Below are 57265 nucleotides of genomic sequence, written 5' to 3' on the forward strand. Positions count from 1 at the left end.
GCGCCAAGCCCTATCAGAATGCCGGTTGTCGGGGCCGCCCGTCCGGCGGTTGCCACCCTTCGAACGGGAAGCCGAGTTGCCTCCGGCATACCCACGAGTGCATGTGCCCCAAGAAGCCGTGCACACAAAGTAACCCTACGATCACCCGTCTCACCATGGCGGAACCGCAATCGCCACCATTCGCCACCCCTTCGAATGAACTCACGGTCGCCGACCCACGATTCACTTGACACAGGACAGCCAAGAGTGGGTGCAGCGATGCACGCAGGGGCGCACATCGCCCGGCGCACCACCCTCGGCACTTCGAGGCGCCGCTTGGGCGACACGGCGCGGGGAAGTCGGAAACAGAGCGTCACATTCTGCGTCCGCTACGTAACCACCGATACGGCGGACCCGTTGGAGGGGGCATGGGCTTCACGATCGGTATCAGTCGGGGTATTCGCGACATCCGGTCCGTTTCGCGTCGCCGGAGCCGCTCGTCGGACGGCACCGTCGTGGCGGAGTACACCGGGCTGTGGGGCTGGGACGTGGTGCCGGGTGTCCGGGCCGCCGCAGGCATCTGCTCCTGCGGACGCGTGGACTGCCGGGCACCGGGCGCCCATCCGCTCGGCCACGCGCCGGTGATCCGTGCCGGGGCGCCCCTGGACGAGGTCACCGCGGTCTGGTCCGGGTATCCGGGCGCCTCGCTGATGCTGCCGGTGGGGCGGGCGTTCGACGTGATCGAGGTCGCCGAGCCGGCCGGGCGTCACGCCCTGGCCCGGCTGGAGCGCATGGGCCTGCCGGTCGGCCCGGTCGCCGCCACCCCGGACGGCCGCGCGCACTTCTTCGTGGCCCCGGGTGCCGCCGTCGCCCTGCCCGATCTGCTCTACCGCATGGGCTGGGACGACCCGGCCGCCCTGGACGTGCGCGGCCTCGGCCCCGGTGCGTACATCACGGCGCCGCCGTCCGACCGGGGCGGGCTCGGCCCCGTGCGCTGGCTGCGCTCCCCCGCCCTGGACTCGGCGTCCCGACCCCCGGAGGCCCGCCTGCTGCTGGGCACCCTGGCCTACGTGGCCCACCGCTCGGCTGCATGACCGCCCTGCCTGCCTCGATCCGCGGGCAGTCGTCCGGGTTGCGCGAACACCCCCCGCCCCGCACCAACACGCCTCTGGACACGGCGAAGCGCCCGTCCCCCGGACGTACCGGGTGGGCCGGGCGCTTCCTCGCGTCTGCGGACCGTTGAAGGGGGACGTCACTCCCCGATGAGCGCGTCCACGAACGCCTCCGGCTCGAACGGCGCCAGATCGTCCGCGCCCTCGCCGAGCCCGATCAGCTTGACCGGCACGCCCAGCTCACGCTGCACGGCGATCACGATGCCGCCCTTGGCCGTGCCGTCCAGCTTGGTGAGCACGATGCCGGTGATGTCCACGACCTCGGCGAAGACCCGGGCCTGCACCAGGCCGTTCTGACCGGTGGTGGCGTCGAGCACGAGCAGCACCTCGTCCAGCGGGGCCTGCTTCTCCACGACGCGCTTGACCTTGCCGAGCTCGTCCATGAGCCCGGTCTTGGTGTGCAGCCGGCCGGCGGTGTCGATGAGCACGGCGTCGGCCGCCATGTCCTTGCCCTCCTTGACCGCGTCGAACGCGACGGAGGCCGGGTCGCCGCCCTCGGGGCCGCGGACGGTGTGGGCGCCCACCCGCTCGGCCCAGGTCTGGAGCTGGTCGGCGGCGGCGGCACGGAAGGTGTCGGCGGCACCGAGGACGACGGTGTTGCCGTCGGCGACCAGGACGCGGGCGAGCTTGCCGGTGGTGGTGGTCTTCCCGGTGCCGTTGACACCCACGACCATCACGATGCCGGGGCCGCCGGCCTCGTTCTCGGTGTGCACGGTGCGGTCCATGTCGGGACCGACCAGGGTGACCAGCTCCTCGCGGAGCAGTCCGCGCAGTTCCTCGGGGGTGCGGGTGCCGAGCACCTTCACGCGCTCGCGCAGCCGCTCGACGAGTTCCTGGGTGGGCTGCACACCCACGTCCGCGGTGAGCAGGGTGTCCTCGATCTCCTCCCAGGTGTCCTCGTCGAGGTGCTCGCGGGACAGCAGGGTGAGCAGTCCCTTGCCCAGGGCGTTCTGCGAACGGGAGAGACGGGCGCGCAGCCGGACCAGCCGGCCGGCGGTGGGCTCCGGGATCTCGATCTCGGGAGCCTCGGCGGCGGGCGGTTCCTCGATGACGACGGGACCGGCGCCCGCCGGAAGATCAACCTCCTCGATGGTGCGCCGCGGTTCCTCCCGCGGCGTCTCGGCCTCTTCGCCGACGTGCGGCTCGGCCGGAGGGGCGGTGATGTCGGGCGCGGCGGGCGGCGGCGGGGGCAGCGGCTTCTTGCGCCGGCTGCCGACGATGAGCCCGCCGAGCGCGCCGAGCACGACCACGGCGATGACTACAGCAAGGATGACGATGTCCATAACGCGTCCAGTATCGGCCATGGGTACCCCGGTCGCCCCGACCGTGACCCGCGCCGGTCGGTGCGTGCCGCGCGCCGCCCCGGGGGCCGACATGCCGCCGCCCCGGCTCGGACGGACCGGGCCGGGGCGGCGGGTGGGGGGTTGCGGGGAGAGGGACAGCGGGGACTTGAGCCCTTCTCCCCGGGCTTCGCGGGCCGCGGGTCAGCCCATCTCCTCCAGCGACTTGCCCTTCGTCTCCTTCACGAACTTGAGGACGAACGGGATCGAGAGCGCGGCGAAGACCGTGTAGATCACGTAGGTGAGCGACAGGTTCCAGTCGGCCAGCGAGGGGAAGCTCGCGGTGATGGCCCAGTTGGCGATCCACTGCGCGGCGGCGGCGACACCGAGGGCGGCGGCGCGGATCCGGTTGGGGAACATCTCGCCGAGCATGACCCAGACGACGACACCCCACGACAGGGCGAAGAAGAGGACGAAGACGTGCGCGGCGATCAGGGCGACCCAGCCCTGGGTGGCGGGCAGCTGGCCGTCCACGAGGTCCGAGGAGAAGGCCCAGGCCTCCAGCGCGAGGCCGATCACCATGCCGACGGAGCCGATGATCGCGAGCGGTCGGCGGCCGATGCGGTCGACGAAGATCATCGCGATGACGGTGCCGACGATGTTGATGATCGACGTGGTGAAGGAGTAGAAGAACGAGTCCGACGGGTCGACGCCGACCGACTGCCACAGGGTCGCCGAGTAGTAGAACGCGACGTTGATGCCGACGAACTGCTGGAACACCGACAGGCCGATGCCGATCCAGACGATCGGCTTGAAGAAGAAGCTGCCGCCGAGCAGGTCCTTGAAGCTGGACTTCTCCTCGCGGTGCATCGCCGACTCGATCTCGGTGACGCGGGCGTCCAGATCGGTCTCCCTGCCCTCGACCTCTTCGAGGATCTGCCGGGCGCGCTCGTGCTTGCCGACGGAGATCAGGTAGCGGGGGGACTCGGGGATGGCGAAGGAGAGCAGGCCGTAGAGGACGGCCGGGACGACCATGACGCCGAGCATGAGCTGCCAGGCCTCCAGGCCCCAGAGCTCACCGCGCTGGTCGCCGTCGGCGGCGTTGAGGATGCCCCAGTTGACCAGCTGCGACACGGCGATGCCGACGACGATCGCGGCCTGCTGGAAGGAGCCGAGGCGGCCGCGGTAGGCGGGCGGGGCGACCTCGGCGATGTAGGCCGGGCCGATGACGGAGGCCATGCCGATGGCGAAGCCGCCGACGACCCGCCAGAAGGCGAGGTCGTACAGCGAGAAGGGCAGCGCGGAGCCGACGGCGCTGACGGTGAACAGGACCGCGGCGATCTGCATGCACCGGATGCGGCCTATGCGGTCGGCTATGCGGCCGGCGGTCGCGGCGCCGATGGCGCAGCCGATCAGGGCGACGGCGATGACCTGTGCGAGCGCGGCGGAGCCGATGTCGTAGCGGTCGCGGATGGCCTCGACGGCACCGTTGATCACGGAACTGTCGTAGCCGAAGAGGAAGCCGCCCATGGCGGCGGCCGCCGCGATGAAGATGACGTGCCCGAGATGTTCGGGGTGAGCCGTGCCGGCTCCTGATGTCTGTGCCTGCGTGGTGCTGGTCACGTGTACTCCTCGGGCCACCGGCAGCATCGCCGGATGGGGGGTCAGCCCTTCGAGGTCCAGCTGAAGGTACCTGAAGGTAAAAACAACATTGCAGAGACTATGTCTTCAACTTTTGAAGTCAATAGGCCTGGGTCTGTGAGTTCGGAGACGTGCTGAGGTACACAGCGTTCAGAACTTGAAGGTTTTGTGTCGCTCTAGCGCAGGCGCTGACTGATGACCTTGGAAACGCCGTCGCCCTGCATGGAGACGCCGTAGAGCGCGTCGGCGACCTCCATGGTGCGCTTCTGGTGCGTGATCACGATCAGCTGCGAGGCCTCCTGCAGCTCCTGCATGATCCGGATCAGCCGCTGGAGGTTGGTGTCGTCGAGGGCGGCCTCGACCTCGTCCATGACATAGAACGGGCTGGGCCGCGCCTTGAAGATCGACACGAGCAGCGCCACGGCGGTCAGGGACCGCTCACCGCCCGAGAGCAGCGACAGCCGCTTGACCTTCTTGCCGGGCGGACGCGCCTCGACGTCCACGCCCGTGGTGAGCATGTTGTCGGGATCGGTCAGCACCAGCCGGCCCTCGCCGCCGGGGAACAGGCGCGAGAAGACGCCCTCGAACTCGCGGGCGGTGTCCCGGTAGGCCTCGGTGAAGACCTGCTCGACGCGTTCGTCGACCTCCTTGACGACCTGGAGCAGGTCCGCACGGGTCTTCTTCAGGTCCTCGAGCTGCTCGCTGAGGAACTGGTGGCGTTCCTCCAGCGCCGCGAACTCCTCCAGGGCGAGCGGGTTCACCTTGCCGAGCTGCTGGTAGGCGCGCTCGGCGGCCTTCAGGCGCTTCTCCTGCTCGGCCCGCACGAAGGGGCGGGGCCTGTTGCGCGGGTGCTCCGGGTCCTCCGGGAGCTGTTCTCCCTCGGCGGGGGGCGAGGGCGGCACCAGCTGATGCGGGCCGTACTCCGCCACCAGCCCCGCCGGCTCGACACCCAGTTCCTCCAGCGCCTTGGTCTCCAGCTGCTCCACCCGCAGCCGCTTCTCGGCGCCGAGTACCTCGCCTCGGTGAACCGAATCCGTCAACTTGTCGAGTTCCGCCTTGAGATCGCGCCCCTCGGTGCGGGCACGGGCGAGGTCCTGCTCACGGCGGGCCTTGGCGGCGTCGGCGGCGGTGCGCTCCTCGTCGGCGCGGGCGAGGGACACCTCGACGTGTGCGAGCAGTTGGCGGGCGCCTTCGGCGACCGCTCCGGCGACGGCGGCCTCGTGGCGCAGCCGGGCCCGGCGTTGTTCGGCACGCGCGCGTGCCTCGCGCTCCGCGCGGGCGGCACGGTCCAGGGAATCGGCCCGTCCGGCCAGGCCCTTGACCCGTTCCTCGTGCGTGCGGGCCTGAAGGCGGGCCTCCATCTCGGTCTGACGGGCGTTGGCGCCGTCCGCGGCGAGCCGGTCGCGTACGGAGGTGTCGGGCTCCTCCTCGAACGGCATCTCCTCGGCGACCTCGAGCCGTTCGGCGAGTTCCTCGACGTCGGCGAGCGCTTTGTCGAGGGCCTCCTGCGCCCGGGCCGCCGCGGCCCCGGCCCGCTCCGCCTCCCCGGCGGCACCGCGCGCCTGTCCGGCGAGCCGGCCGAGCTGCTGGGCGACGGAGGACTTCTCCCGGTCGGCGGCCCGGCGCCGCTCCCCGAGCTCCTCGACGAAGGCTGCGCACTCCCGGCGGCGGCCGGACGCGGCTTCCTGCGCCTCGGCGAGCTCCTCGCACCGCACGGCCAGCTCCTCCAGTTCGGCGGCGGCCTCGTCCACGGACGCCTGCACCTCCAGCAGGCTGGGGGCGCCTGCGGAGCCGCCGTGCGCGAAGTGGACGCCGAGGAGGTCGCCTTCGGCGGTGACGGCGGTGAGGTCGGGGTGGGCGTAGACGAGTTCCTCGGCGTCCTCCAGGGTGCCGACGACGACGATGCTGTGCAGCAGCCGTCGTACGGCCGGCATGAGATCGGCGGGACCACTGACGAGGCGCTCCGCGGGGAGGGGGGTCGGGCGCTCGGCGGGGAGGGGGGTCGCGGAGGGGGTGGCGGGTGCGGGTGCGGGTGCGTGGGGGCTGGGCGCGCCGTTCCCCGCGCCCCTGGAGGGAGTTGCCCCCGCGGCATCGGATGCGGCGCGGCCCCCCTCGGCGACGGGGGTGGCGGTGGCGGGTGCGTGAGGGCTGGGCGCGCCGTTCCCCGCGCCCCTGGAGGGGGTTGCGGTGGGCCCGTGGGGCAGGCCGGCGGCGGGGCGCTCCGCCGGGGTGGCGGGTGCGGGGGTGTCGGCCGGGGGGCCCGTCAGGAGGAGGGCTGCTCGGCCTGCGTCCTGTTTGCGCAGGAGGCGGATGGCGTCGGCCGCCGCGGCCGGGGAGGTGACGGCGAGGGCGTCCGCCGCCGCGCCGAAGGCGGCCGCGAGCGGAACCTCGTAGCCGGGCGTCACCGTCAGCAGTTCCGCGGCCGGGCCCAGCAGCCCCGTGAGGGTGTCCTTCGCACCCAGCAGGGCGCCGGTGCCGTCCTTGCGGCGCAGGCCGAGGGCGAGGGCCTCGTGACGGGCCTGGGTCGCGGCGTGCTTGCGTTCCGCCGCGGTGACCGCCTCGCGGGCGGCGGCGAGGGCGGCTTCCGCCTCCGCGAGCTGCCGTTTGGCCTCCTCGTGCCGCTCCGAGAGTTCCGCGTCGAGGCCGTCGACCTCGGCCTGGAGCGTCTCGTACTCCTCCTGGGCGGCGGCAGCCCGCTCCCGGGCCTCGTCCCGCGCGACGGACAGCCGTTCGATCTCGGCCTGGGCCGCGGCGGCGCGGGACCGGGCGGCGCCCACCTGCCCCTTGAGCCGGGCGAGTCCCTCGCGCCGGTCGGCGATGGCCCGTGCGGCGTCCTTCAGGCGCCGTTCCTCCTGGGCGAGTTCGCGTTCCAGCTCCGCGCGGTGGGCGACCGTGTCCTCCAGGGCGCGCTCGGCGGCCTCCAGAGCGGCCTCCAGCTCGGCCTCCTGCTCCCGGATGCGGGCGGCCTCGCGCTCCATGTCCTCGGGATCCCGGCCCCGCCGCTCCTCAGGGGGCGCGGAGGTGGCGCTCTTCACACGGGCGTCGGCCAGCGAGATGGTGCCGCGCACCCGCTCGGCGAGCTGGGAGAGCTCGTACCAGGTCTGCTGGGCGTTCCGGAGGCGCGGGGTGAGCCGGCGGACCTCGTCCTCCAGCTGGGCCTCGCGCTGGAGCGCCTTCTTCAGCTCCAGTTCGGCGGCTTCCTTGCGTTCCTTCAGTGCGGCTTCGTCTTCGATCTCGGCCTTGAGCGCCTCGCGCAGCCGTACGAGGTCGTCGGCGAGGAGGCGCAGCCGCGCGTCACGCAGGTCGGCCTGGATGACGGCGGCCCTGCGGGCGACGGCCGCCTGTCGGCCGAGTGGCTTGAGCTGGCGGCGCAGCTCGTCGGTGAGGTCCTGCACGCGCGCGAGGTTGGCCTGCATCGCGTCCAGCTTCCGCAGCGCCTTCTCCTTGCGCTTGCGGTGCTTGAGAACACCGGCCGCCTCCTCGATGAAGGCGCGGCGGCCCGTGGGGTCGGCGTGCAGTACGGAGTCGAGCCGGCCCTGGCCGACGATGACGTGCATCTCGCGGCCGATGCCGGAGTCGGAGAGCAGTTCCTGGATGTCCAGGAGACGGCAGGTGTCGCCGTTGATCTGGTATTCGCTGCCGCCGTTGCGGAACATGATCCGCGTGATGGTGACCTCGGCGTACTCGATGGGGAGGGCGCCGTCGGAGTTGTCGATGGTGAGCGACACCTCGGCACGGCCCAGCGGCGGCCGGCCGGTGGTGCCGGCGAAGATGACGTCCTCCATCTTGCCGCCGCGCAGCGACTTGGCGCCCTGCTCGCCCATGACCCAGCTGAGCGCGTCCACGACGTTGGACTTGCCCGAGCCGTTCGGACCGACGACGCAGGTGATCCCCGGCTCGAACCGGAGCGTGGTCGCGGAGGCGAACGACTTGAAGCCGCGGAGGGTCAGGGCCTTGAGGTGCACGCCGCCGGACTCTACCCGCCGGGCCTGTCTCACTCCATGAACGTGCGGTTTCGCGGGTGAACGCGAGGGGCACACCAGACGTTGAAGACGGTGAAAGGATGCGCGGGACAAGGAGCGCCGTGCGCGGGGTCGCGGGGGCGAGGACGCGGAGGGGAAAGAAAGAAGGGACGCCGTGGCGTCCCTTGCAATTCTGACTGCTTGGCGGTTGTGACGGGCGGGCCCAACCACTGCTGTGCTGTTTGTGGAGCGGTGCAGTGATCAGGTGAGCGCAGGCTCCGCCTGGTGTGCGTCAACGCTCTCCATGATCCTGTCGTGAGAAGCGGCAGCCGCCAGCGCGTCCTTCTCGGCCTGGATCCTGACGAGCTCGGATTCCAGGTCCTGGACGCGCTGCTGGAGCCGTCGCATCTCGGCGAGGAGTCGCGGGTCGGAGCCGCCGACGTAACCGAGAAGCGCCTTTGCCATGATGGATGGTCCTCCACAATGAGTGACCGACCGATGCGGTGTGGGTCGTGAGGGATTCGCACCCGCGATGCTTGGCAGGCCTGGAGTTGTGCTGCCGTTCAGCCATGCCAAACAGCTAAGGTGCGCGGGGCTTTCAGCGTCTCACCAAAAAGTTTGAGGGTCAACACGATCACGCCCCGTATTGGCGGACAACGGGGTGCGCACGGCCGGGAAGCGGCGGCGGCGCGACTCTCACGGGTCCTCGGGACGTGGCGATCATCTTGGCGGCCGACGCGCCCCCTGGCAAGCCGTTCGCCGCAATCACCAGGACGTTTTCGTCGGCGGGGGTTCGCGGCGCGGACCGGAGGGGCCTCGCGGACGCGTTGCGGCGGGCAGGATCAGCGGATGGCGAAGCCGTCGTAGCCGCCTCTCGGTGTGTCCCAGATCTCGGTGACTCCGTCCACGCGCCCGGGCGTGTCGCCGGCCTGGAGCCAGTCGAGCAGCCCCTCGCAGCGGTCGCGGGAGCCCTCGGCCACCACCTGAACCCTGCCGTCCCCCAGATTGAGAGCAAAACCACTCAGGCCGCCGATCTCCAGGGCCTTGGCCCGGGTGAACCAGCGGAAACCCACACCTTGGACATGTCCCCGCACCCAGGCGACCAGTCGCACATCCTCGCTCATGGCTGAAACCTAACCGGACAAAGTCACACCGGGCACTCCGGCCCCAGATGCCATGCGGTACCGTCCCCACCCATGAATCTCATATGAAACTCACTCGTTGGTGTGAGTTTTGTGATCATCGAGTTTCGGGCTGGTCGCGACGACGAGTCGACCGCAAGGACGAGGAAGGCCAGAACATGGGACGCCACCGACGCTCCGCCGCCGGCCGCGCCGCCACGGGCCGCGCCACCGGGGTCACTCAACACGACGGCCCCCACGGCGGGGGTCCGGACCTTCTGGGGGACCGGGGCGACGGCCCGCCCACGATGGGCACGGCTCCGTATCTGAACCCGGAGGCCTACGCCGAGACGTACGCGAGGAGTGAGGCGTACCTCTACGCGACGGACGACGCAGGCGCGTACTCCGCCGCCCACGACTTCACCCGGGGCGGCTTCCCCGGCACCAGCTTCTCCACAGGGCAGGACCGGCCCGGCCCCGCCGTCGCCGGTGGCGGCTTCCCGGACGACGGCCTCACCGTCCGCGACGGTTTCGCGTCCTTTGAGGGTCTGCCCTCCCCCGGCGGCCACTCCGCCGGTGAGATCGGCCGGCCCGCGAGCGGGCACCGGCGACGCAAGAAGAAGGCCGCGACACCGGTACGGACCGGACTGCTCGGCGTCTCGGCCGCCGTGGCCATCGGCACGGTCGCGGTGGCCACGGGCGCGGTGCCCGGCCTGGAGAACTACAAGCTCGGCGGAGACAGCAGCCCCGGCGAGGAGGTGCAGGCCGGCGACACGGTGACCAGCCTGCCCACCGAGCAGGGCGGCACGTCCGGCAGCGTGGAGTCCCCCGGCCGGGACGCGGGCACCCCCGTCGGCCGCGGCTCCGACCGCTCCGAGGCGGCCGAGCCCTCCACGTCCCCCTCCGCCTCGGCCGCTCCGACCAAGACCCCGGAGGAGAAGGAGCGGGGCAAGCCGCAGGAGAAGAAGCCCGCGGCGACCCCGGAGAAGACGGCGGAGAAGGTGCCGTCCCGCAAGGCGACGCCCGAGCCGGAGAAGAAGACGAACAACCCCGCGCCCAGTTCCGCGGAGGCCGCCGCCGGGGCGGAGGTGCTCCGGCTGGTCAACGAGGAGCGCGCCAAGGCGGGCTGCAGCCCGGTCACCGCGAGCAGCGCGCTGACCGCTCTGGCCACGGCGTTCAGCGACGACATGGCGAAGCGGGACTTCTTCGACCACACGGACCCCGACGGCGACACCCCGTGGGACAGGGCCCAGGCAGCCGGCGTCGGCAGCCTGGGCGGCGAGAACATAGCCCGGGGGCAGGCCGACGCCGAGGCCGTGATGCAGGCCTGGATGGACAGCCCCGGCCACAAGGCGAACATCCTGAACTGCGACTTCAAGACCCTGGGCGTGGGCGTGCACCTGGGCCCGGGCGGCCCTTGGTGGACCCAGAACTTCGGCTACTGAGCGGCGTACGCCGGGGCGGGGCTGGTGGGTGCTCCGCTCCGGTGGGCACTAACTCTCGGTTAGCGCGATCTGTTGGTTGGTGCTGTTCTGGCTTAGGCTTGAAGGATGACGACCACGCAGCGGCGGGCGGAGGGGCAGGAGCTTCCCTTCAACGTGTTCGCCAAGGCCTGCCCTTCGCGCGGCACGCTGGAGCATGTGACCGGCCGCTGGGGAGCGCTCACGCTGGGAGCGCTGTACGAGGGTTCGCTCCGGTTCAACGAGCTGCGTCGCCGGGTCGACGGCGTGAGCGAGAAGATGCTGTCCCAGACGCTGCACGCGCTGGAGCGTGACGGTCTGGTGCTGCGGGAGGCCCAGCCGACCAACCCGCCCCGCGTGGACTACGAACTCACCCCGCTGGGCCGCGAGGTGGCGGAGCGGCTGCTGTCCCTCATCCGCCATGTCGAGGGCAGCATGGACGCCGTGCTCCAGGCGCGTGACCGCTACGACGAGACGCGCGGCGCCCGCTGACACCTTGGGCAGAAGTAGCTGGACCGGTTCATCCACGCCCGTCGGCGCATCGGCGTACCGCAGCGGCGGCAGGGCAGGCCCTCGCGGCCGTACGCGTCCAGGGACCGGTCGAAGTAGCCGGACTCGCCGTTGACGTTGACGTAGAGGCTGTCGAAGCTGGTGCCGCCGACCGACAGCGCGGCGTTCATGACGTCCCGGACGTGGCCCAGCAGGAGCAGGGTGCGCGGGCGGGTGAAGCCGGCCGTCGGGCGTTCGTAGTGGATGCGGGCGCGCCACAGCGCCTCGTCGGCGTAGATGTTGCCGACGCCGCTGATCAGGGACTGGTCGAGCAGGGCCCGCTTGATGGTGGTCCGCTTACGGCGCAGGGCCTGGTGGAACGCCTCCTCGTCGAAGAGCGGGTCGAGGGGGTCCCGGGCGATGTGCGCGATGACGTCGGGCAGGCCGTCGGGGGTGGTGTCGTGCAACGACAGTCCGCCGAAGGTGCGCTGGTCGACGAACCGGAGTTCGGTCTCCAGGGGGTCGGTGAAGCGGACGCGGATGCGCAGGTGCTTCTCGTCCGGCGCCGTGTGCGGCTGGACCAGCAGCTGGCCGCTCATGCCGAGGTGGGCCAGCACGGACTGTCCGGTGTCCTCCAGCGGCAGCCAGAGGTACTTGCCGCGGCGGCTGGGCACTCCGACACGGTGGCCCTTGAGCCGGTGCGTGAAGTCGTCCGCGCCGGCGAGATGGCGGCGCACCGCGCGCGGATGCAGCACCTCGGCCTCGGCGACGGTCCGGTGGGCGACCCACCGCTCGAGTCCGCGCCGTACGACCTCGACCTCGGGCAGCTCGGGCATGGTCTCCTCCAGGAACCCGTGTGGCGGGGCGCCACCGCCGGACGGTCCCGCGAGCGCCGAGCGCCCGACCCCGGTCCCGGGGCGGGCGCTCGGATCGCGCTGTGCGTCAGGCGGAGGCCGACGGGGCGTCGGCGCTCTTGCCGGAGGCTTCGGCCTCGGCGGCCTGGACGACCTCTTCGGCCTCCGCCGCCGCCTTGGCGCGCTCGTCCGCGGCGGCCCGGATGGACCGCCAGGCGGACTCGGCGGCCTGCTGCTCCGCCTCCTTCTTGCTGCGGCCGGTGCCGGTGCCGTACGAGACGCCTCCGACGCGGGCGGCAGCAGTGAAGGTCTTCTCGTGATCCGGCCCGGTCTCCGTGACCAGGTACTCGGGGACACCGAGGCCTTCCGTCGCGGTGAGCTCCTGGAGACTGGTCTTCCAGTCCAGGCCGGCACCGAGGTTCGACGACTTCTCGATCAGGGGGTCGAACAGGCGGTGCACCAGCTCCGCCGCCGAGTCCAGGCCCTGGTCGAGATAGACGGCGCCGATCACCGCTTCGAGGGTGTCGGCGAGGATGGATGCCTTGTCCCGGCCCCCTGTGCCCTCTTCACCGCGGCCGAGCCGGATGAAGGAGCCCAGTTCGAGCCCGCGGCCCACTTCCGCCAGCGCACGCGAGTTGACCACCGCGGCCCGCAGCTTGGCCAGCTGTCCTTCGGGCAGGTCGGGGTGGGTGCGGTACAGCGTGTCCGTGACGACGAGGCCGAGCACGGAGTCCCCGAGGAACTCCAGCCGCTCGTTCGTCGGCAGACCGCCGTTCTCGTACGCGTAGGAACGGTGGGTCAGCGCACGCACCAGAAGGGCGGACTCGACGTGGTAGCCGAGCCGCCCTTCCAGAAGCGTGTGGGACGAGGCCTGGTTGTCCGCAGAGTTCTTCTTCGGCGTGGACACAGTGCCTCTCACCAGCCGCTCAGACCTCGAGGACCTGGCGCTTGTTGTAAGTGCCGCAAGACGGGCACGCGATGTGCTGCTGCTTGGGCTCGTGGCAGCGCTCGCACGCAACCAGGGTGGGGACCGCAGCCTTCCACTGCGACCGGCGGTGGCGCGTGTTGCTGCGCGACATCTTCCGCTTCGGAACAGCCACGGCTACTTCTCCTGCTTCTCGTCGACGCCCGGTTCGGCGCCGCTCATCTCGTCCTTCTCGCCGTCCGTCATGGTGTCGGCGAGTCCCTGCAAAGCCGCCCAACGGATGTCGACGGCATCGTGGTGGTGGTCCGGGTCGTCAGCGAGCCGTGCTCCGCACTCGGAGCACAGACCCGGGCAGTCTTCCTGGCACACCGGCTGCATCGGCAGTGCGAGCACCACCGCATCACGCAGCACCGGCTCGAGGTCGAACAGGCCGTCCTCGAGGAAGAGCCGGTCCTCGTCGTCCTCGGCGTCGTCGCCCGGTTCCGCGATCACACGGCCCCGGTCGTCGGCGTCAGGGTACGAGAACAGCTCCTGGAAATCCGCTTCGAGCTGTTGCTCCAGCGGCTCCAGACACCTTACGCACTCCCCCTCGGCCTTGGCACGGGCGGTGCCTGTGACGAGCACACCTTCCATGACCGACTCGAGCCGGAGTTCGAGCTCCACCGGGGCGCCTTCCGGCACTCCGATGACCCCCTTGATACCGAAGTCCTTCGGAGCGTCGACCGTACGGGACAGACGCTGCAGCGCACCGGGCCGCCGCCCCAGCTCGTGCGTGTCGAACACGAGGGGGTTCCGGTGGTCGAGGCGGGCGTTCAGGGTCATTCCTGCTTTCGGTCTTCGAGCTCAGGGGTACCGCTGCCGTGCGGGGTTCCCGGGCAGCTCGGATCGCGGGCGTATACGGAGACAGCGCAAGCGCACACGCGACCGAAGAGCCAGGATACTGGACCTTTCGCTCTCGGCCCAATCCGCCTCTACAGACCCCGCTCGCGCTCGTACGCCCGCAACTGCTCGGGCGTGATCATGCTGGTGTCGAAGAGACTGGTCTCGTCCAGGACGTATCCCTGCTGGGCCTGCTGGGCCTGCTGGGCCTGCTGGCCCTGCTGGCCCTGCTGGGCCTGCTGGGCCTGGTTCGGGTCGTACGCCTGCTGCTGGGCGTCGTAGCCCTGGTACGCGGCATAGGGGTCGGCCTGCTGCTGGTAGCCGTACTGGTCCTGCCCGCCGCCGTACTGCTGCTGGTAGCCGGCGTAGGCGTCGGGCTGCTGCTGGTAGCCGTACGCGGGCTCCGGCTGGGCGTACGGCTGCTGCGAGGGCTGCGGCGGCTGTTCGGGCTGCGGCGGCTGCTGGGGCGGGGCGCCCTGGTCGGTGACCGACGCGAGGTCGGCGAGGTAGTCGGCGTCGCTGGAGTGCTGGACGGTCGAGAGGTCGTCGGCGAGGGCGCCGAGGTCGTCGGTGGCGATCCGGCCGTGCAGCTTCTGCCGGCCCTTGCCGACCGCCTCCAGGGTCTTGGCGAGGACCGCCTCGAAGGCGCCCAGCTTGACGTCGACGTACTCGTCGGCGGTGCGGCGCAGGGTCTCCGGGTCGTGGCTGCGCTCGGGGGCGTCCTCGTCCTCGTAGCCCTGCTCGTCGAGGCCGGGACCGGTGCCCAGCAGCTTCTCCCGGCCGCGGCCGACCGAGCCGAGGGTCTTGGTGAGGACGACCTCGAAGTTGGCGAGCTTGGAGTCGACGTAGTCGTCGGCCTCCGCGCGGATCTCCTCGGCCTCCTTGCGGGCCTCGGCGAGGATCCGGTCGGCCTCGGACTGGGAGCGGCGGGCGATCTCGGTGTCGGAGATCAGGGAGCCGCGCTGGGCGTGGGCGCTCTCGATGATCCGCTCGGCCTCCTGGCGGGCCTGCTCGACCATCTGCTCCCGGCCGCCGATCAACTCCTGGGCCTGGGCCAGGGAGTCGGGCAGCGCCGCGCGCACCTCGTCCAGCAAGGAGAGCAGTTCGGCGCGGTTGACCACGCACGAGGCCGACATGGGCATCGACCGGGCGCCGGAGACCGCGGCGACGATCTCGTCGAGCTTCTTCTGCACGTCCACCTGTGCTCGCCACTCTCTACAGCTGTGTTGGAGACGGACGGGACGACTGTACGGCCATGGGGCGCCCGGTGGACACCGGACGCCCGTGCGACGGCGGCCGCGGGCGGGGTCAGTCCTTGCGCAGGCGTTCGGAGAGGGCGGTCAGGACCTCCGGCGGCACCAGGTGGGAGACGTCGCCGCCCCAGGCCGCGACCTCCTTGACGAGCGAGGAGGACAGGAAGCTGTAGGTGGGGTTGGTGGGGACGAAGAGGGTCTCCACGCCGGAGAGGCCGTTGTTCATCTGGGCCATCTGCAGTTCGTAGTCGAAGTCGCTGACCGCGCGCAGGCCCTTGACGATGGCGGGGATGTCGCGCTGCTTGCAGAAGTCGACGAGGAGGCCGTGGAAGGCCTCGACCCGGACGTTGCCGTACTCGGCGGTGACCCGGCGGATCAGGTCGATCCGCTCCTCGATCTCGAACAGTCCCTTCTTGGACTGGTTGATCATCACCGCGACGTAGACCTCGTCGTACAGCCGGGAGGCCCGGGCGATGATGTCGAGGTGTCCATTGGTGATCGGGTCGAACGACCCGGGGCATACGGCGCGGCGCACTGGCGATCCCTCGCTCTCCGGTCCGGTCATCGTGCGTCTTCGCACGTAGAGGCGGCGCGACCGTACCAAAACGTTCCCTCGCCGTAACGACGGGCCCGGATCGCCTCGAAACCGGGCGGCCAGGCGAATTCCCCGCCTCTGGTGCTGCGCTCCACGGTGACGAGGGCGTCCTCCGTGAGCCAGCCCTCCGAGCGGAGTGTGAGCAGAATCTCGCGAAGATCGTCGTCCCGGACGGCGTAGGGCGGGTCCAGGAAGACGATGTCGTACGGCTGCTGCGGAGGCGCGGTACGGATGATCTGTTCCGCTTTGCCGGATCTGACCTCGGCGCCGGGGAGTTGGAGCGCCTTCACGTTCTCCCGGACCGTGCGGGCGGCCCGGGCGTCGGCCTCGACGAGCAGCACGTGTCCGGCGCCACGCGAGAGGGCCTCCAGGCCGACGGCGCCGGAACCGGCGTACAGATCGAGGACGCGTTCGCCGTCCAGCGGGCCGCCGAGCAGCGACTGCCAGGTGGAGAAGAGGCCTTCGCGCGCGCGGTCGGAGGTCGGGCGGGTCCCCTGCCCGGGCGGAACGGCCAGGCGGCGTCCGCCGGCCGCGCCGGCGATCACGCGAGTCATGTCCTCGGTCCTTGTCGGTGGGTGCTGGTCGGTGGCCGTTCCCAGTCTGTCAGCCCTTCTCCAGGTACTGCTCCCGCTCCTCGTCCAGCAGGGCGTCCAAGGCGGTGCGCAGGGCGGGCAGGTCCGTCAGGTCCGGGTCGGCGGCGACGATCCTGGTGGCCTCCTCCCGGGCCTCGGCGATGATCTCCTCGTCGTCGATGACGGCGAGCATGCGCAGGCTGGAGCGGGTGCCGGACTGGGCCTGGCCCAGTACGTCGCCCTCGCGGCGCTGCTCCAGGTCGATGCGGGAGAGCTCGAAGCCGTCGAGGGTGGAGGCGACGGCGTTGAGCCGCTGCCGGGCCGCGCTCGCCTCGGGCATCTCGGTGACCAGCAGACACAGTCCGGGGGCCGAGCCGCGGCCGACGCGGCCGCGCAGCTGGTGGAGCTGGGAGACGCCGAAGCGGTCGGCGTCCATGACCACCATCGCGGTGGCGTTCGGGACGTTGACGCCGACCTCGATCACGGTCGTGGCGACCAGGACGTCGGCCTCGCCGGCGGCGAAGCGGCGCATGACGGCGTCCTTGTCGTCGGGCTGCATGCGCCCGTGCAGGACCTCGACCCCGAGCCCCTGCAGCGGCCCCCGGGCGAGCTGGTCGGCGATGTCCAGGACGGCGAGCGGGGGCCGCTTCTCGGCCTCGTCCTCGGGGGACTTCTTCTTCGCCGCGCCCTTGGGTGCGTCCTCCTCGTCGCCGATGCGCGGGCAGACCACGTAGGCCTGGTGGCCGTTCGTGACCTCCTCGCGGACTCTTTCCCAGGCGCGGGCGAGGAAGTGCGGCTTGTCGGCGGCCGGTACGACATGGCTGGCGATGGGCGAGCGGCCGGCCGGGAGCTGGTCCAGGACGGAGGTCTCCAGGTCGCCGAAGACCGTCATCGCGACCGTGCGCGGGATGGGGGTGGCGGTCATGACGAGCAGGTGCGGAGGTTGTTTGCCCTTGCCGCGCAGGGCGTCGCGCTGCTCCACGCCGAAGCGGTGCTGCTCGTCGACCACGACCAGGCCCAGGTCGTGGAACTGCACCTTGTCCTCGATCAGCGCGTGCGTGCCGATGACGATGCCCGCCTCGCCGGTGGCCAGGTCGAGGAGGGCCTGACGGCGCGCCGCCGCGCCCATGGAGCCGGTGAGCAGCACCACCTTGGTGGCGTCGTCCGCTCCCCCGAGCATGCCGCCCTCGGCCAGCTCCCCCATCATCTCGGTGACCGACCGGTGGTGCTGCTGGGCGAGCACCTCGGTCGGGGCGAGCATCGCCGCCTGCCCGCCCGCGTCGACGACGGCGAGCATGGCGCGCAGGGCGACGAGGGTCTTTCCGCTGCCGACCTCGCCCTGGAGCAGGCGGTGCATGGGGTGTTCGGTGGCGAGGTCGGTGAAGATCTCCTCGGAGACCTTCCGCTGGCCCTCTGTGAGAGTGAAGGGAAGGCGGGCGTCGAAGGCGGTGAGGAGGCCGTCGGGCCTGGGACGGCGGGCGACGGCGGGCAGTTGGGCGTCGGTGTGCCGGCGGCGGGCGAGGGCGGTCTGGAGGACGAAGGCCTCGTCCCACTTGAGGCGTGCGCGGGCGTCCTCGATGTCGGCCCTGGTGTGCGGGCGGTGGATCTTCAGCAGGGCCTCGGGGAGCGGGACGAGGCCGCGGCCCGCGCGCAGGGCGTCCGGGAGCGGGTCGAGCGCCTCCTGGGCGCTGGGCAGGACCGTCTGGAGCGCCTTGCCGATCTTCCAGGACTCCATCTTGGCGGTGGCGGGGTAGATCGGGATGAGGGCTCCGGCCCAGGTCTCGACCGTCTCCTCGGCGTCTCCGCGCAGCAACTCGTAGGCGGGGTGGGCGAGTTGCAGACGGCGGTTGAAGACGGAGACCTTGCCGGCGAACATCGCCCGGGTGCCCGGCAGGAGTTCCTTGTGCGGTTTGTGGACACCGGCGCCGAAGAAGACCAGTTGCAGCCGGCCGCTGCCGTCCGTGATGGTCACCTCCAGGCGCTGGCCCTTGCCGCGCGGGGCCTTGGCGGAGGCGAACGTGTGCAGGCGGGCGTCGGCGACCTGGGCGACCACCGTGACGTGCTCGTCCATGGGCAGGTCGGCGAGGTGGGTGAGGCGGCCGCGTTCCTCGTACCGGCGCGGGTAGTGGTGGAGGAGGTCGCCGACCGTCTGCAGGCCGAGATGCTCGGCCATCACCTTCGCGGTGGCGGGGCCGAGCACCTTCTTCAGTGGTTCTTCCAGTGCGGGCACGAGATCCATTGGACACCACGGCACTGACATCGTGCGGACCGCGGACACGGACGCGTCCGGCCGGCGGGGATCATTCGACGCCGATGAGCAGCACGGCGCCCTGACCGCCGCCGTGGTAGACCACCGTGTCGACGGCGAGGTAGCCCTCGCGGACACGGTTCTCCAGGTGGGCGGCGACGGAGGCCGGGGCGCCGTCGCCGAGGACCAGGGTGACCAGTTCACCGCCGGCCGCGAGCATGCGGTCGAGGACGGCCTCGGCGGTGGCCGTGACGTCCTGGCCGATCACGGCGACGTCGCCGTCGACCAGGCCGAGGACGTCCCCGGCCTGGCAGATGCCCGCCATCGTCCAGGACTGGCGCTCGGCGACGCAGACCTCGGCGTAGCGGGTCGCCCCGGCCGCCGACGTCATCGACACCACGTCCTCGTCGAAGCGGCGCCCCGGCTCGTGCACGGCGAGCGCGGCGATGCCCTGGATCGCCGAGCGGGTCGGGATGAGGGCCACCCTGATGCCCTCGGCCCGGACCTGCTCGGCCGCCGCCGCGGCGGTGTGGCGCAGGTCCGAGTCGTTCGGCAGCAGCACCACCTCGCGCGCGTGCGCCCGCCGTACGGCCTCGACGAGCTCGCCGCTGGCGGGCGGCTCCCCGGGGCGGGCGAGCACGGTGGTCGCGCCCGCCCCGGTGTACAGCCCCGCCAGGCCTTCGCCCGGCACCACGGCCACGACGGCCCGCTCGGCACGTTCCCCCTGGGCTCGCTCGGCCGCCGTCGTACGGGCGTCCCCGGCGCCGAAGTGGGTGATCCGGATCCGGTACGGCCGGCCGGCCTCGACCCCCGCCTCCACGGCGGCGCCGGCGTCGTCGACATGCACATGGACGTTCCACAGCCCGTCGCCGCCGACCACGACGAGCGAGTCACCCAGTCCGTCGAGCCGTTCCCTCAGCCGTGCCACGGCCGCGTCCTCGGCCTCCAGCAGGTAGATCACTTCGAAGCAAGGCCCTTCGGACCCGGGTGCCGGCGTGGCGTCCGCGCACCCGGGCGCGGCTCGTGACGTGCTGTCGCGGGCCTCCGCGCGCCTGTGCGGGTCACGCGGCGACTCCCCGGTGAACGTCGCCACCAGGGCCGACAGCACCGCCACCAGCCCTCTGCCGCCGGCGTCCACCACCCCCGCGCGACGGAGGACGGGCAGCCGGTCCGGTGTCTCGGCGAGCGCCGCGCGGGCGCCGTCGTGGGCCGCCCGGGCCACCGCCGCGCAGTCGCCGTCCGCGGCTCCGGCGGCGTCCGCGGCGGCGGAGGCGACGGTGAGGACCGTGCCCTCGACGGGGTGCGCCACCGCCTGGCGCGCGGAGTCGGCCGCCCGGCGCAGGGCCAGCCGCAGCCCTTGGCCGTCAGCGTGGTCCGGGGCCTCGTCGCCGGCCAGCACCTGGGCCATGCCGCGCAGCAGCTGCGCGAGGATCGTCCCGGAGTTTCCCCGGGCGCCGATCAGCGCTCCGTGGGCCATCGCCCGGAGCGCGTCGGCCAGGGTTGGCCCGGGTCCGTGGTTGCCGCCTGCCTCATGGCCCTCGAAGACCGCCTCCACCGCCGCGGCCGCCGACTCGACGGTCAGATAGAGGTTCGTGCCGGTGTCGCCGTCCGCCACGGGATAGACGTTGATCGCGTCGATCTCCTCCCGGGCCCGTCCCAGCGCGTCGAGCGCGAGACCGCACCAGGCGCGCACCGCCAGAGCATCGAAGAATGTCTGCGGCACCTGCGCCACCTGCGCCTCCCTGAGCTGCCGACCGTGGCACGCAGCGTAGACCGTGGGGCCCTGCCCACCGGAAGAGGGCCGCGGGCGGGCCCCTGAGCTGCCGTGGTAGTTTCGTTCTACGGGTGCAGCCGTTGTATGCTGCTCCGGTTGCCCGATCCGATCGGGCCTCTCCCCTGGCAACGCCACTCAGATTCCACCAGGGCTCCTGGAGCCCGGGATCTTGATCCCGGCATGCCGGGATCAACCGTAAGTGCATCTGAAGTCTTTGGAGTGACCCGTGGCTGCCAACTGCGACGTCTGCGGCAAGGGGCCGGGCTTCGGCAACAACATCTCGCACTCGCACCGCCGTACGTCCCGTCGCTGGAACCCGAACATCCAGCGTGTGCGTACCGTGGTCGGCGGGACGCCGAAGCGCGTGAACGCCTGCACCTCGTGCATCAAGGCCGGCAAGGTCTCGCGCTGACGCTTTCGCTGAGCGCGCGGCCACAGCCGGTTTCGCCGCAACGGCCGGTCCACCCTGGGGTGGGCCGGCTTTTTGCTGTGCGCCGGGAAGTGACCGGCGTTGGTGCGGGGCGGGGGGTGGTGCGCAGCCCGGCGCCGGCGGGGTGCCTCCCCCACTCTCGGCTTCGCTCGAGCGGGAGGTACCCCCATCGCCCACCCGTGCCGCCCCAGCGGCACGACTGCCCGCGGGAACGGCCGGATACGCGGGAGACGCGGGACGCGGGAGACGCGGGGCCTACCGCAGGTTCCAGGCGTGGTCGACCGGGCCTATGCCTGCGCCCAGGGGGAAGCCGGCGGAAATCGCGCCGGTGACGTACGTCTTGGCCGCCTTCACCGCTTCCGGGACCGGGTGGCCCTTCGCCAGGTGCGCGGCGATCGCCGACGCCAGTGTGCAGCCCGTGCCGTGGGTGTGGCGGTTGTCGTGCCTCGGAGCCCGCAGCCAGTGCTCCTCGGACCCGTCGGTGAGCAGGTCCACCGCGTCACCGGACAGATGGCCGCCCTTGATCACCACCCAGCGCGGCCCGAACTCCAGCATCGCCTCGGCCGCCCGGCGCAGATCACGTTCCGAGCCGACCCGGACGCCGGTGAGTTGCCCCACCTCGTCCAGGTTCGGTGTGGCCACGGTGGCCACGGGCAGCAGCCTGGTCCGTACGGAGTCCAGCGCGGAGGCCGCCAGCAGCGGGTCCCCGTGCTTGGAGACGCCCACCGGGTCGACGACCGCCGGCGCGTCCGTACCGGCGATCAACTCGGCCACCGTATCGACGAGTTCGGCGGAGGACAGCATGCCGGTCTTGACCGCCCGCACCCCGATGTCGTCGACCACGCTGCGGTACTGGGACCGCACCGCCTCCACCGGCAGCTCCCAGGCGCCCTGCACGCCCAGTGAGTTCTGCGCGGTCACCGCGGTGAGCACGCTCATGCCGTGCACACCGAGCGCGAGCATCGTCTTCAGGTCGGCCTGGATGCCGGCGCCGCCGCCCGAGTCGGAGCCGGCCACGGTGAGGACCCCGGGCGGGGCGGTGCGGGCGCTCATGACTCGATGTCCGCGAAGTGGTCCCAGCCGCCCTGGCTGGTCCAGGGCGCCCCGTCGACCGTCACCTGGGGCAGCGCCGACGGGTTGAGCACCTCGCCGATCACCTTCCAGCGGGCCGGCAGCTTCACGTCCGGCGGGAAGGTCGCCACGATCGCGTGGTCCTCTCCCCCGGTCAGCACCCACTGCATGGGGTCGACGCCGACGGCCTGGCCGATGTCGTTCATCTGCGAGGGGATGTCGACGGCGGCGGAGCGGATGTCGATGCGCACCTTGCTGGCCTCGGCGATGTGCCCGAGGTCGGCGATCAGTCCGTCGCTCACGTCGCACATCGCGGTGGCGCCGAGCCCGGCGGCGGCAGGCCCCGCGTGGTACGGCGGTTCGGGGCGCCGGTGCGCCTCGACGAAGGCGCGCGGCGAGCGGAACCCGCGGGAGAGCACCGCGTGTCCGGCCGCGGACCAGCCCAGCCAGCCGGTCACCGCGACGAGGTCGCCCGGCTGCGCTCCGCCGCGGGTGACGGGCTCCTGGTTGCGCAGATCACCGAGCGCGGTGATCGACACCATGATCTGGTCGCCGCGTACGACATCGCCGCCTACGACCGCGGCGCCGGCCACCTGGCACTCGTCCCGCAGGCCGTCCATCAGCTCGCTCGGCCAGGTCACCGGCAGTTCCGCCGGGACGACGAGGCCGAGCAGCAGCGCGGTCGGCACGGCGCCCATGGCGGCGATGTCCGCCAGGTTCTGCGCGGCGGCCTTGCGGCCGACGTCGTAGGCCGTGGACCAGTCGCGCCGGAAGTGCCGGCCCTCCAGCAGGATGTCGGTGCTGGCCACGACCCTGCGGTCGGGCGCGGAGACCACCGCGGCGTCGTCGCCGGGGCCGACCCGGACCGCCGGAGTGGTGGTGAGACGGGAGGTGAGCTCCCTGATGAGCCCGAACTCACCGAGCTCACCAACAGTGCCCTTCATTGCCCTTTCGCCCCTTCTCTCCCTGTGCATGCCCGGTCGCGGGTCGTCCGAGTCCTCGCTACGGTCGATATGACCGTCAACTTCTCTCGTGCCTGTACCTCGGCGCGCAAGGCCCGGTTCCCGCAGGTCTCCCCGCGACGTGCGCCAACGCGATACCGTGGCGTTCCTTTTCCCCACATGATCCTCGTGGCCGCCCTGGAGGTTCCGTGGTACAGGCGTACATCCTGATCCAGACGGAGGTCGGCAAAGCGTCGACCGTCGCCGAGCTGATCGGCAAGATCCCTGGAGTCATCCAGGCCGAGGACGTGACCGGACCGTACGACGTGATCGTGCGCGCCCAGGCCGACACCGTCGACGGCCTGGGCCGCATGGTGGTGGCCAAGGTCCAGCAGGTGGACGGCATCACCCGCACCCTGACCTGCCCGGTCGTCCATCTGTAGCCCCCCGTCCCGTCTCCCCTGCGCCGGTGAAGTCCTTCCGCCACCGGCACCCCGTGCTCCGCGCTCGCGGTGCTGATCGCCGCGGGCCGCTCCTCAGCAGACGACAGCGCGTCCGCGGCGGTTCCCGGCCCGGACGCGAAGGTCACCGAGCTGTGTCAGAACCCGGACAGGGTCCTGTCGGCGAAGTGAACGGTGAAAGTCGCGACGGTCCCGAAGCCTCGTCGGAACCGGCCGCGGGCCGGGGCGGCGTGGCGATCATACTGCGGTGCCGGTCCGGCGCCTTCCGGAAGACCGCCGGGGGCTTCATGGCCGGCGGCCGCCGCGCGAGAAGGCGATCCCCGAGGGGATCGCCTTCCGGTGCTGCCGGGGTGGTGGCGCGGCTCAGCGCAGCCCGGTCGACCGGCGCAGCGCCGCCTGCACCAGCCGGTCCACCAGCTCGGGGTAGCCGACACCGGTGGCCTGCCACATCTGCGGGTACATCGAGATGGGGGTGAAGCCGGGCATGGTATTGATCTCGTTGATGACGAACTCGCCGTCCTCGGTGAGGAAGAAGTCCGCGCGCACGAGCCCTTCGCAGGACGCCGCGTCGAACGCCTCGACCGCGAGCCGGCGCACCTCGGCCGTCTCCTCGTCGGTCAGCGGCGCCGGCACGATGCCGGGGGTGGAGTCGATGTACTTGGCCTCGAAGTCGTAGTACGCGTGCGTGTCGGGCGGCGGGATCTCGGCGGGCAGCGACGCGCGCGGGCCGTCCTCGAACTCCAGCACGCCGCACTCGATCTCGCGGCCGCGCAGCGCCGCCTCCACGAGGAACTTCGGGTCGTGGCGCCGGGCCTCGGCGATCGCCTCGTCCAGGCCGGAGAGGTCGTCGACCTTGGTGATGCCGATCGACGAGCCCGCCCGCGCGGGCTTCACGAACAGCGGCCAGCCGTGCTCCCCGGCGAAGTCGACGATCCTCTTGCGGGAGGCGGACTCGTCACGCTCCCACTCGCGCGGCCGGATCACCAGATACGGGCCGACCTTGAGCCCGAAGGAGGTGAACACCCGCTTCATGTACTCCTTGTCCTGGCCGACGGCCGAGGCGAGCACACCGGAGCCGACATAGGGGACGCCGGAGAGTTCCAGGAGGCCCTGCAGGGTGCCGTCCTCGCCGTAGGGGCCGTGCAGCACCGGGAAGACCACGTCGACCTCGCCCAGGGCCTTGGGAACCGAACCGGGCTCGCTGTAGACGACTTCGCGGTCGGCGGGGTCGACGGGGAGCACCACACCGCCCTCCGTCGACTCGGCGAGCTCGTCGACGCTGGGCGTACGGCGGTCGGTGATCGCCATGCGTTCCGGCTCGTCGGCGGTGAGCGCCCAGCGGCCGTCCTGCGTGATGCCGATCGGCAGGACGTCGTACGTGCTCCGGTCGATGGCCTTGAGGACGGCGCCGGCCGTGACCACGGAGATCCCGTGCTCGGAGCTGCGCCCGCCGAACACAACGGCCACACGCGGCTTGCGGGACGGCTGCTCGGGGCTCTGGGGGAGGTTCTCGGTGCTCATATCGCGATGAGAGTACCCGTTGCCGGAGCCGGGAGTCAGCGCCCGCAACGCCGCGCGTGAGCCGAACGGAGGGGGCTGTCGCTCAGCGTCGTTCGGGCTTCGCGCTGCGCGACATCAGCTCCTTGAGGGCGACCACCGGGGGCTTGCCCTCGTGCACGATTCCGACGACCGTCTCGGTGAGCGGCATGTCGACGCCGTGCCTGCGGGCGAGGTCCAGCACCGATTCGCAGGACTTGACGCCCTCCGCGGTCTGCTTGGTGACCGCGATGGTCTCCTGCAGGGTCAGGCCCTTGCCGAGGTTGGTGCCGAAGGTGTGGTTGCGGGAGAGCGGCGAGGAGCAGGTGGCCACCAGGTCGCCCAGGCCCGCGAGTCCGGAGAAGGTCAGCGGGTCGGCGCCGAGCGCGACACCGAGCCGGGTGGTCTCGGCGAGGCCGCGGGTGATGAGCGAACCCTTGGTGTTGTCGCCGAGCCCCATGCCGTCCGCGATGCCGACGGCCAGCCCGATCACGTTCTTCACGGCGCCGCCCAGCTCGCAGCCGATGACGTCGGTGTTGGTGTACGGGCGGAAGTACGGGGTGTGGCAGGCGGTCTGGAGCCGCCGGGCGACGTCCTCGTCGGTGCAGGCGACCACGGAGGCGGCCGGCATGCGGGCGGCGATCTCCCGGGCCAGGTTGGGGCCGGTGACCACGGCGATCCGCTCGCGGCCGACCTTGGCGACGTCGTCGATCACCTCGCTCATCCGCATCGCGGAGCCGAGTTCCACACCCTTCATCAGGGACACCAGGACCGTGCGGGGCGCGAGCAGGTCCTTCCACTCGGCGAGATTGCCGCGCAGCGTCTGCGAGGGGATCGCGAGGACGGTGAAGTCGGCGCCGCGGGCCGCCTCGGCGGCGTCGGAGGTGGCCCGCAGGTTCTCGGGGAGTTCGACCCCGGGCAGGTAGTCGGGGTTGGTGCGGGTGGAGTTGACGGCTTCGGCGAGTTCGGGGCGCCGCCCCCACAGCACGACGTCGCAGCCCGCGTCGGCGAGGACCATGCCGAAGGCCGTCCCCCACGATCCGGTGCCGAAGACGGCCGCCTTGACCGGCTTGCTCACGTGCCCAGCCCCTCTTCCCGTGCCGTGGGCCTGCCGCCCCGCGTCCGGTCCTGCCGCCGCTGCCTCTGCGTATGTGTCCTGTGGCGCTGTTCGATCCGCTCCCGGCGCGGGTCGTAGGGCGTCTCGGGGGCCTTCTCGCCGCGGATCCGCTCGAGCTGGACGGTGATGGCCGCCATGATGGCCTCGGTCGCCTCCTTGAGCAGTTCGGGGGTCATCTCCCGGTCGTAGAAGCGGTCGAGGTCCACCGGTGGCCCGGCCAGCACCCGACTGGTCTTGCGCGGCAGCAGGCTGGGCTTCTTCGCGTAGGGCGGCAGGAGCTCGTTGGCACCCCACTGGGCCACCGGGATCACGGGGCACCTGGTCTCCAGCGCGACGCGGGCGGCGCCGGTCTTGCCGGTCATGGGCCAGCCGTCCGGGTCGCGGGTGAGGGTGCCCTCGGGGTAGAAGGCGACGCATTCACCGCGCTTCACGGCGTCGATCGCGGCGCGGAAGGCGCTGAGCGCGTCGGTGCTCTCGCGGTAGACGGGGATCTGTCCGGTGCCGCGCATCGCGGCACCGACGAATCCCTTGTTGAAAAGCCCGCTCTTCGCCAGGAATCGCGGAACACGTCCGGTGTTGTACTGAAAGTGCGCGTAGGCGAAGGGATCGATGTGCGAATTGTGGTTCACCACGGTGATAAATCCACCCTCGGCCGGAATGTTCTCCATTCCGCGCCAGTCCCGCTTGAGCAGAACCACCAGCGGCGGTTTGCAGAGAACCGCGGCGAAGCGGTACCAGAAGCCGATTCTGCGGCGCGGCACAAGTACACCTTCCTCTTCCGAAAGACAGGCCCGGGCCCGGGCCCGGAGGCCAGGCGGGCCGCACAAGTGTCGCCCCGGGCCGCCGGTCTGTCGAGAACACCGTACGCCGCCCGTCTCCCGCCACCGCCCTCCAAGGAGCTTCGCCCCCCTCCCCCCGGCTCCCGCGCCGCCCGGTGCTCCGGGGGACAATGGCCGCGACAAGAGAGGGACACAACACTCGTGCAGTGGACCTTGGTGGTACCCCTGAAGCCGCTGGCCGAGGCCAAGAGCAGGCTGTCGGACACGGCCGGTGACGGCTTGCGGCCGGGTCTCGCGCTCGCCTTCGCGCAGGACACGGTGGCCGCCGCGCTGGAATGCCCGGCGGTAGGGGATGTGGTGGTCGTCACGAATGACGCCCTGGCCGCCCGTGAGCTGGCGGCGTTGGGCGCGGGAGTCGTCCCCGACCGGCCGCGCGGGGGTCTGAACGCGGCGCTCGCGCATGCCGCGGCGGCGGTGGGCCTCGCGCGGCGCGCGGCGTCCGTGGCAGCCCTCAACGCGGATCTGCCGGCCCTGCGACCGGCGGAACTCGCCCACGTTCTCGATGCCGCGGCGGAATTCCCGCGCGCGTTCCTCGCCGATGCGGCCGCGGTGGGTACGACATTGCTGGCGGCGAGCCGGGGCGGAGAATTGCGTCCCCTCTTCGGCCCCGGGTCCCGGCTCCGGCACCGGGCGTCCGGCGCGGTGGAACTCGGCCTGGACGCGGTGGATTCCGTACGGCAGGACGTGGACACCGGGGAGGACCTGCGGGCGGCCCTGGCGCTGGGCGTCGGCCCCCGCACGGCCGCGGTCGCCGCGCGGTTGCTGATATCGGAGCAGTAGGCTGCCGACATGCAGGCCACCGCATACACCTACGACGCCGACAGCCGCAGCGGTCAGGTGCTTCTGGACGACGGCACCCCGGTGCCCTTCGACGCCCCGGCGTTCGACGCGGGGGGCCTGAGGCTGCTGCGTCCGGGACAGCGGGTGCGCATCGAGACCGAGGGCGAGGGCGAGGCCCGGAGGATCACGCTGGTGACGCTCCAGACGTTCTGACCGCACCGGCCGCCGGCCCTCCCGGACACACCGCGGGCCGGGCTCCTGGTGGAGTCCGGCCCGGCGCGTGAGAACCGCTTGCCCGAGGGGCGGGGGCGTCCGCTACTTCTTGCGGGCGGTGGTCTTCTTGGCGGTCGTCTTGCGCGCGGTCGACTTCTTGGCGGGGGCCTTCTTGGCCGTCGCCTTCTTCGCGGGGGCCTTCTTGGCGGTCGTCTTCTTCGCGGCGGTGGTCTTGGCCGTCGCCGCGGTCTTGGCGGGCGCCTTCTTGGCCGTGGTCTTCTTGGCGGCCGTCTTGGTGGTGGCCTTCTTCGCGGTGGTCTTCTTGGCGGCCGCCTTCTTCGCGGTGGCGGCCTTCTTCGCCGTGGTCTTCTTCGCGGCGGCCTTCTTCACCGTCGCCGAGGCACCGCCGGTGAGGCTGCCCTTGGGCGCCTTCTTGACCGAGACCTCACCACCGCGCGGCAGCTTCTTCGAACCGCTCACCAGGTCCTTGAAGCCCTGACCCGCGCGGAAGCGCGGAACGGAGGTCTTCTTGACCCGAACCCGCTCGCCCGTCTGGGGGTTGCGGGCGTAGCGGGCGGGGCGGTCGACCTTCTCGAACGAACCGAAGCCGGTGACCGAGACCCGCTCACCCGCCACGACCGCGCGGACGATGGCGTCCAGTACGTGGTCGACGGCGTCGGCGGCCTGCTGGCGGCCGCCCACCTTGTCGGCAATCGCTTCTACGAGCTGCGCCTTGTTCACGTCTTCCCCTTCGGAGACATCGCCAGAACGAATGTGTTCAAGCTTTTTCGCACGTTAGGCAGATATATACCGCAAATCAAACACGAAACGGGCTAATCACCCTTGTGCCGCAACGAACTCGACTGTCTTGACTGGTTCAGCGTTCCTCTTCGGGGAATCGACCCGCGTCGAGGTCCGTGTTGAACCGCTCCAGACGCCTTGCCGCACCGGCGAGATCGTGCTTGGCCGCGGCCGTAATGACCAGCAGCTTCCGGGTCAGCGCCATCCGTACGCCCTCCGGGACTTGCAGTGCGCGCACCCTTGCATGCGCTTCTTTGAGCCGGCCCGCGACCACCGCATAGAGCTCGAGTTGGCCGTCGCGTTCCATGCACAGATTGTGCCATCTGGGGCGAGTTGTCGCCTGCCCAGGGGGCAACTGCCGCCTCGGACGGCCGTCCGTGCTCACGCGGGGATCACGCGCACGTGACACGTGTACCCCGGCAACCACCTTCTTAACGTGGCAAGTTGAGAACCCTCAAGACGGCGCGCGGGGCCGAACGGGTGCAGACACGGCCGTACCCCCGATCGGGCCGATCGGGGGTACGGGAGGGGTGACGCGGTGGCCGAAAGTCGACCTCTCGCGAGGACTTCGGCCGGGGGACGGATCAGGCCGTGAGCGTCCTCGGCTTGAACGACGGGCGCTTCGCCTCGTACGCGGCGATGTCCGCCTCGTTCTGCAGCGTGATGGAGATGTCGTCGAGCCCGTTCAGCAGCCGCCAGCGGGAGTTCTCGTCGAGCTCGAAGGAGGCGGTGACGCCCTCGCCGCGCACCTCGCGGGCCTCCAGGTCGACGGTGATCTCGGCGGTGGGGTCGGCTTCGGTGAGCTCCCACAGCGCGTCGACGATCTTCTGGTCGAGGACCACGGTCAGCAGCCCGTTCTTCAGCGAGTTGCCGCGGAAGATGTCGGCGAAACGGGAGGAGATCACGGCCTTGAAGCCGTAGTTCTGCAGCGCCCAGACGGCGTGCTCACGGGAGGAGCCGGTGCCGAAGTCGGGGCCGGCGACCAGCACCGTGGCACCCTCGCGCTCGGGCCGGTTGAGCACGAACTCCGGGTCCTTGCGCCAGGCCTCGAACAGCCCGTCCTCGAACCCGTCCCGGGTCACCTTCTTGAGCCAGTGGGCGGGGATGATCTGGTCGGTGTCGACGTTGCTGCGGCGCAGCGGGACGGCCCGGCCGGTGTGGGTGGTGAATGCTTCCATGACTGATCAGACTCCAGCGGGCGTGCGGTCGTCGGCGGCGGCGAGGTCGGCCGGGGAGGCCAGGTGGCCGAGGACCGCGGTGGCCGCGGCGACCTGCGGGGACACCAGGTGGGTACGGCCGCCCTTGCCCTGCCGGCCCTCGAAGTTGCGGTTGGAGGTGGAGGCGGAGCGCTCCCCGGGGGCGAGCTGGTCCGGGTTCATGCCCAGGCACATCGAGCAGCCCGCGTGCCGCCACTCGGCGCCGGCCTCCTTGAAGACCACGTCCAGACCCTCGGAGACGGCCTGCAGACCCACCCGCGCCGAGCCGGGGACGACCAGCATCCGTACGCCGTCGGCGACTTTGCGGCCCTTGACGATGTCCGCCGCGGCGCGCAGGTCCTCGATGCGGCCGTTGGTGCAGGAACCTACGAAGACGGTGTCCACGTGGATCGAGCGCAGCGCCTGGCCGGCCTCCAACCCCATGTATTCCAGGGCCTTTTCGGCGGCGAGCCGCTCCGAGGCGTCCTCGTACGAAGCCGGGTCGGGGACGGACGCCGAAAGCGGAGCGCCCTGGCCGGGATTGGTGCCCCAGGTGACGAACGGCGACAGCTCGGAAGCCTCGATGACGACCTCGGCGTCGAACTCGGCGTCCTCGTCGGACTTCAGCGTCTTCCAGTAGGCGACGGCCGCGTCCCAGTCCTCGCCCTCGGGAGCGTGCGGACGGCCCCGCAGGTAGGCGAAGGTCGTCTCGTCGGGGGCGATCATGCCCGCGCGGGCGCCGGCCTCGATCGACATGTTGCAGATGGTCATCCGGGCCTCCATCGAGAGCTTCTCGATGGCCTCGCCGCGGTACTCCAGGACGTAGCCCTGGCCGCCGCCGGTGCCGATCTTCGCGATGATCGCCAGGATCAGGTCCTTGGCCGTGACGCCGTCGGGCAGTTCGCCGTTGACCGTGATCGCCATGGTCCTGGGGCGGGCCATCGGCAGCGTCTGGGTGGCCAGGACGTGCTCGACCTGGGAGGTGCCGATGCCGAACGCCAGTCCGCCGAAGGCGCCGTGCGTGGAGGTGTGCGAGTCACCGCAGACGACGGTCATGCCCGGCTGGGTCAGACCCAGCTGCGGGCCGACGACGTGGACGACGCCCTGCTCGACGTCGCCCAGCGGGTGCAGCCGGACGCCGAACTCCGCGCAGTTCTTGCGGAGGGTCTCCAACTGGACCCGGGAGACCGGGTCGGCGATCGGCTTGTCGATGTCGAGGGTGGGGGTGTTGTGGTCCTCGGTGGCGATGGTGAGGTCGAGGCGGCGCACCCGGCGGCCGTTCTTGCGGAGGCCGTCGAAGGCCTGCGGGCTGGTCACCTCGTGCAGCAGGTGCAGATCGATGAAGAGGAGGTCGGGCTCGCCCTCGGCGCGCCGGACGACGTGGTCGTCCCAGACCTTCTCCGCGAGTGTCCTACCCATCGCTTTCCCTCCGGCCGGCAAGTGGTGCGCCGGCCCAACTAGATCTGTGGGGAGGCGGCGCCCGCACCCCTGATACCGGGCGTCCGCCGCCAGGCCCGGTGGTCCACGGGCCGCGTTGCTTCCGTGCTTCAAGAGTGGCGGGTTCCACGGAAAATTGAACTTGCGTTTCACAGAGTGAGACGCAAGTATCGTTGCATGGACAACAGTAGCGGCGTCGGCGTTCTGGACAAGGCGGCACTCGTCCTGAGCGCTCTGGAGTCCGGCCCGGCCACCCTCGCGGGGTTGGTCGGGGCCACCGGACTGGCACGACCCACGGCCCACCGCCTGGCCGTGGCGCTGGAACACCACCGCATGGTGGCGCGCGACATGCAGGGCCGTTTCATTCTCGGTCCGCGTCTGGCCGAACTGGCCGCGGCGGCGGGCGAGGACCGGCTGCTCGCCACGGCGGGCCCGGTGCTGACCCACCTCCGCGATGTGACCGGCGAGAGCGCCCAGCTCTACCGCCGCCAGGGCGACATGCGCATCTGTGTCGCCGCCGCGGAGCGGCTGTCGGGTCTGCGGGACACGGTGCCGGTGGGCTCCACACTCACGATGAAGGCCGGCTCCTCGGCGCAGATCCTGATGGCCTGGGAGGAGCCCGAGCGGCTGCACCGCGGCCTGCAGGGCGCCCGCTTCACGGCGACGGCCCTGTCGGGCGTACGGCGCCGGGGCTGGGCCCAGTCGATCGGCGAGCGCGAGCCGGGCGTGGCGTCCGTCTCGGCGCCGGTGCGCGGCCCCTCCAACCGCGTGGTGGCCGCCGTCTCGGTCTCCGGGCCGATCGAGCGTCTGACCCGCCACCCGGGCCGGATGCACGCCCAGGCCGTCATCGACGCCGCCGCACGTCTCTCCGAGGCGCTGCGCCGCTCCTGAAAGTCCCCCCGTCCATGGGGAACGGGTCCGCCTCAACGCCGCGGCGGACCGTCCCCCGCCTCACGCGCCGTCGGCCCCCGCCGACGGCGCCGCCTTTTCCGGCCGGTACGCGAACCTGTCCCTGGCGCGCCGGCCGCGCTTCTCCAGCGGTACCCGCCCGTGCGCGGCCGCGAGTCCGAAGGCCGGCATGTCGGCGTAGATCGACTCGTAGTGGCCCTGCGGCACCACGTAGGTCTCGTGCCACAGCCCCACGTGTCCGCGCACCTTGCCCTCCCGCTCCTTGCGGTTGATGAACGCCCACGCGCTGTGGTGGACCGTGTCCGGCGCGTGCGCGTAGGCGTAGAGCTTCTCCTTGGACTCCCAGTACTGGACGACGTAGTACGTCCGCGGCGAGGCCGTGAGCAGGACGTGCCCGAGGAGTCCGCGCTCCGGCCGCCTGCCCAGTTCGCGCAGCATGCGGGGCATGGAGACGAGGACGGGAAGCCAGTGGTGCACCGCCCAGAAGCGGTTGATCCGCATGCCGATCAGCAGGACGACGACGTCCCCCTCGGCCGCCGCGGTCGTGCGCTCGGCGATGGCGAACCTGCGCGACATCAGACGTTCCCCCGATCCGTAGGGTGGGCGGGCGGTGTTCCCTGAGCAACGCTTGGATAGTCCCGCTATCCCAGGAAGGGCGCAAGAGGTGCGGCTGGCCGAACTGAGCGAACGCAGCGGTGTGTCGATCGCGACGATCAAGTACTACCTGCGCGAAGGACTGTTGTCCCCAGGCCGCCGGGTCAACGCGACCACGGCCGAGTACGACGAGGAGCATCTGCGCCGGCTGCGCCTGGTGCGCGCCCTGATCCAGGTCGGCGGGGTCCCCGTGGCGACGGCGCGCGAGGTGCTGGGGCACGTCGACGACGACTCGCTGGGCCGCACTATCCGGCTGGGCGCGGCGCTGTGGGCGCTGCCGCAGACTCCCGAGCCGGACGAGGGCGATCCCGCCGTCGCGGCGGCCCGCACGGAGGTGGACCGGCTGCTGGAGTCCTTGGGCTGGGAGACCGCCCGGGAGCTCGCTCCGCTCTCCCCCGTGTACCGCTCGCTGGTGGTGGCGGTGGCCTCGCTGCACCGGCTCGGCTACCGATGGGACGCCGAACTGATGGCTCCCTACGGGGAGCTGATGCACCAGGTGGCGCGCAGACAGCTCGACTTCATGGAGACGCACGACTCACCGACGGAGCAGGTGGAGCTGGCGGTGGCGTCCGCGGTGCTCTTCGAACCGGTGCTGCGGGCGCTGCACCGGCTGGCGCAGGAGGAGGAGGCCGCACGGCGGTACGGGATCGAGTGAGCGGTGCGTGCGACGGGACGGCGAAGGCCCCCTCACCGGAGTGAGGGGGCCTTCATCGGTTGTACCCCCGACCGGATTCGAACCGGCGCTACCGCCTTGAGAGGGCGGCGTGCTAGGCCGCTACACAACGGGGGCGTGGATCATGCGTTTCCGCAGATCCTGCTGGTCTACCTGGACTCGAACCAAGACTAACTGAACCAGAATCAGTCGTGCTGCCAATTACACCATAGACCAATGATGGTTTAGACCAGTCAGTACCCCCGACCGGATTCGAACCGGCGCTACCGCCTTGAGAGGGCGGCGTGCTAGGCCGCTACACAACGGGGGCCCTAGCGATCCTGCGTCGACGACGGCGGGAGCTACCCTGACCATCCTCGCGGGAAGGATCTGTACCCCCGACCGGATTCGAACCGGCGCTACTGCCTTGAGAGGGCAGCGTGCTAGGCCGCTACACAACGGGGGCTTGCGGATGTGATCCGCGGGTGCAGATGAGCTCTGCGAGCTGGCCTACCTGGACTCGAACCAAGACTAACTGAACCAGAATCAGTCGTGCTGCCAATTACACCATAGGCCACTGGAACGCAAGCCCCTGAGGGGATCTTGTTCTAGTTCGACGCTTGGGGGTTCCGGCCTTCCGGCCCGCTCCCCGCGGCGCAGGAAGAACATTACCTGAAGGAGGACGGGGCTCCAAAACGAGTATCGGCGCGCAGCACCGAGGGGAGTTCGGCGAGCGAGGCGATACGCCGTGGCCCCTCGGGCGGTTCGACGGTCGCGCGGGCACCGCCGCGGTCGATCCACACCGACAGCAGCCCGGCGTCCGCGGCGCCCCTGCCGTCGATCTCCGGGTGGTCCCCGACGTACGCCACCTGGGCCGGGGGCAGCGCCAGCGCGTCGCAGGCGGCGAGGAACGCGCCGGCCTCGGGCTTGGAGACACCCAGTTCGGCGGCGCAGAGAATGGCCTCGAAGCGGTCGTGCACGCCGAGCAGGCGCAGCTTGCGGTCCTGGACGTGCAGGCTGGAGTTGGAGAGCACCGCGTGGCGGTGGCTGGCGGCGAGCGCGTCGAGGACCGGCAGCACGTCCGGGAAGAGGCTCCAGGCGGACTCGTAGTGCGTGACGTACCGCCGGAACCACTCGTCCGCCTCGGCGTCGGTCATCTCGCGCCCCAGGAAGACCCGGGTGCGGTCGCGCCGCTGGGTCTCGAAGTCCACCTCGCCCGCGGCGAAGCGCGCCCACTGCAGCTCGGTGACCTCCCGCCAGCGGGTCAGCGCCTCCTCCACGGAGGGGTACCCGGCGAGCAGCCCCTCGGCCGCCAGGTGGGCCCGCATGCCCTCACGGTCGGCGGAGGTGTAGTCGAAGAGGGTGTCGTCCACGTCCCAGACAACGGCTCGGATCGCCATGTCACCGACCGTACCCAAAGACGGCAGGGGGGGGGGGGGGGGGGGGGGGGGGGGGGGGGGGGGGGGGGGGGGGGGGGGGGGGGGGGGGGGGGGGGGGGGGGGGGGGGGGGGGGGGGGGGGGGGGGGGGGGGGGGGGGGGGGGGGAGGGGGGTTTTCCCCCCCCCCCCCCCCCCCCCCCGCCCCCCCCCCCCCCCCCCCCCCCACAAAAAAACCAGAACGCCCCCCCCCCCCCCCCCCCCCCCCCCCCGCCCCTGGACATCGGTGAACCTACGCGGCGAGCTTCTCCAGCGCCGCGTCGATCCTGGCCAGCGTCTTCTCCTTGCCCAGGACCTCCAGGGACTCGAAGAGCGGCAGGCCGACCGTGCGGCCGGTGACGGCGACGCGGACCGGGGCCTGGGCCTTGCCGAGCTTGAGGCCGTGGGCCTCGCCGGCGGCCAGGACGGCCTCCTTCAGCGACTCGGGGGACGTCCAGTCGGCGGCCTCGAGCTTCTCCCGCGCGGTGCGCAGCAGGGCGTCGGAGCCCTCCTTCATCGCCTTGTTCCAGGAGGCCTCGTCGGAGACCGGCTCCGGCAGGAACAGGAAGTCGACGTTGTCCGTGATCTCGGAGAGGACCTTCAGGCGGGTCTGCGCGTGCGGGGCGACGGCCTGCCACTTGGCCTCGTCGAAGTCCTCCGGGGCCCAGGGGGCGAACGGGGCCTTGAGCCAGGGTGCGCAGCGCTCGGTGAAGTCCTTCACATCGAGCATGCGGATGTGGTCGCCGTTGATCGCCTCGCACTTCTTCAGGTCGAAGCGGGCCGGGTTCGGCTGCACGTCGGCGACGTCGAAGGCGGCCACCATCTCGTCGATCGAGAAGACGTCCTGGTCGGCCGAGAGCGACCAGCCGAGCAGGGAGAGGTAGTTGAGCAGGCCCTCGGGCAGGAAGCCGCGCTCGCGGTAGAGGTTGAGCGAGGACTGCGGATCGCGCTTGGAGAGCTTCTTGTTGCCCTCGCCCATGACGTACGGCAGGTGGCCGAAGGCCGGGGTCTCCTTGGCGATACCCAGCTCGGTCAGCGCCTTGTACAGGGCGATCTGGCGGGGCGTGGAGGAGAGCAGGTCCTCGCCGCGCAGGACGTGGGTGATCTCCATCAGGGCGTCGTCGACCGGGTTGACCAGCGTGTACAGCGGGGCGCCGTTGGCGCGGACGATGCCGTAGTCCGGGACGTTCTCCGGGGTGAAGGTGAGCTCGCCGCGGACCAGGTCGGTGAAGGTGATCGTCTCGTCGGGCATCCGGAAGCGGACGATCGGCTCGCGGCCCTGGGCCTTGTACTCCTCGACCCGGGCCTCGCTCAGCTCGCGGCAGTGGCCGTCGTAGCCGGAGGGCTTTCCGGCGGCGCGGGCGGCCTCGCGGCGGGTGTCGAGCTCCTCCTGGGAGCAGTAGCAGTGGTAGGCGTGGCCGGCGTCCAGGAGCTTGCGGGCGACGTCCCGGTAGATGTCCATGCGCTGCGACTGCCGGTACGGGGCGTGCGGGCCGCCGATCTCGGGGCCCTCGTCCCAGTCGAAGCCGAGCCAGCGCATCGAGTCGAGGAGCTGGGCGTAGGACTCCTCGGAGTCGCGGGCCGCGTCGGTGTCCTCGATGCGGAAGACGAGGGTGCCCTGGTGGTGCTTGGCGAACGCCCAGTTGAACAGGGCGGTGCGGACCAGGCCCACATGGGGGTTACCGGTGGGCGACGGGCAGAAACGGACGCGTACGGGAGAGCCGGGTGCGCTAGCCACGCTTGACAACCTTGTTGGTGAGAGTGCCGATGCCTTCGATGGTGACGGCGACCTCGTCGCCGACGTTGAGGGGGCCGACCCCAGCGGGGGTGCCCGTGAGGACGACGTCGCCCGGGAGCAGCGTCATGGCCTCGGAGATGTTGACGATCAGATCCTCGATGGGGTGGATCATCTCGCTGGTGCGGCCGAGCTGGCGCTGGGCGCCGTTGACCGTGAGCTGGACGGTCAGGTCGTTCGCGGCGGCGAGGTCCAGATCCGTCTCCACCCAGGGGCCGAGCGGGCAGGAGGTGTCGAAGCCCTTGGCACGGGCCCACTGCTTCTCGCGCTTCTGGACGTCGCGCGCGGTGATGTCGTTGGCGCAGGTGTAGCCGAAGATGACGTCCTTGACGCGGTCGCGCGGGACCTCGCGGCACATCCGTCCGATGACCACGGCCAGCTCGGCCTCGTGGTGCACCTCCTGCGAGAAGGAGGGGTACTGGATGTCGTCGCCCGGGCCGATCACAGAAGTGGCGGGCTTGAAGAAGGCGAAGGGGGCCTCGGGCACCTCGTTGCCCATTTCCTTCGCGTGGTCGGCGTAGTTGCGGCCGAAGGCGACCACCTTGTTGGGGAGCACCGGGGGCAGCAGCCTGACCTTGCTCAGCGGGACCTTGGTGCCGGAGAGCTCGAAGTCCGCGAACGGGATGCCCTTGATGATGTCGAGGACGAGTTCGTCCTGCTTCTCACCCTCGACCGCGCCGAAGGCGACGTTCCCGTCGATGGAGAATCTGGCGATGCGCACGGGATGCTTGTCCCCTTGACCGATGGGCTGGAGTCTGACGCTCCAGGCTAACGCGGAGGTGTCCCCGCCTCGCGCAACAAACGAGGGGCGCCCCCGTCGGTGCGGGGGAGCCCCTCGTTCACCGCGCGGCGGCCTTGAGCATTTCGCGGCCGGTGCGCGTATGGATCGTTGTCAGCTCGCGGCGCCGGCCGCGACCGGGATCTCCATGAGGACGGTGCGCTTGGGATTGGCAGTCTGGGCCGGGAGTTCGACGGGGTGTTCCTGCTGGACCGGCGTCTGCAGATCATCGGCGCCGTCGAGGTGCGCCAGCGTCGTACGCCGGGGGTTGGCGATCTTGTGGAACATCGTCGTCGTCTTCACTGTTTACTTGACCCTGTCCTGTTCACGGGCACCCGGAGGGGTTTCAGGACCCCGGCGCGGGCGCGGCTTGTCGGTTTGCCCATCCCTGTAAAGCGTCAGGCTAAACATGCAATTCCCTGCCGACCGGGCCCGAAGGCCACGATCCCGGTGTGAGTTTGCTCACGAGTCAGAGGACATAGCGGCCAATCCGGACCCGCCCTGCGGGCGGCGGAATCGGACATTCCCCCCTTGAAGCCACCATTCCGCTCCTGATCATGTCGACTGGGACACCCCGGCCGCCCTGAGGATTCGCCCTTATGCGCCCGTTATGGACGAGATCACTTTCTACCCCCGGTGACTCGTCACTCACGCGGTGTCACGTATCTCACCTGTAAGGCCACGGGCCTTGTTGGAGATCCTGCACTGTGCTGGAATCTCACGGACCGCCGCAGGGATCGAGCCGGCGCACAGGGGGCGCACAAACGCGCCGAGTGGCGGCCGAGAAGGGGGAGCCAGCGCCGGTCACTTCACGACCACCACGGGGGCGTATTCAGGGCGCCCCTATGACGCCGACACCGTGCCTCGCCGTTCACGCGGAGGGGTGCCTGGTCCAGAGGTTGCGACGCTAGTGCAGGGACGTTTCAAGAGGGATGGCAGCGCTTCGGCGGAGCCGGAGCCGCAGGGCGGGACTGGCCCCAAGGCCGTCAGCTCCTCGCCCCAGCACGCCCAGAACCAGGGCCCGACCACGCCCGGGAACGGCGGCGACCGTCCCGGTGCCGGCGCGCCGACGGCTCCGCCGACTCCGGCGCCGGCCGCGCCCAAGGGTCCGACCGGCCCCGGGCCGCGAATAGCCCTGCGCAACTGGCGCATCTCGACCCGTCTGGTGTCGCTGCTCGCCCTGCCGGTGGTCGCGGCCACCTCGCTGGGCGCCCTGCGTATCCAGCAGTCGATGGACGACATCCAGCAGCTCGACAACATGAAGCTGCTGACGGACATGACCCAGCAGGCCACCGTGCTGGCCGCCGCGCTCCAGGAGGAGCGCGACCAGTCCGCCGGCCCGCTGGCGCACGGCGGCAAGGGCACCGACTTCTCGGTCAAGGGCCACCGCGACAAGACCGACCGCGCGATGGCGAACTTCCTCGACAGCTCCGAGGAGATCGACGCCGCGAGCAAGGACGGCAACCTCAAGGGCGTCCGCGACAACCTGGTGCAGCTCGCCGGCGACCTGGGCGAGCTGGCGAAGATCCGCAACACGGCCTTCCAGACGGTGAAGAACTCCACCCAGACCGTCGAGGGCTACCACCGCCTGATCGAGAACCTGATCGACCTCTCGCAGGACATGGCGGAGGCGACCAGCAACCCCGACATGATCCAGCGCACGCGTGCCCTGGCGTCCTTCTCCTCCGCCAAGGAGTATGCGTCGATCCAGCGCGCGGTCCTCGCCGCGGCGCTGCCCGCGAGCAACACCAGCAAGGGCGACCTCTCCGAGAACGACCGGCTCTACGCCGAGTCGGCGCTGGCGAGCCAGAAGTCCGAGCTCCGCAGCTTCAAGAGCATTTACGGCGAGGCCGGCGCGGCCGAGCTGTTGCTGCCGATCGAAGAGGGCAACACCACGATCAAGGCCACCGACGAGTACGCCGGCCGTGCGCTGGCCTCGGAGTTCGGTCTCGCCTCGGTCGGTGCGCGCTCCTACCGCGACTGGCTGGACGACAGCGGCACCAAGATCCAGCAGATGGAGAACATCGAGCGCACGCTGCTCGAGGAGATGGAACAGAAGGCCCGTGAGCTGCGCAGCGCCACCGAGCGCGACGCGATCATCTCCGGTGCGCTGATCCTGATCGTGCTCGGCGTGTCGCTGGTCGGCGCCTTCGTCGTGGCCCGCTCCATGATCCGCTCGCTGCGCCGGCTGGAGGAGACCGCCACCAAGGTCGCCCAGGAGCGTCTGCCCGACCTGGTCAAGCAGCTGTCCGAGACGGACCCGCAGGACGTCGACACGTCCGTGGAATCCGTCGGTGTCCACTCCCGGGACGAGATCGGCCGTGTGGCCGCGGCCTTCGACGACGTGCACCGCGAGGCGGTCCGCCTCGCGGCCGAGCAGGCCCTGCTGCGGGGCAACGTCAACGCGATGTTCACCAACCTCTCGCGCCGCTCCCAGGGTCTGATCCAGCGCCAGCTGTCGCTGATCTCCGAGCTGGAGTCCCGCGAGGCCGACCCGGACCAGCTGTCCTCGCTGTTCAAGCTGGACCACCTCGCCACGCGTATGCGCCGTAACGGTGAGAACCTCCTCGTCCTCGCGGGTGAGGAGCCCGGCCGCCGGTGGACCCGCCCGGTCCCGCTGGTCGACGTGCTCCGCGCCGCCGCGTCCGAGGTGGAGCAGTACGAGCGCATCGAGCTGGCCGCCGTGCCGAGCACCGAAGTGGCCGGCCGGGTCGTCAACGACCTCGTGCACCTGCTCGCCGAGCTACTGGAGAACGCGACCTCGTTCTCCTCCCCGCAGACCAAGGTCAAGGTCACCGGTCACGCACTGCCCGACGGCCGTGTGCTGATCGAGATCCACGACACCGGTATCGGTCTGTCGCCGGAGGACCTGGCGGCGATCAACGAGCGGCTCGCCTCGCCGCCCACCGTGGACGTGTCGGTGTCCCGCCGCATGGGTCTGTTCGTGGTCGGCCGGCTGTCGCAGCGGCACGGCATCCGCATCCAGCTCCGCCCGTCCGACTCCGGCGGTACGACCGCGCTGGTCATGCTGCCCGTCGACGTCGCCCAGGGCGGCAAGAAGCCCCAGGGCAAGCCCGGTCAGCCGGGCGCGGCCGGTGGCGGCCCCGCGGCCGCCCAGGCCGCCGCCGGTGCCGCCGCCGCACGGCGTGCCGCCGGTGCCGGCCAGTCCGGCGGCGGCGCGCTCGGAGCCGGTGCTCCCGGCGGTCGGCTCGGCGCCGGTCAGGGCCCGCGGGCCGCACTGCCCGGGCGCGACGGCGGTGGCCGGCCGGGAGGCCGGGGGCCGCAGGGTCCGTCGGGCAACCAGACGCCTTCGCTGTTCGACCAGGGCGCTCCGTCCGGCCCGCCGCAGGGCCGTCCCGCGCCCGCCGGCGCGGGTGCCGGATTCGGTGCTCAGGCGCCCGGCGCCCCGCAGGGGATGCAGGCCGCCGGTCCGAACGGGAAGCAGGACCAGGACGCCTTCGGCGGCGCGCGGGGCCAGGTGCCCCCGCAGCGGGGCAACGGCAACACCGAGCGCGGCCGTCGTCCGCAGCTCCCGCCGCGCCCCGAGCTGCCCGGCGGTGACCAGCAGCAGCCTCGGGTGCCCAGCTGGAGCGACGAGAACGCCCAGCCGCCGGTGCCGCGCGCCTCGCTGGACACCCCGCGCGGGCACGAGGAGCCGGATGTCTCGCGGACCTCGGCGATGCCGCGGTTCGACGAACGGCAGGGTCCCGGCGCGACGGCGGAGATCCCGCGGTTCGACGAGCAGCAGAACCAGGGCGCGCCCGCCTACGGTGCGAACGGTGGTCAGAACACCGGCCAGTACGCCCAGCCGGGTGCCCATGGCAGCCGGGACACCGGTCAGTACGCCCAGCCGGGTGCGAACGGTGGTCAGAACACCGGCCAGTACGCCCAGCCGGAGACGAACGACGGCCAGAACACGGGCCAGTTCGTCCGCGGTGACATCTTCGGCGCCCCGCAGGGCCGGCCCGGCGGACAGAACCCGTCCACGACGGGCCAGTTCCCCGCCCCCCAGGGCTACGACAACGGCTCCACCGGCCAGTACCCGGTGCCGGGCCAGGACAACGGCTCGACCGGCCAGTACTCCCTCCCGGAGCGTCCGGCCACGGACCCCGCGGCCACCGGCCAGTTCGAGCGCCCGCAGATGAACGGCGCGCACCGCGCCGGCCCGGGCGCACCGCGTCCGCCGGCCCCGCAGCAGAGGCCGGCCCGCCACGAGCCCGCGGGCAACGCCCCGCAGCGGGCCGACGACGGGCGGGGAGCGTCCGACGCCTGGGCCCTGCCCCCGGCGACCGGTCCCGGCGACGGCCGTACGCCGCTGTACGACACGCTGGAGACCAACTGGTTCCGCGGCGGCAACGGCGGCTCCCAGGAGCAGGGCCCCGGCTCGGCTCCTGCACCCCAGCAGCCGCAGCAGCCGTCCCAGCAGCAGCCGCAGGCCCCCACCGGGCCGCAGCGGTCCGCCTCGGCCGCCTGGCGCAGCTCGCCCAACGACGAGCTGGTACGGCAGGCCGAACGCGTCCGGCAGCCGGCCGCGGGCGGCGTCACCACCTCCGGCCTGCCGCGCCGGGTGCCCAGGGCGAACCTCGTCCCGGGTACGGCTCAGCAGCAATCGCACCAGAGCGGTCCTCAGGTCTCGCGCGCCCCCGATGACGTGCGCGGCCGGCTGACCAATCTCCGTCGGGGTATCGCACAGGGTCGTCAGGCCGGGTCCACCCAGACCGGCAGCTTCCCGCGGCCCACTCACCAGCAGGAGCGTTAGTTGAGCCCGATGAGCCAGGCGGCACAGAACCTCAACTGGTTGATCACCAACTTCGTGGACAACACCCCCGGGGTGTCCCACACCGTCGTCGTGTCGGCCGACGGTCTCCTTCTGGCGCTGTCCGAGGGGTTCCCGCGCGACCGCGCGGACCAGCTCGCGGCCGTCGCTTCGGGACTGACCTCCCTGACGGCCGGCGCCTCCCGGATCTTCGAGGGCGGCAATGTCGCCCAGACGGTCGTCGAGATGGAAAGAGGATTCCTCTTCCTCATGTCCGTCTCGGACGGCTCGTCGCTGGCCGTTCTCGCGCACCCCGAGTGCGACATCGGCCTCGTCGGCTACGAAATGGCGCTCCTGGTCGACCGCGCGGGGGCGGTCCTCACCCCGGACCTGCGCGCCGAGCTACAGGGAAGTCTGCTCCACTGATCGGCCCCGGCACCACCCGTCTCACCAAATCACCGTCCGGCCGCCACATTCCCCCCACCGGCCCCGTCAGACGGCTTGACTGACCGACTTGCTGTCCCGCCCGGAGGATCCATGACCCCGCCCACCGCCTCTCATGATCCGTACGCGGAGCCGTACGAGGACGAGGGCGACCAGCCGCTGGTCCGTCCCTATGCGATGACCGGCGGCCGGACCAGGCCGCGTTATCAGCTCGCCATCGAGGCACTGATCAGTACGACAGCCGACCCGGCAGCGCTCATGGGACTGCTTCCTGAGCACCAGCGGATCTGCCATCTGTGCCGTGAGGTGAAGTCGGTCGCCGAGGTCTCGGCGCTGCTCAACATGCCACTGGGTGTTGCCCGGATCCTGGTGGCCGACCTCGCGGAGGCGGGACTCGTCGCCGTGCACCAGCCGGGCGGCGACGAGACGACCGGCGCCCCGGACGTGACACTGCTCGAAAGGGTGCTCAGTGGACTTCGCAAGCTCTAGCGGCGGGGCGGTCTCCGACAACCGCTCCACCACCTCGGCGAAGATCGTGGTGGCGGGTGGCTTCGGCGTGGGCAAGACCACGTTCGTCGGGGCCGTTTCGGAGATCAACCCGCTGCGCACGGAGGCCGTCATGACGTCTGCTTCGGCGGGCATCGACGACCTCACCCACACCGGGGACAAGACCACCACCACGGTGGCCATGGACTTCGGCCGTATCACCCTGGACCAGGACCTGATCCTGTACCTGTTCGGTACGCCCGGTCAGGACCGCTTCTGGTTCATGTGGGACGACCTGGTGCGCGGCGCCATCGGCGCGATCGTGCTGTGCGACACCCGCCGCCTGGCCGACTGCTTCCCCGCGGTGGACTACTTCGAGAACAGCGGGCTGCCGTTCGTGGTCGCCCTCAACGGCTTCGACGGCCAGCAGCCGTACACACCCGAGGAGGTGCGCGAGGCGCTGCAGATCGGTCCCGACGCCCCGATCATCACGACGGACGCCCGGCACCGCGCGGACGCGAAGAGCGCGCTGATCACACTGGTCGAACACGCCCTCATGGCACGTCTCAGGTAGAGCCAAAACAGAGGCGGCATACTGCGCTTGTCGTAGATGTACCGGTGCCGGCTGTGTCCTTTGACACGGCCGGCCCCGGTGTTCATAACGTTTCGGCAGAGGAATCGGGTGAGGCCGACACGCGACGCGGTCACGCGGTATCGCTGTGCGCACGAACGACTCGCCTTTTGCCGGAGCTCGGTCCGTATGACCGTTTTATCTGGGGCTTACATCACTCGGAATCCTCGCCTTCCCATGTTTGGAAGAGCGCTGGTCGGCATGCTGGAATGCCTGAACTGCCCATTGGTCAAAGACGTACTCAGTAGTCGATGGCATGCCGGGCCCTGAGACACTGCGGCACGACGAAGGTGCCGACCGCCGGAAGGTTGTTGGTCGAGTGAGGCGAAGCAAGAACAGTCCCGAGCCGTCGGCCCGGGGCAACTTCACGCCGCCGCCGCGCACAGCGGCGCCCGCCCCCGTGCCCGGTCCCGAACCGACGGCCGCACCCGCGCCCAGCGGGGGCCGCATGTCCCCGCGCAACTGGCGGGTGGCGACCAGGCTGAACGCGATCCTGCTCATACCCGTGCTGGTCGGCCTCGTCATGGGCGGCTTCCAGGTGAAGAGCTCGATCGACACCTGGAACGAGGCCGAGGACGCGGAGAACACCGCGCGTCTGGTGCGAGCCTCCCTCACCTATGCCAACGCCCTCTACAACGAGCGCGACGTCACCGCCGTCCCGCTCCTGCAGGGCAAGGGCCAGGACGACCCGGACGTCTCCAAGGCACGCGCCGCCACCGACAAGGCCGCCGACGCCTTCGACGAGGCCGCGCAGGACATGCCGTCCAAGCCCGGGCTGGAGCGTCGGCTGCGGCTGTTCCGCGAGGCCGAGCCGAAGCTGACCGACCTGCGTGCCGCCGCGTACACCTCCAAGCTCAAGGGCGTGCAGACGGAGGAGGGCTACGTCGCCGTCGCCCACCCCCTGATGGAGTTCGCCAACGAACTCGGTCTCGGCACCGGCAACATCACCAGCTACGGACGCACGGTCTACGCGATCTCGCTGACCAAGGCGGCGCTCTCCCTCGAACGCTCCATCGGCATGCACCTGCTGGTGAAGCCGGGTCCGACCGACGGCCAGCTCGCCAGCCAGCGCACGGCCCTCTCCTCGTACGCCTACCTCGAGGGCATCGCCATCGAGGAGTACAAGGGCGGTGGCACCGAGGCCGACGCCGCCAAGCTGGAGCAGACGGCGCAGAAGATCCAGGCCGAGGGCGCGGCCATGGCCAAGGAGGCCAAGCAGCAGGACCCGGACTACGTTCCGCCGCCCGCCAAGCCGGAGACCATGATCGCCGAGCTCGGCGGACTGTCCTCCACGGACCCGTCCGCCCGTGCCGAGCTCGCCTCGCAGGGCATCACCCCCGCCAACTGGTGGGCCGTGAACACTCTCAAGTTCGACGGTTACCGCGAGATCGAGTCCGATCTGGCCGACACCGCGGTGAACGAGGCCTCTCAGATCGCCGACGACGCCCAGCGCGACGCCCTGATCACCGGTGCCGCCGTCGTGATCGCGCTGCTCGCGGCGTTCATCCTGGCCGGCATGGTGGCCCGCCAGATGAGCCGCTCGATGCGCCAGCTGCGCAACGCCGCCTTCGGCATCGCCGAGCAGCGTCTGCCGATGCTGGTCGACCAGCTCTCCCGGACCGACCCGGGACGGGTCGACACCAAGGTCGCGCCGATCCCGATCTCCTCCACGGACGAGATCGGCGAGGTCGCCCGCGCCTTCGACCAGGTCCACCGCGAGGCCGTCCGGCTCGCCGCCGAGCAGGCCCTGCTGCGGGGCAACATCAACGCGATCTTCACCAACCTGTCGCGCCGCAACCAGTCCCTGATCGAGGGCCAGCTGACCCTGATCACGGACCTGGAGAACAACGAGGCCGACCCGGACCAGCTGGAGAACCTCTTCCGCCTGGACCACCTGGCCACCCGCATGCGCCGCAACGGCGAGAACCTCCTGGTCCTCGCCGGCGAAGAGCCCGGCCGCCGCTGGGACCAGCCGGTTCCGCTGGTCGACGTACTGCGGGCCGCCTCCTCCGAGGTGGAGCAGTACGAGCGCATCGAACTGTCCGGCGTCCCCGAGGCCGAGATCCACGGCCGCGCGGTGACCGACCTCGTGCACCTGCTCGCCGAGCTTCTGGAGAACGCCACCACGTTCTCCTCCCCGCAGACCAAGGTCCGCGTCACGGCGACCCGTCTCCCCGACGGCCGCGTGATGATCGAGATCCACGACAAGGGCATCGGCCTCACCGCCGAGGACTTCGCGGACATCAACCACAAGCTGGCCAACCCGCCGACCGTGGACGCCGCGATCTCGCAGCGCATGGGCCTGTTCGTGGTCGGCCGGCTGTCCGACCGGCACGGCATCCGGGTCCAGCTGCGCCCCTCGGGCGAGCAGGCCGGCACCACCTCGCTGGTCATGCTGCCCGACGCGATCACCCACGGTGGCGGCGGCGAGCAGCCGATGAACCGCGACGAGTTCACGGTCTCGCAGATCATCCCGGAGCAGAACTTCCGGGGCGAGGACTTCAACCACCAGCCGATGCGCACCGCCGCGGAGCTGGGCTTCGACGACAGCCGCTACTCCGAGGTCCCGGACGACATCCGGGAGCTGGACCCCGTCGGCCGTTCCCTGATGCGCGAGGAGCGCCGGGCTGCCCTGGAGGCCCAGTCGGGGCCCGAGCCGACCGCCCCGAACGCCCAGGAGACCCCCGAGGCGCCCGGCTACCAGGACGAGTTCGCCGCCCCCCAGGGCTACGACAACGGCCAGGGCTACGACGGCAACGGTCAGGGCGGCTACGCCGAGGGCCAGGCTTTCGACGGTCAGTACCAGGAGCAGCAGAACGCCGGGTACGACCAGCAGGCGTACGACAACGGGCAGCAGACGGCGTACGGCGAGGGCTACTACGCGCAGAACGGGCACCTGCCGCAGAACGACTCCTTCTCGTCCGACGCCGGTTACGCCGACCCGTCCTACGCGGAGCCGGACCGGCGTGACCACGCGGCAGCGGGTTCCGCCGCCACGGACGCCTTCCCGGCCTTCACCGACCGGCGCCGGGAGGACGACTGGCCGCAGCAGGACGACTACCGGAACGGCTACCCGGCCCAGTACCCTGCTCAGGCCCCGGGATCGGAATCCACGCAGGCCGGTGACGTACGCGAGCAGGACAGCGTAGGCTTCGACCGTCCGGGACCGGCTGCTTCCGAGGGCCACGACCTGACCGACGCCGGGCTTCCGCGCCGCGGATCCACCCCGAGCGGCGCGAACGGCACGAGCGGCGCACGGCGCGTGAACCAGGAGCCGCCGGCTTCCACCCCGGAGAGCAACGGTGACAGCGGCTGGCGTTCGGCGAACGACGAGCGCTGGCAGCAGGCCTCGGCGCTCCGGAAGCCCAAGGCGGGCGGAGTGACCTCCTCCGGTCTGCCGCGGCGGGTCCCCAAGGCCAACCTGGTCCAGGGGGCCGCCGAAACCACCCCCCAGGGAGGCCCCCAGGTCTCCCGCGCCCCGGAAGACGTCCGGGGCAGGCTGAGCAACCTGCGTCGCGGCGTCCAAAAGGGCCGCAGCGCGGGCAGTGAAACGAACGGCCAGGGCTTCGGTCCTGACAGCACCTACAACCAGGAGCGTTAGTGTGAGCCCGATGAGCCAGGCGGCACAGAACCTGAACTGGTTGATCACCAACTTCGTGGACAACACCCCGGGGGTGTCCCACACGGTGGTGGTCTCCGCCGACGGACTCCTTCTGGCGATGTCCGAAGGCTTTCCCCGTGACCGCGCCGACCAGCTCGCGGCCGTCGCCTCCGGTCTGACGTCTCTGACGGCAGGCGCCTCCCGGATCTTCGAGGGCGGGAGCGTGAACCAGACGGTTGTGGAGATGGAGCGGGGATTCCTCTTCATCATGTCCATTTCCGACGGTTCATCGCTCGCGGTACTCGCACATCCGGAGGCGGACATCGGCCTGGTTGGGTACGAGATGGCCCTTCTGGTCGACCGAGCCGGTACGGTCCTGACGCCGGACCTTCGAGCGGAGCTCCAAGGGAGCCTTCTCAACTGAAGGACGGACGGTGCGGTTTGGCGTCCCGGGGCCGTAAGGTTTCGGGACGCGGCTCCACAGTGATGGGTGCCAGGCACAGTCGGAGGAGGAGAAAGTGGCAACACCCCCAGGCGGTTCATCGTCGGGCAACTGGTCGTACGGTCCTGCACAGGGCCAGAACGACGCTGCCCAGAGCGGGTACGGCTACCCCTCCGCCCCGAACCACCGGCAGCCGTACGCGCCGCAGGACCCCGGTCCCTCGCCGTACGACCAGCCGCACGCCCCGCGCATCCAGCCGGTGCAGCCGCAGCGCCGAGCACCCGAACCGGCGCCTGCCGGGGCGTCGCACAATCCCCTGGTGCGCCCGTACGCGATGACGGGCGGCCGCACCAGGCCGCGGTACCAGCTCGCCATCGAGGCGCTGGTGCACACCACCGCGCAGCCGCACCAGATGCAGGGCCAGCTGCCCGAGCATCAGCGGATCTGCAACCTCTGCCGGGAAATCAAGTCGGTGGCCGAGATCTCGGCCCTGCTGACCATCCCTCTCGGCGTGGCCAGGATCCTCGTCGCCGACTTGGCGGAGGCGGGACTGGTCGCCATCCATCAGCCCGGCGGCGACGAGAACGCCGGCGGCCAGCCAGACGTGACACTGCTCGAAAGGGTGCTCAGTGGACTTCGCAAGCTCTAGCGGCGGTCCTTCCCGCTCCACCACCTCGGCGAAGATCGTGGTGGCGGGTGGCTTCGGCGTGGGCAAGACCACGTTCGTCGGGGCCGTTTCGGAGATCAACCCGCTGCGCACGGAGGCCGTCATGACGTCTGCTTCGGCGGGCATCGACGACCTCACCCACACCGGGGACAAGACCACCACCACGGTGGCCATGGACTTCGGCCGTATCACCCTGGACCAGGACCTGATCCTGTACCTGTTCGGTACGCCCGGTCAGGACCGCTTCTGGTTCATGTGGGACGACCTGGTGCGCGGCGCCATCGGCGCGATCGTTCTCGTTGACACGAGGAGGCTCGCCGACTGCTTCCCCGCGGTGGACTACTTCGAGAACAGCGGGCTGCCGTTCGTGATCGCGCTGAACGGCTTCGACGGTCAGCAGCCGTACAACCCGGACGAGGTCCGGGAGGCGCTGCAGATCGGTCCGGACACTCCGATCATCACGACGGACGCGCGGCATCGGGCCGATGCGAAGAGTGCGTTGATCACGCTCGTGGAGCATGCCCTGATGGCCCGCCTCCGCTGACGGCCACCGCCGCCTGCCGCCGCCTGCGGGCAGTCGTGCCTCCCCCAGTGCCCTGAAGGCCTGGGAGGTGCCCCCAGGGCGGCACGGGTGGGCGCTGGGGGTACCCCCTCTGGGGGGAGGCACCTCGTAGCACCGAGCTGCGCAGGCACCCCCCGCCACGCGTCTGCAGGGTGCCTGTGCGATGCCGGGTGCGGGCGGGTACGTGGCTGGTCGCGCAGTTCCCCGCGCCCCTGAGGAAGCTGTCCAGCCCGGCGTGACAAGAGAACCACCTCGTCAAAGAGGCCGGGGCCCCTCCCGTTGGAGGGGCCCCGGCCTCTTTGACGGTGCGGTCAGCGCCAGCTGTGGGGGGCGCGGAAGCCGTTCTCGCGTTCCAGGCGGCGCCAGCCGGCCCGGGGCCGGGCGCGGTGGGCCGGAGCGGCGTCCGGCGCCGGTGCGGCGGCGCGGGCGAGCAGGATCGCCGTGATCGCGGCGACTTCCTCGGGCTCGGCGTGGCCCTTCTCGACACGGATGTCAGGTGTGGTCATGGGCGTGCGTCTCCCTTACTGCGGCGGGTTGCCGTGCTTGCGGGACGGCAGGTCGGCGTGCTTGGTCTGCAGCATCGCCAGCGAACGGATCAGCACCTCACGGGTCTCGGCGGGGTCGATGACGTCGTCCACCAGTCCGCGTTCGGCGGCGTAGTAGGGGTGCATCAGCTCGGACTTGTACTCCTTGACCATGCGGGCGCGCATGGCGTCGGGGTCCTCGGCCCCGGCGATCTGCCGGCGGAAGATGACGTTGGCCGCGCCCTCGGCGCCCATCACGGCGATCTCGTTGGTGGGCCAGGCGTAGGTGAGGTCGGCGCCGATGGACTGGGAGTCCATGACGATGTAGGCGCCGCCGTAGGCCTTGCGCAGGATCAGCGAGATCCGCGGCACGGTGGCGTTGCAGTACGCGTACAGCAGCTTGGCGCCGTGCCGGATGATGCCGCCGTGCTCCTGGTCGACGCCCGGGAGGAAGCCGGGGACGTCCAGGAAGGTGAGGATCGGGATGTTGAAGGCGTCGCACATCTGCACGAAGCGGGCGGCCTTCTCGGAGGCCTCGATGTCCAGCACGCCCGCCAGCGACTGCGGCTGGTTGGCGACGATGCCGACGACCTGGCCGTCCATCCGGGCCAGCGCGCAGATGATGTTGCGCGCCCAGCGCTCGTGGACCTCCAGGTACTCGCCGTCGTCGACGATCTCCTCGATCACCTTGGCCATGTCGTAGGGCCGATTGCCGTCGGCGGGCACCAGGTCCAGCAGGACGTCCGAGCGGCGCTCGGGGGCGTCGGAGCTCTCCACCCGCGGGGGGTTCTCACGGTTGTTCTGCGGGAGGAGGGAGAGGAGGTAGCGCACCTCGTGGATGCAGGTCTCCTCGTCGTCGTAGGCGAAGTGGCACACGCCCGAGGTCTCGGCGTGCACGTCCGCGCCGCCCAGGCCGTTCTGCGTGATCTCCTCACCTGTCACCGCCTTGACCACGTCCGGGCCGGTGATGAACATCTGCGAGGTGTCGCGCACCATGAACACGAAGTCGGTGAGGGCGGGGCTGTAGGCCGCGCCGCCCGCGCACGGGCCGAGCATCACGCTGATCTGCGGGATGACCCCGGAGGCCTTGGTGTTGCGCTGGAAGATGCCGCCGTAGCCGGCCAGCGCCGAGACGCCCTCCTGGATACGGGCGCCGGCGCCGTCGTTCAGCGACACCAGCGGCGCGCCGGCCGCGATGGCCATGTCCATGATCTTGTGGATCTTCGTGGCGTGGGCCTCGCCCAGCGCACCGCCGAAGATCCTGAAGTCATGGGCGTAGACGAAGACGGTACGGCCCTCGACCGTGCCCCAGCCCGTGATCACACCGTCGGTGTGGGGCTTCTTCTCCTCCAGACCGAAGCCGGTGGCCCGGTGCCGGCGCAGCTGCTCGACCTCGCGGAAGGACCCGGCGTCCAGCAGGAGTTCGATGCGCTCCCGGGCGGTCAGCTTGCCCTTGGCGTGCTGCGCCTGGGTCGCCTTCTCGCTCGGGCCTGCCAGTGCCCGGGCGCGGATCTCGTGCAGTTCGGCCACGCGTCCGCGCGCGTCGGTCGGCTCACCCGGCGCCTCATCCAAAACGGTCATGTAGTGACCTTACGAAGCACACCAGGGAATGCGAGCCGTCGACTCCTCACAGTCTCCGGGGTGTTTTCCTGGTACCACTGAACAGAACCATGGGGGGATGCAGGCGTTCCGACTGCTCAGAGGGCTTCTTGCTTGTAGGGGTCGCACAAAGTCGTCATCTGAGAGCCACCTCACATTCATGCGTGGCGCATGCCTCCCCGGGGGTGACGCGCAGCCTCAGCCGCGGGCCGGTGGCCAGGATCTCCACGGAGTCCGGGGCGTTCAGCACCTTCCGTACCGGGTGGTCCCAGACGATGTCCACCGGTTCACCCGTTCGGGTCGGCTCGCTCACGCAGAGGGTAGCGGTACGGCCGTGAGGGCGGAGCAGCACGGCGGCCGGGGAGCCGGCCGTGAGCGCTCCTGCGGTGCCGTGCTGCCAGAAGTTGGCGGCGGTGAGGCCGAGGGAGTCGACGGTGACCGCCTGGCGGGTGCGGTCGTTGGCGAGGATCCGCAGCCGGCCGAGGTCGGCCGCGCGGCGGGTGGTCTCCCGGAGGGAGGCGCCGGGCAGCAGCACATAGACGTAGGCGGCGTCGGTGGGGTCGGTGCCGTGGTCCAGCCAGAGGGTCTGCCAGCGGCGGGTGCGGCGCTCGGTGGAGCCGGCGGTGTTGATGTCGGACCAGGACCCGGTGCGGTCCTCGCGCAGGGTCCGCAGCTCCCCGTCGAGGACGATCCAGCCGCCGTGGCCCTCCAGATGCGCCCAGCGGAGGCCGCGGGTGAGGGGACGGGTGCCGGAGTCCCCCAGGTTGCGGTTGTCGACGATCGTCTCGACCGGGACCCCGTCGGTGCAGGTGATGCCGGCGCCGAGGCAGATCACCGCGTCCGCGACGCAGAACCAGGACTTGCGGGCGTCGAGGGTCGAGCCGAGGCCCTTGAGGTGCTGGCCGATGGCCGCGTACTCGCCGTCGGTGGTGCCGCCGACCCAGCGCACGTCCGGTTTCGGCTCGCCCCACTCACCTCCGGCCCGGTCGGGAAGGCGGCGGGTGGAGACGGTCGTACCGGGCAGGCGGTACCAGTCGACGGTGGGCCAGAACCAGTCCGTGTACTGGTCGCCGAGGCCGGGCGCCCACCAGGAGACCATGCCCGCGCCGGTGTGCCAGCCGCGTGGATTCTCGCCGTTGCCGCACTCGTAGTGGGCGATGCGGTCGCTGGCCATGGCGATGTTCACGGTGAAGCCGGGACGGCGGTGCACGGCGCGGTCCATGGCGGCGAAGAGACGGTGCCCGACGGGTTCGGGCGCGGCGGGAAGGGGCACGGCGGCGATCGCGTGCAGCCGGGCCAGGTCGGCGACGTCGTACTGGCGGGCGGTCAGGATCGGGGAGACGGTGTCGCGTTCGATCCAGCCCTTCACGCGCGCGTGCCAGCGGTCGCGCTCCGCGCGGCTCGCCGCTTCGGCGAGGACCGCGACGGCCGCGATGAGCTGTCCGCCGTGGAAGTGGTCGGACCGCATGACGTGCCGGTCGTCGAAGGTGAGGAGACCGCGGCTGATGGCGCGGCCGTTGACGCTGTCCATGACCAGGCCGTCGTGGAGGAACGGGGCGTAGGCGTGCTCGACGCTGTCGAACACGTTCTGGCGCAAGGGGTCGGTGATCTCCCAGGGGGAGCCGGCGAGCAGGGCGAGGAGCCGGCCGAGTCCGTCCAGCAGGACCTGTCCGTACGTCCCCGAGTAGGCGACCCAGGTGTGCTGCACGAAGGAGCCGTCGGCATGGAGGCCGTCGCCCTCGGTGACATGCGGGAAGACCGGGGAGAGGGCGTCCCGCGCGAGGGCGATCCTCGCGGGGAGGCGGCCGAGGACGCCGTGCAGGGCGACGCTGCGGCACAGGTCGACGCGGTTGGCGCCGGTGGAGGTGCCGGAGTAGTCGGCGAGCAGGGAGTCGGGGACGAAGTGGCCGACGGCCGCGCAGGCCGCGTCGATCCGGCCGGGGGTCACCCGGTCGTACAGGGCGGCGACGATGTCGGTGAGCAGGCGGGGGCTGCCGATCTGCCACTCCCACCAGTTGCCGTACGGGGTGACGGACGGGTTGTAGGCGGTGGCCAGGAGATGGTCGAGGCCGCGCAGGACGCCGGCGAGCAGTCCTGGGTCCCCGGTGAGGCCGGTGCCCGGCTGGACGTACGCCCGGGTCATGGTCCACAGGCGGCCGAGGCTGAGGGTGATGCCGGCGGGAGGGTCGAAGGGGTGGCCGGGCCAGAGGGCGTCGGGCGTGGGGGTCATCGCGGCCCGGAAGGCCCGCGCCCGCTCCCCCGTCTCGGCGAGCCGGGAGGCGTACGGCTCGTCGGCGGGGTCGTACCCGGTGCCGAGTCCGAGGTCGAGCCAGCGCAGGCGGAGGGTGTCGTACGGATCCGGCGCGGGGCCCGGCCCGGGACGCGGACGGCTTCCGGTACGCCCCGAGGGCGCCGCGGCACCGGCGGCCGCGAGCACGGCCCCGGCGAGGAGCAGCGCACGCCGGGTGGGTCCCGGCGCCGGTGACCGACGCCCACGTGTCACGTCCATGCCCTCCAGGGTGCGAACGGAGGGACCCTACCCGCCCGGGGGCACGGGGAAGCGGGGTCAGCCGAAGCGGTTGAGGAGCCTGCGGTAGAGGGCCGGGGTCAGCGCGCGTACCCGGGCGGGGAGGGTGAGCCACGTGGGGATGTAGGTGTCGTCCCGGGACCGGGAGACGGCGTCCCAGACGGCGGCCGCGACCCGGCCGGGCGAGGTGGGGCGGGGGTGCGCGCGGTGGTACGGCCTGCCGCGGCGGGCGAAGAAGGCGGTCTCGACGGGGCCGGGGACGACGAGGGTCACGCCCACGCCCGTTCCCCGCAGTTCCTGCCGCAGCGCCTCGGCGAACGCGGCGAGTCCCGCCTTGGCGGCGGAGTACACCGCTTCCTCGCGCACACCCACGCTGCCGGCCACCGAGCCGACGAGCACCACCCGGCCCCGGCCGGCCGCCACCATGGCGGGCAGCACCTCCCGCACGAGGTGCAGCGTGGCGGTCAGGTCCAGGAACAGCACCCGGTCGATGTCGGTGTGCGGCATGGTCAGGAACGGTCCGGCCCAGCCGATGCCGGCCCCGGCGACCAGCACGTCGATCCGGCCGGCCTCCCGTAGTGCGGCCTCCGCCAGCAGTTTCGCCCCGTCCGGGGCGGCTAGGTCGGCGGGCAGGAGGACCGCCGAGGTACCGGACGCCGTCTCCTCCAGCCGGCGCCGGTCCCGCCCGCTGAGCAGCAGATGCCAGCCCCCGGCGGCGAACCGCCGCGCGGTGGCCGCGCCGATGCCCGAGGACGCGCCGGTGACAAGGGCGACGGGCCGGTCCGTGCGCGGCGGGCCGTGGCCGCGCACCGCCGTCGGTGCGGAGGCGGCGGAAGCGGCGGCACCGCGCGCGGGGTCGGCCGGGGGGTCGTAGGTGGAGCCGGAGCCGGTGGTGGTCACGAGACGGTCTCCCATGCGCTGTCGCTGCGGGTCCTCGTCATCCAGGACACCCCCAGTCCGCCGCACCCCGCCAGTGCGGGAGGCCCTGTCCGTCCGGCCCGGCACCCGGGTCCGGCGCGCGCCGTTCCCCGGTGCGCGGGCGGGGCCCGGCTCTCCGCGGGGCCGGTACGCAGCGCCGCAGGACCACTCCTGCGTGCCGCTGGATGCACCCAGGCGGGGGAATGGGGCGTACGGGGCCGGGTTCGCCGGGTTACGAAGGGGACACGCTTCCGTGTCCTGTCCGACCAGCCCCCCGGTGACGAGGTCCCCCATGCGTCTGCTGCTCGTCCATCCCAGCGCTCTGATGTACTCCGAGATCTTCCTCCGGCTCGAACCACTGGGCCTGGAGCGGGTGGCGGGCGCCGCCCGGGAGGCCGGGCACGAGGTCCGGGTCGTCGACCTGCAGGTACTGAGTGTCGACCGGCTGCGCGACGAGGTGCGGTCCTTCCGGCCCGAGGCCCTCGGCATCTCCCTGAACTATCTGGCGAACATCCCCGAGGCGATCGCGCTGGCCGCACGGGTGAAGCAGGAGGTTCCCGGCTGCTTCGTCTTCCTCGGCGGGCACAGCGTCTCCTTCGTCGCCGAGGAGGTCATCGCGCAGGCGGAGGGCGCGGTCGACGCCGTCGTCCGCGGTGAGGGGGAGCCGGCCGTCGCGCCGTTGCTCGAGGCGGTGCGCGACGGCGGCGTGGACGGCGTCCCGGGCGTCGTCACGGCGTCGGGGCGCGGTCCCGCGCCGCTGATGCTGCACAGCATCGACACACCGCTCCCGGCCCGTGATCTGATGCGCAACCGGCGCCGCTACTTCATCGGCGAGCTCGATCCGTGTGCCTCGATCGAGTTCACCCGAGGCTGTCCCTGGGACTGCTCGTTCTGCTCGGCGTGGACGTTCTACGGCCGCAGCTACCGCAAGGCCTCTCCCGAGGCGGCGGCGGAGGACCTGGCGATGATCCGGGAGCCGAACGTGTTCATCGTGGACGACGTGGCCTTCATCCGGCCCGAGCACGGCAACGCCATCGCCGCCGAGGTGGAACGGCGCGGCATCCGCAAGCAGTACTACCTGGAGACCCGCTCCGACGTCCTGCTGCGCCACCCGGAGGTGTTCGAGCGGTGGGCGCGGCTGGGGCTGCGCTACATGTTCCTCGGCATGGAGGCGATCGACGCCGAGGGACTCGACCTGTACCGCAAGCGCGTCAGCCCCGACGAGAACCTGAGAGCCCTGGAGACGGCCCGCCGACTGGGCATCAAGGTCGCGATCAACCTGATCGTGGATCCCGCGTGGGACGAGGAACGCTTCCGTGTGGTGCGGGAGTTCGCGCTGGCCGTACCGGAGATCGTGCACTTCACCGTGATGACGCCGTACCCGGGCACGGAGATCTGGCACACCGAGTCCCGCCGGCTCACCACCCGTGACTACCGCCTCTTCGACATCCAGCACGCGGTGGTGCCGACGACGCTGCCGCTGGAGCGGTTCTACGAGGAGCTGGTGCGCACCCAGGCGGTGATCAACCGCAAGCATCTGGGGGTGCGCACGGCGTTCGGTGCGGCCCGCGTGCTCGCCCGCAATCTCGCGCACGGACAGACGAACTTCGCCCGCATGCTGTGGAAGTTCAACCAGGTGTACAACCCGCGCCGGCAGCTCGCCGACCACGCGCGGCCGGTCCGGTACGAACTGCCGCTCCCGCAGCGCCTCGACGTCGGCGACCGCCGCAAGCTGTACGTCCACACGCGGGGCGGCACGCAGGACGCGGCGGCCCGCCGGGCGACGGACTAGGTCCGCACCGCCGACGGGGTCGAGTGGCGTGCCGCCGGGGCCGGTGGAAGGGTCTTCACCGGTACCGCCGCCGGGACCACGACCGGTGGGTTCCACGCCTTTCTGCGGCCCGATCGCGACACTCTTCCAGAAGATGTTGAACATTGAAGGGAATGGGTCTACGGTGGGTCGTGTTGAGTTAGTTGAACATTCAACGTGATCTCCCCAGGAGGAACACCATGGGCATCTTCGGCCGCAAGAACGACGAGACCGCCACCGCGACCACCACCGGCGTGAACCCGGACCTCGCGGCGCTGACCGGCGAGTACACGATCGACCCGGCGCACACCACGATCGGCTTCGTCGCCCGCCACGCGATGGTCACCAACGTCAAGGGCAGCTTCCAGGACTTCACCGGCACGCTGGAACTGGACGGCTCCGACCCGGCCAAGTCCACGGCCACCATCGACGTGGTGATGGACAGCATCGAGACGGGCAACGCCGACCGCGACGGCCACCTGAAGAGCTCCGACTTCTTCAAGACGGACGAGTTCCCGACGATGACGTTCCGCACCACCAAGGCGGAGGCTCTCGGCGGCGACGACTACCGCATCACCGGTGACCTGACGATCCTCGGCACCACCAAGCCGCTCACCATCGACCTCGAGTTCAACGGTGCCGCGACCGACCCCTTCGGCAACCAGCGCGTCGGCTTCGAGGGCAAGGCGGAGATCCTGCGCTCCGAATGGGGCCTGACCTGGAACGCGGCGCTGGAGACGGGCGGCGTCCTGGTCTCCGACAAGATCAAGCTGAACTTCGACATCTCGGCGATCCGCAAGGCCTGACCGCCGCTCCGGCGCCCGCCCGGCGCCACCCCTGAGCGCGCCCGCCCCCCTCCCCGCACGGGGAGGGGCGGGCGCTCGGCGTTTCCCCGGGATCCGCCGGCCGGACGGGACGGGACGGCCGGCCGGTCCGGCATGATGACCTGCATGACCGCCATCGATGGTGCGCGTCGCCCCGGCTGGGTCGTCGTCGCGGAGTACGAGAACCTGCCGGGCCGCCGCCACCCCGGGGCGGCCGTGCGCGCCTGACTGCGCCGGCGCGGGATC

At 71.2% G+C, this 57265-nt stretch carries 51 protein-coding genes and 5 tRNA genes; 19 read left to right on the top strand and 37 right to left on the bottom strand.

All coding sequences use genetic code 11. The annotated features are described in order from the left end of the window. Positions 1 to 407: 407 nt before the first annotated feature. Positions 408 to 1073 (top strand): bifunctional DNA primase/polymerase, encoded by a 666-nt coding sequence (locus tag ACZ44S_RS14215; protein WP_466928356.1) that lies wholly within the window; start codon positions 408 to 410, stop codon positions 1071 to 1073. A 158-nt stretch (positions 1074 to 1231) separates the two neighbouring features. On the opposite strand, the gene ftsY is transcribed toward ACZ44S_RS14215, so the two are convergent. From ftsY to ACZ44S_RS14240, 5 genes are all read right to left on the bottom strand, one after another. Beyond that, a complete protein-coding gene (gene ftsY, locus ACZ44S_RS14220; protein ID WP_190165560.1) occupies positions 1232 to 2434 on the bottom strand; it encodes a signal recognition particle-docking protein FtsY in 1203 nt (400 codons plus the stop codon). 201 nt (positions 2435 to 2635) lie between these two features. Further along, positions 2636 to 4054, bottom strand: a complete 1419-nt coding sequence (locus ACZ44S_RS14225) for a sugar porter family MFS transporter (RefSeq protein WP_466928359.1) — start codon at positions 4052 to 4054, stop codon at positions 2636 to 2638. Between the two features lie 194 nt (positions 4055 to 4248). Beyond that, complete coding sequence (locus ACZ44S_RS14230; protein ID WP_466928362.1) at positions 4249 to 8037, bottom strand: AAA family ATPase; 3789 nt, start codon at positions 8035 to 8037, stop codon at positions 4249 to 4251. A gap of 258 nt (positions 8038 to 8295) precedes the next feature. Next, complete coding sequence (locus ACZ44S_RS14235; RefSeq protein ID WP_030824772.1) at positions 8296 to 8499, bottom strand: hypothetical protein; 204 nt, start codon at positions 8497 to 8499, stop codon at positions 8296 to 8298. 377 nt (positions 8500 to 8876) lie between these two features. Further along, the gene (locus ACZ44S_RS14240) at positions 8877 to 9158 is read right to left on the bottom strand and encodes an acylphosphatase (protein WP_466928365.1); all 282 of its coding nucleotides are present in this window, start codon (positions 9156 to 9158) and stop codon (positions 8877 to 8879) included. Between the two features lie 176 nt (positions 9159 to 9334). On the opposite strand from ACZ44S_RS14240, the gene ACZ44S_RS14245 reads away from it, so the two are divergent. Beyond that, positions 9335 to 10600 (top strand): CAP domain-containing protein, encoded by a 1266-nt coding sequence (locus ACZ44S_RS14245; protein WP_466928368.1) that lies wholly within the window; start codon positions 9335 to 9337, stop codon positions 10598 to 10600. A 105-nt stretch (positions 10601 to 10705) separates the two neighbouring features. Further along, entirely contained in the window at positions 10706 to 11107 is a 402-nt protein-coding gene (locus ACZ44S_RS14250; protein WP_466928370.1) for a winged helix-turn-helix transcriptional regulator, read from the top strand. On the opposite strand, the gene mutM is transcribed toward ACZ44S_RS14250, so the two are convergent. From mutM to ACZ44S_RS14295, 9 genes are all read right to left on the bottom strand, one after another. Further along, positions 11080 to 11940 (bottom strand): bifunctional DNA-formamidopyrimidine glycosylase/DNA-(apurinic or apyrimidinic site) lyase, encoded by an 861-nt coding sequence (gene mutM / locus ACZ44S_RS14255; protein WP_466928371.1) that lies wholly within the window; start codon positions 11938 to 11940, stop codon positions 11080 to 11082. The two genes, ACZ44S_RS14250 and mutM, sit on opposite strands and share 28 nt — an antisense overlap. Positions 11941 to 12046: 106 nt before the next feature. After that, positions 12047 to 12865, bottom strand: a complete 819-nt coding sequence (gene rnc / locus ACZ44S_RS14260; RefSeq protein WP_190165567.1) for a ribonuclease III — start codon at positions 12863 to 12865, stop codon at positions 12047 to 12049. A gap of 19 nt (positions 12866 to 12884) precedes the next feature. Continuing rightward, positions 12885 to 13058 carry a 50S ribosomal protein L32 gene (rpmF, locus tag ACZ44S_RS14265; protein ID WP_003951102.1) on the bottom strand — a complete coding sequence of 58 codons (174 nt, stop codon included), beginning with the start codon at positions 13056 to 13058 and terminating at the stop codon, positions 12885 to 12887. 2 nt (positions 13059 to 13060) lie between these two features. Further along, complete coding sequence (locus tag ACZ44S_RS14270; protein ID WP_466928374.1) at positions 13061 to 13705, bottom strand: YceD family protein; 645 nt, start codon at positions 13703 to 13705, stop codon at positions 13061 to 13063. Between the two features lie 149 nt (positions 13706 to 13854). After that, a complete protein-coding gene (locus tag ACZ44S_RS14275) occupies positions 13855 to 14961 on the bottom strand; it encodes an ATP synthase F0 subunit B (RefSeq protein WP_466928376.1) in 1107 nt (368 codons plus the stop codon). 109 nt (positions 14962 to 15070) lie between these two features. Further along, positions 15071 to 15550: a pantetheine-phosphate adenylyltransferase gene (gene coaD / locus ACZ44S_RS14280; protein WP_190165692.1), complete on the bottom strand. Its 480-nt coding sequence runs from the start codon at positions 15548 to 15550 to the stop codon at positions 15071 to 15073. 26 nt (positions 15551 to 15576) lie between these two features. Next, positions 15577 to 16164 (bottom strand): 16S rRNA (guanine(966)-N(2))-methyltransferase RsmD, encoded by a 588-nt coding sequence (gene rsmD, locus ACZ44S_RS14285; RefSeq protein ID WP_466928377.1) that lies wholly within the window; start codon positions 16162 to 16164, stop codon positions 15577 to 15579. A gap of 49 nt (positions 16165 to 16213) precedes the next feature. After that, on the bottom strand, positions 16214 to 18421 hold the full coding sequence (gene recG, locus ACZ44S_RS14290) for an ATP-dependent DNA helicase RecG (RefSeq protein WP_466928380.1): 2208 nt from the start codon (positions 18419 to 18421) through the stop codon (positions 16214 to 16216). Positions 18422 to 18482: 61 nt separating this feature from the next. Next, a complete protein-coding gene (locus tag ACZ44S_RS14295) occupies positions 18483 to 20162 on the bottom strand; it encodes a DAK2 domain-containing protein (RefSeq protein ID WP_466928382.1) in 1680 nt (559 codons plus the stop codon). Positions 20163 to 20430: 268 nt separating this feature from the next. Here ACZ44S_RS14295 and rpmB point away from each other — a divergent pair, with 268 nt between their 5' ends. After that, the gene (rpmB, locus tag ACZ44S_RS14300) at positions 20431 to 20616 is read left to right on the top strand and encodes a 50S ribosomal protein L28 (protein WP_003993230.1); all 186 of its coding nucleotides are present in this window, start codon (positions 20431 to 20433) and stop codon (positions 20614 to 20616) included. 273 nt (positions 20617 to 20889) lie between these two features. Here rpmB and thiD read toward each other — a convergent pair whose 3' ends face one another. Next, positions 20890 to 21687, bottom strand: a complete 798-nt coding sequence (gene thiD / locus ACZ44S_RS14305; RefSeq protein ID WP_466928385.1) for a bifunctional hydroxymethylpyrimidine kinase/phosphomethylpyrimidine kinase — start codon at positions 21685 to 21687, stop codon at positions 20890 to 20892. After that, complete coding sequence (locus ACZ44S_RS14310) at positions 21684 to 22649, bottom strand: thiamine-phosphate kinase (protein WP_466928387.1); 966 nt, start codon at positions 22647 to 22649, stop codon at positions 21684 to 21686. The genes thiD and ACZ44S_RS14310 overlap by 4 nt, the downstream gene beginning before the upstream one ends. A 206-nt stretch (positions 22650 to 22855) precedes the next feature. Here ACZ44S_RS14310 and ACZ44S_RS14315 point away from each other — a divergent pair, with 206 nt between their 5' ends. Continuing rightward, positions 22856 to 23089: an Lrp/AsnC family transcriptional regulator gene (locus ACZ44S_RS14315; protein WP_103543226.1), complete on the top strand. Its 234-nt coding sequence runs from the start codon at positions 22856 to 22858 to the stop codon at positions 23087 to 23089. A 381-nt stretch (positions 23090 to 23470) separates the two neighbouring features. Here the strand turns inward: ACZ44S_RS14315 and ACZ44S_RS14320 are convergent, their stop codons facing one another. The 3 genes from ACZ44S_RS14320 to ACZ44S_RS14330 form a co-directional block, all read right to left on the bottom strand. Then, positions 23471 to 24628 (bottom strand): D-alanine--D-alanine ligase family protein, encoded by a 1158-nt coding sequence (locus ACZ44S_RS14320; RefSeq protein ID WP_466928390.1) that lies wholly within the window; start codon positions 24626 to 24628, stop codon positions 23471 to 23473. Between the two features lie 82 nt (positions 24629 to 24710). After that, entirely contained in the window at positions 24711 to 25721 is a 1011-nt protein-coding gene (locus tag ACZ44S_RS14325; protein ID WP_466928392.1) for an NAD(P)H-dependent glycerol-3-phosphate dehydrogenase, read from the bottom strand. Continuing rightward, the gene (locus ACZ44S_RS14330; RefSeq protein WP_466928394.1) at positions 25718 to 26521 is read right to left on the bottom strand and encodes a lysophospholipid acyltransferase family protein; all 804 of its coding nucleotides are present in this window, start codon (positions 26519 to 26521) and stop codon (positions 25718 to 25720) included. Before ACZ44S_RS14330 ends, ACZ44S_RS14325 begins: the two co-directional genes overlap by 4 nt. A gap of 219 nt (positions 26522 to 26740) precedes the next feature. Here ACZ44S_RS14330 and cofC point away from each other — a divergent pair, with 219 nt between their 5' ends. After that, positions 26741 to 27379, top strand: coding sequence for a 2-phospho-L-lactate guanylyltransferase (cofC, locus tag ACZ44S_RS14335; protein ID WP_466928396.1), 639 nt, complete (start codon positions 26741 to 26743; stop codon positions 27377 to 27379). A 9-nt stretch (positions 27380 to 27388) separates the two neighbouring features. Then, on the top strand, positions 27389 to 27592 hold the full coding sequence (locus ACZ44S_RS14340; protein ID WP_466928398.1) for a hypothetical protein: 204 nt from the start codon (positions 27389 to 27391) through the stop codon (positions 27590 to 27592). 102 nt (positions 27593 to 27694) lie between these two features. On the opposite strand, the gene ACZ44S_RS14345 is transcribed toward ACZ44S_RS14340, so the two are convergent. The 4 genes from ACZ44S_RS14345 to leuC all read right to left on the bottom strand — a co-directional run bounded on the left by ACZ44S_RS14345 (position 27695) and on the right by leuC (position 31008). Continuing rightward, the gene (locus tag ACZ44S_RS14345) at positions 27695 to 28333 is read right to left on the bottom strand and encodes an HU family DNA-binding protein (protein ID WP_190165580.1); all 639 of its coding nucleotides are present in this window, start codon (positions 28331 to 28333) and stop codon (positions 27695 to 27697) included. Positions 28334 to 28469: 136 nt separating this feature from the next. Then, complete coding sequence (locus tag ACZ44S_RS14350) at positions 28470 to 28700, bottom strand: SCO5555 family protein (protein ID WP_190165581.1); 231 nt, start codon at positions 28698 to 28700, stop codon at positions 28470 to 28472. Between the two features lie 277 nt (positions 28701 to 28977). After that, entirely contained in the window at positions 28978 to 29571 is a 594-nt protein-coding gene (gene leuD, locus ACZ44S_RS14355) for a 3-isopropylmalate dehydratase small subunit (protein ID WP_466928401.1), read from the bottom strand. A gap of 6 nt (positions 29572 to 29577) precedes the next feature. Then, entirely contained in the window at positions 29578 to 31008 is a 1431-nt protein-coding gene (gene leuC / locus ACZ44S_RS14360; protein WP_466928404.1) for a 3-isopropylmalate dehydratase large subunit, read from the bottom strand. 195 nt (positions 31009 to 31203) lie between these two features. Between leuC and ndgR the strand changes: the two genes are divergently transcribed. After that, positions 31204 to 31917 (top strand): IclR family transcriptional regulator NdgR, encoded by a 714-nt coding sequence (ndgR, locus tag ACZ44S_RS14365; RefSeq protein ID WP_006130487.1) that lies wholly within the window; start codon positions 31204 to 31206, stop codon positions 31915 to 31917. A 60-nt stretch (positions 31918 to 31977) separates the two neighbouring features. Here ndgR and ACZ44S_RS14370 read toward each other — a convergent pair whose 3' ends face one another. Further along, positions 31978 to 32511, bottom strand: coding sequence for a DUF4188 domain-containing protein (locus ACZ44S_RS14370; protein ID WP_466928406.1), 534 nt, complete (start codon positions 32509 to 32511; stop codon positions 31978 to 31980). Between the two features lie 88 nt (positions 32512 to 32599). Between ACZ44S_RS14370 and ACZ44S_RS14375 the strand changes: the two genes are divergently transcribed. Further along, positions 32600 to 33244 (top strand): MerR family transcriptional regulator, encoded by a 645-nt coding sequence (locus ACZ44S_RS14375; RefSeq protein ID WP_466928407.1) that lies wholly within the window; start codon positions 32600 to 32602, stop codon positions 33242 to 33244. Between the two features lie 62 nt (positions 33245 to 33306). Here the strand turns inward: ACZ44S_RS14375 and ACZ44S_RS14380 are convergent. From ACZ44S_RS14380 to ACZ44S_RS14420, 9 genes are all read right to left on the bottom strand, one after another. Beyond that, positions 33307 to 33379 (bottom strand) — tRNA-Glu (locus tag ACZ44S_RS14380). A gap of 27 nt (positions 33380 to 33406) precedes the next feature. Next, a tRNA-Gln gene (locus ACZ44S_RS14385) sits at positions 33407 to 33478 on the bottom strand. Positions 33479 to 33499: 21 nt separating this feature from the next. Then, a tRNA-Glu gene (locus ACZ44S_RS14390) sits at positions 33500 to 33572 on the bottom strand. 62 nt (positions 33573 to 33634) lie between these two features. Beyond that, positions 33635 to 33707: transfer RNA gene (locus ACZ44S_RS14395), tRNA-Glu, on the bottom strand. Between the two features lie 39 nt (positions 33708 to 33746). Further along, positions 33747 to 33818 (bottom strand) — tRNA-Gln (locus ACZ44S_RS14400). A 91-nt stretch (positions 33819 to 33909) separates the two neighbouring features. Continuing rightward, entirely contained in the window at positions 33910 to 34641 is a 732-nt protein-coding gene (locus tag ACZ44S_RS14405) for an HAD family hydrolase (RefSeq protein WP_466928409.1), read from the bottom strand. Between the two features lie 267 nt (positions 34642 to 34908). Beyond that, complete coding sequence (gene gltX / locus ACZ44S_RS14410; RefSeq protein WP_466928412.1) at positions 34909 to 36393, bottom strand: glutamate--tRNA ligase; 1485 nt, start codon at positions 36391 to 36393, stop codon at positions 34909 to 34911. Continuing rightward, positions 36386 to 37171 (bottom strand): fumarylacetoacetate hydrolase family protein, encoded by a 786-nt coding sequence (locus tag ACZ44S_RS14415; protein ID WP_466928415.1) that lies wholly within the window; start codon positions 37169 to 37171, stop codon positions 36386 to 36388. Before ACZ44S_RS14415 ends, gltX begins: the two co-directional genes overlap by 8 nt. Positions 37172 to 37342: 171 nt before the next feature. Then, positions 37343 to 37531 carry a hypothetical protein gene (locus ACZ44S_RS14420; RefSeq protein WP_190165699.1) on the bottom strand — a complete coding sequence of 63 codons (189 nt, stop codon included), beginning with the start codon at positions 37529 to 37531 and terminating at the stop codon, positions 37343 to 37345. Between the two features lie 607 nt (positions 37532 to 38138). On the opposite strand from ACZ44S_RS14420, the gene ACZ44S_RS14425 reads away from it, so the two are divergent. From ACZ44S_RS14425 to ACZ44S_RS14460, 8 genes are all read left to right on the top strand, one after another. Then, entirely contained in the window at positions 38139 to 41987 is a 3849-nt protein-coding gene (locus ACZ44S_RS14425; protein ID WP_466928418.1) for a sensor histidine kinase, read from the top strand. Positions 41988 to 41996: 9 nt separating this feature from the next. Continuing rightward, positions 41997 to 42410 (top strand): roadblock/LC7 domain-containing protein, encoded by a 414-nt coding sequence (locus ACZ44S_RS14430; protein WP_004983056.1) that lies wholly within the window; start codon positions 41997 to 41999, stop codon positions 42408 to 42410. A 111-nt stretch (positions 42411 to 42521) separates the two neighbouring features. Next, positions 42522 to 42917, top strand: coding sequence for a DUF742 domain-containing protein (locus tag ACZ44S_RS14435; protein WP_004924977.1), 396 nt, complete (start codon positions 42522 to 42524; stop codon positions 42915 to 42917). Continuing rightward, positions 42898 to 43488: a GTP-binding protein gene (locus tag ACZ44S_RS14440; RefSeq protein WP_466928420.1), complete on the top strand. Its 591-nt coding sequence runs from the start codon at positions 42898 to 42900 to the stop codon at positions 43486 to 43488. The genes ACZ44S_RS14435 and ACZ44S_RS14440 overlap by 20 nt, the downstream gene beginning before the upstream one ends. A 376-nt stretch (positions 43489 to 43864) precedes the next feature. Continuing rightward, positions 43865 to 47146 carry a nitrate- and nitrite sensing domain-containing protein gene (locus ACZ44S_RS14445; protein WP_466928422.1) on the top strand — a complete coding sequence of 1094 codons (3282 nt, stop codon included), beginning with the start codon at positions 43865 to 43867 and terminating at the stop codon, positions 47144 to 47146. A gap of 10 nt (positions 47147 to 47156) precedes the next feature. Next, positions 47157 to 47570 (top strand): roadblock/LC7 domain-containing protein, encoded by a 414-nt coding sequence (locus ACZ44S_RS14450; RefSeq protein ID WP_033321188.1) that lies wholly within the window; start codon positions 47157 to 47159, stop codon positions 47568 to 47570. A gap of 94 nt (positions 47571 to 47664) precedes the next feature. Then, a complete protein-coding gene (locus ACZ44S_RS14455; RefSeq protein WP_466928425.1) occupies positions 47665 to 48237 on the top strand; it encodes a DUF742 domain-containing protein in 573 nt (190 codons plus the stop codon). Further along, positions 48218 to 48799 (top strand): GTP-binding protein, encoded by a 582-nt coding sequence (locus ACZ44S_RS14460; protein WP_009314218.1) that lies wholly within the window; start codon positions 48218 to 48220, stop codon positions 48797 to 48799. The genes ACZ44S_RS14455 and ACZ44S_RS14460 overlap by 20 nt, the downstream gene beginning before the upstream one ends. A 329-nt stretch (positions 48800 to 49128) precedes the next feature. On the opposite strand, the gene ACZ44S_RS14465 is transcribed toward ACZ44S_RS14460, so the two are convergent. From ACZ44S_RS14465 to ACZ44S_RS14480, 4 genes are all read right to left on the bottom strand, one after another. Beyond that, positions 49129 to 49323 (bottom strand): acyl-CoA carboxylase subunit epsilon, encoded by a 195-nt coding sequence (locus ACZ44S_RS14465; protein ID WP_466928426.1) that lies wholly within the window; start codon positions 49321 to 49323, stop codon positions 49129 to 49131. Positions 49324 to 49338: 15 nt separating this feature from the next. After that, the gene (locus ACZ44S_RS14470; protein ID WP_466928429.1) at positions 49339 to 50922 is read right to left on the bottom strand and encodes an acyl-CoA carboxylase subunit beta; all 1584 of its coding nucleotides are present in this window, start codon (positions 50920 to 50922) and stop codon (positions 49339 to 49341) included. Between the two features lie 154 nt (positions 50923 to 51076). Then, positions 51077 to 53449, bottom strand: coding sequence for a polysaccharide lyase 8 family protein (locus ACZ44S_RS14475; protein WP_466928431.1), 2373 nt, complete (start codon positions 53447 to 53449; stop codon positions 51077 to 51079). Positions 53450 to 53506: 57 nt separating this feature from the next. Beyond that, a complete protein-coding gene (locus ACZ44S_RS14480; RefSeq protein WP_466928547.1) occupies positions 53507 to 54367 on the bottom strand; it encodes an SDR family NAD(P)-dependent oxidoreductase in 861 nt (286 codons plus the stop codon). A gap of 310 nt (positions 54368 to 54677) precedes the next feature. On the opposite strand from ACZ44S_RS14480, the gene hpnR reads away from it, so the two are divergent. Further along, a complete protein-coding gene (hpnR, locus tag ACZ44S_RS14485; protein ID WP_466928434.1) occupies positions 54678 to 56177 on the top strand; it encodes a hopanoid C-3 methylase HpnR in 1500 nt (499 codons plus the stop codon). Between the two features lie 218 nt (positions 56178 to 56395). Beyond that, entirely contained in the window at positions 56396 to 57001 is a 606-nt protein-coding gene (locus ACZ44S_RS14490) for a YceI family protein (protein ID WP_190165597.1), read from the top strand. The last annotated feature ends 264 nt before the right edge of the window (positions 57002 to 57265 follow it).

It is taken from the genome of Streptomyces malachitofuscus (genome assembly GCF_055571035.1).

Coding starts and splice junctions, on each gene's coding strand:
- ndgR (WP_006130487.1), top strand. CDS start 31,204: ATGGACAACAGTAGCGGCGTCGGCGTTCTGGACAAGGCGGCACTCGTC.
- ACZ44S_RS14235 (WP_030824772.1), bottom strand. CDS start 8,499: ATGGCAAAGGCGCTTCTCGGTTACGTCGGCGGCTCCGACCCGCGACTC.
- ACZ44S_RS14470 (WP_466928429.1), bottom strand. CDS start 50,922: ATGACCGTTTTGGATGAGGCGCCGGGTGAGCCGACCGACGCGCGCGGA.
- ACZ44S_RS14435 (WP_004924977.1), top strand. CDS start 42,522: ATGACCCCGCCCACCGCCTCTCATGATCCGTACGCGGAGCCGTACGAG.
- leuD (WP_466928401.1), bottom strand. CDS start 29,571: ATGGAAGCATTCACCACCCACACCGGCCGGGCCGTCCCGCTGCGCCGC.
- ftsY (WP_190165560.1), bottom strand. CDS start 2,434: ATGGACATCGTCATCCTTGCTGTAGTCATCGCCGTGGTCGTGCTCGGC.
- ACZ44S_RS14405 (WP_466928409.1), bottom strand. CDS start 34,641: ATGGCGATCCGAGCCGTTGTCTGGGACGTGGACGACACCCTCTTCGAC.
- ACZ44S_RS14350 (WP_190165581.1), bottom strand. CDS start 28,700: ATGGAACGCGACGGCCAACTCGAGCTCTATGCGGTGGTCGCGGGCCGG.
- ACZ44S_RS14450 (WP_033321188.1), top strand. CDS start 47,157: ATGAGCCAGGCGGCACAGAACCTGAACTGGTTGATCACCAACTTCGTG.
- ACZ44S_RS14430 (WP_004983056.1), top strand. CDS start 41,997: ATGAGCCAGGCGGCACAGAACCTCAACTGGTTGATCACCAACTTCGTG.
- ACZ44S_RS14490 (WP_190165597.1), top strand. CDS start 56,396: ATGGGCATCTTCGGCCGCAAGAACGACGAGACCGCCACCGCGACCACC.
- ACZ44S_RS14240 (WP_466928365.1), bottom strand. CDS start 9,158: ATGAGCGAGGATGTGCGACTGGTCGCCTGGGTGCGGGGACATGTCCAA.
- thiD (WP_466928385.1), bottom strand. CDS start 21,687: ATGAGCGCCCGCACCGCCCCGCCCGGGGTCCTCACCGTGGCCGGCTCC.
- ACZ44S_RS14320 (WP_466928390.1), bottom strand. CDS start 24,628: ATGAGCACCGAGAACCTCCCCCAGAGCCCCGAGCAGCCGTCCCGCAAG.
- ACZ44S_RS14465 (WP_466928426.1), bottom strand. CDS start 49,323: ATGACCACACCTGACATCCGTGTCGAGAAGGGCCACGCCGAGCCCGAG.
- ACZ44S_RS14270 (WP_466928374.1), bottom strand. CDS start 13,705: ATGACCCTGAACGCCCGCCTCGACCACCGGAACCCCCTCGTGTTCGAC.
- recG (WP_466928380.1), bottom strand. CDS start 18,421: ATGGATCTCGTGCCCGCACTGGAAGAACCACTGAAGAAGGTGCTCGGC.
- ACZ44S_RS14215 (WP_466928356.1), top strand. CDS start 408: ATGGGCTTCACGATCGGTATCAGTCGGGGTATTCGCGACATCCGGTCC.
- hpnR (WP_466928434.1), top strand. CDS start 54,678: ATGCGTCTGCTGCTCGTCCATCCCAGCGCTCTGATGTACTCCGAGATC.
- ACZ44S_RS14310 (WP_466928387.1), bottom strand. CDS start 22,649: ATGAAGGGCACTGTTGGTGAGCTCGGTGAGTTCGGGCTCATCAGGGAG.
- rsmD (WP_466928377.1), bottom strand. CDS start 16,164: ATGACTCGCGTGATCGCCGGCGCGGCCGGCGGACGCCGCCTGGCCGTT.
- mutM (WP_466928371.1), bottom strand. CDS start 11,940: ATGCCCGAGCTGCCCGAGGTCGAGGTCGTACGGCGCGGACTCGAGCGG.
- leuC (WP_466928404.1), bottom strand. CDS start 31,008: ATGGGTAGGACACTCGCGGAGAAGGTCTGGGACGACCACGTCGTCCGG.
- ACZ44S_RS14475 (WP_466928431.1), bottom strand. CDS start 53,449: ATGGACGTGACACGTGGGCGTCGGTCACCGGCGCCGGGACCCACCCGG.
- ACZ44S_RS14340 (WP_466928398.1), top strand. CDS start 27,389: ATGCAGGCCACCGCATACACCTACGACGCCGACAGCCGCAGCGGTCAG.
- ACZ44S_RS14250 (WP_466928370.1), top strand. CDS start 10,706: ATGACGACCACGCAGCGGCGGGCGGAGGGGCAGGAGCTTCCCTTCAAC.
- ACZ44S_RS14245 (WP_466928368.1), top strand. CDS start 9,335: ATGGGACGCCACCGACGCTCCGCCGCCGGCCGCGCCGCCACGGGCCGC.
- ACZ44S_RS14370 (WP_466928406.1), bottom strand. CDS start 32,511: ATGTCGCGCAGGTTCGCCATCGCCGAGCGCACGACCGCGGCGGCCGAG.